47 protein-coding genes (2 of these 47 cut by a window edge) are annotated in these 57,671 nt (G+C 61.8%); 29 read left to right on the forward strand and 18 right to left on the reverse strand.

The window, feature by feature from the left end; translation table 11 throughout:
* The 4 genes in view from ACQR1W_RS15430 to ACQR1W_RS15445 are tightly spaced (at most 51 nt apart) and all read left to right on the forward strand, a layout consistent with a single transcriptional unit that may run on beyond the window.
* Positions 1-448, forward strand: partial view of an FMN-dependent NADH-azoreductase gene (locus ACQR1W_RS15430; RefSeq protein ID WP_434851552.1) — the 3' portion only. 182 nt of this gene lie to the left of the window's left edge; 448 of the gene's 630 nt are visible here — the last part of the coding sequence; its start codon lies off the left edge, out of view; the stop codon is at positions 446-448.
* A gap of 26 nt (positions 449-474) precedes the next feature.
* The gene (locus ACQR1W_RS15435; RefSeq protein WP_434851553.1) at positions 475-1,656 is read left to right on the forward strand and encodes an MFS transporter; all 1,182 of its coding nucleotides are present in this window, start codon (positions 475-477) and stop codon (positions 1,654-1,656) included.
* A 34-nt stretch (positions 1,657-1,690) separates the two neighbouring features.
* On the forward strand, positions 1,691-2,125 hold the full coding sequence (locus ACQR1W_RS15440; protein ID WP_434851554.1) for a nuclear transport factor 2 family protein: 435 nt from the start codon (positions 1,691-1,693) through the stop codon (positions 2,123-2,125).
* 51 nt (positions 2,126-2,176) lie between these two features.
* Entirely contained in the window at positions 2,177-3,118 is a 942-nt protein-coding gene (locus ACQR1W_RS15445; RefSeq protein WP_434851852.1) for an alpha/beta fold hydrolase, read from the forward strand.
* A gap of 99 nt (positions 3,119-3,217) precedes the next feature.
* Here the strand turns inward: ACQR1W_RS15445 and ACQR1W_RS15450 are convergent, their stop codons facing one another.
* Positions 3,218-3,700 (reverse strand): MarR family winged helix-turn-helix transcriptional regulator, encoded by a 483-nt coding sequence (locus tag ACQR1W_RS15450; protein WP_434851555.1) that lies wholly within the window; start codon positions 3,698-3,700, stop codon positions 3,218-3,220.
* Positions 3,701-3,852: 152 nt separating this feature from the next.
* Between ACQR1W_RS15450 and ACQR1W_RS15455 the strand changes: the two genes are divergently transcribed.
* Genes ACQR1W_RS15455 through ACQR1W_RS15490 form a run of 8 tightly spaced genes read left to right on the forward strand, consistent with a single transcriptional unit; the run spans position 3,853 to position 12,913 of the window.
* On the forward strand, positions 3,853-5,214 hold the full coding sequence (locus tag ACQR1W_RS15455; RefSeq protein WP_434851556.1) for a Rieske 2Fe-2S domain-containing protein: 1,362 nt from the start codon (positions 3,853-3,855) through the stop codon (positions 5,212-5,214).
* A 4-nt stretch (positions 5,215-5,218) separates the two neighbouring features.
* On the forward strand, positions 5,219-6,268 hold the full coding sequence (locus ACQR1W_RS15460; protein ID WP_434851557.1) for an ABC transporter substrate-binding protein: 1,050 nt from the start codon (positions 5,219-5,221) through the stop codon (positions 6,266-6,268).
* 53 nt (positions 6,269-6,321) lie between these two features.
* Positions 6,322-7,446 carry an amidohydrolase family protein gene (locus ACQR1W_RS15465; RefSeq protein WP_434851558.1) on the forward strand — a complete coding sequence of 375 codons (1,125 nt, stop codon included), beginning with the start codon at positions 6,322-6,324 and terminating at the stop codon, positions 7,444-7,446.
* Complete coding sequence (locus ACQR1W_RS15470; protein ID WP_434851559.1) at positions 7,443-8,549, forward strand: amidohydrolase family protein; 1,107 nt, start codon at positions 7,443-7,445, stop codon at positions 8,547-8,549. The genes ACQR1W_RS15465 and ACQR1W_RS15470 overlap by 4 nt, the downstream gene beginning before the upstream one ends.
* Positions 8,546-8,959 carry a Rieske (2Fe-2S) protein gene (locus ACQR1W_RS15475; protein WP_008973080.1) on the forward strand — a complete coding sequence of 138 codons (414 nt, stop codon included), beginning with the start codon at positions 8,546-8,548 and terminating at the stop codon, positions 8,957-8,959. Before ACQR1W_RS15470 ends, ACQR1W_RS15475 begins: the two co-directional genes overlap by 4 nt.
* A gap of 44 nt (positions 8,960-9,003) precedes the next feature.
* Positions 9,004-10,014 (forward strand): ABC transporter substrate-binding protein, encoded by a 1,011-nt coding sequence (locus ACQR1W_RS15480; RefSeq protein WP_434851560.1) that lies wholly within the window; start codon positions 9,004-9,006, stop codon positions 10,012-10,014.
* Positions 10,015-10,025: 11 nt separating this feature from the next.
* Complete coding sequence (locus ACQR1W_RS15485) at positions 10,026-11,783, forward strand: ABC transporter permease (RefSeq protein WP_434851561.1); 1,758 nt, start codon at positions 10,026-10,028, stop codon at positions 11,781-11,783.
* Positions 11,784-11,794: 11 nt separating this feature from the next.
* Positions 11,795-12,913: an ABC transporter ATP-binding protein gene (locus tag ACQR1W_RS15490; RefSeq protein WP_434851562.1), complete on the forward strand. Its 1,119-nt coding sequence runs from the start codon at positions 11,795-11,797 to the stop codon at positions 12,911-12,913.
* A gap of 222 nt (positions 12,914-13,135) precedes the next feature.
* Here the strand turns inward: ACQR1W_RS15490 and ACQR1W_RS15495 are convergent, their stop codons facing one another.
* From ACQR1W_RS15495 to ACQR1W_RS15505, 3 genes are read right to left on the reverse strand one after another with little or no spacing between them, the layout of a single operon-like run.
* The gene (locus ACQR1W_RS15495; protein WP_434851563.1) at positions 13,136-14,014 is read right to left on the reverse strand and encodes an ABC transporter permease; all 879 of its coding nucleotides are present in this window, start codon (positions 14,012-14,014) and stop codon (positions 13,136-13,138) included.
* A complete protein-coding gene (locus tag ACQR1W_RS15500) occupies positions 14,011-14,874 on the reverse strand; it encodes an ABC transporter permease (protein WP_434851564.1) in 864 nt (287 codons plus the stop codon). The genes ACQR1W_RS15495 and ACQR1W_RS15500 overlap by 4 nt, the downstream gene beginning before the upstream one ends.
* Positions 14,875-14,877: 3 nt before the next feature.
* Positions 14,878-16,026 (reverse strand): ABC transporter ATP-binding protein, encoded by a 1,149-nt coding sequence (locus ACQR1W_RS15505; protein WP_434851565.1) that lies wholly within the window; start codon positions 16,024-16,026, stop codon positions 14,878-14,880.
* A gap of 157 nt (positions 16,027-16,183) precedes the next feature.
* On the opposite strand from ACQR1W_RS15505, the gene ACQR1W_RS15510 reads away from it, so the two are divergent.
* The 4 genes from ACQR1W_RS15510 to ACQR1W_RS15525 all read left to right on the forward strand — a co-directional run bounded on the left by ACQR1W_RS15510 (position 16,184) and on the right by ACQR1W_RS15525 (position 21,295).
* Positions 16,184-16,870, forward strand: a complete 687-nt coding sequence (locus tag ACQR1W_RS15510; RefSeq protein WP_008973073.1) for a GntR family transcriptional regulator — start codon at positions 16,184-16,186, stop codon at positions 16,868-16,870.
* Between the two features lie 116 nt (positions 16,871-16,986).
* Complete coding sequence (locus ACQR1W_RS15515) at positions 16,987-18,336, forward strand: aspartate aminotransferase family protein (protein WP_434851566.1); 1,350 nt, start codon at positions 16,987-16,989, stop codon at positions 18,334-18,336.
* Entirely contained in the window at positions 18,333-20,063 is a 1,731-nt protein-coding gene (locus tag ACQR1W_RS15520; RefSeq protein ID WP_434851567.1) for an acetolactate synthase catalytic subunit, read from the forward strand. Before ACQR1W_RS15515 ends, ACQR1W_RS15520 begins: the two co-directional genes overlap by 4 nt.
* Before the next feature lie 131 nt (positions 20,064-20,194).
* Positions 20,195-21,295, forward strand: coding sequence for an ABC transporter substrate-binding protein (locus ACQR1W_RS15525; protein ID WP_434851568.1), 1,101 nt, complete (start codon positions 20,195-20,197; stop codon positions 21,293-21,295).
* 154 nt (positions 21,296-21,449) lie between these two features.
* Here ACQR1W_RS15525 and ACQR1W_RS15530 read toward each other — a convergent pair whose 3' ends face one another.
* Together ACQR1W_RS15530 and ACQR1W_RS15535 are read right to left on the reverse strand one after the other, a co-directional pair.
* Positions 21,450-22,340 carry a hypothetical protein gene (locus tag ACQR1W_RS15530; RefSeq protein ID WP_434851569.1) on the reverse strand — a complete coding sequence of 297 codons (891 nt, stop codon included), beginning with the start codon at positions 22,338-22,340 and terminating at the stop codon, positions 21,450-21,452.
* A 439-nt stretch (positions 22,341-22,779) separates the two neighbouring features.
* Positions 22,780-23,781: an ABC transporter substrate-binding protein gene (locus ACQR1W_RS15535; protein ID WP_434851853.1), complete on the reverse strand. Its 1,002-nt coding sequence runs from the start codon at positions 23,779-23,781 to the stop codon at positions 22,780-22,782.
* Positions 23,782-24,278: 497 nt separating this feature from the next.
* On the opposite strand from ACQR1W_RS15535, the gene ACQR1W_RS15540 reads away from it, so the two are divergent.
* The 3 genes from ACQR1W_RS15540 (at position 24,279) to ACQR1W_RS15550 (ending at position 27,532) form a co-directional block, all read left to right on the forward strand.
* Entirely contained in the window at positions 24,279-25,319 is a 1,041-nt protein-coding gene (locus tag ACQR1W_RS15540) for a TAXI family TRAP transporter solute-binding subunit (RefSeq protein WP_434851570.1), read from the forward strand.
* Between the two features lie 10 nt (positions 25,320-25,329).
* Complete coding sequence (locus ACQR1W_RS15545) at positions 25,330-26,151, forward strand: ABC transporter ATP-binding protein (RefSeq protein ID WP_434851571.1); 822 nt, start codon at positions 25,330-25,332, stop codon at positions 26,149-26,151.
* A gap of 223 nt (positions 26,152-26,374) precedes the next feature.
* Complete coding sequence (locus ACQR1W_RS15550; RefSeq protein ID WP_434851572.1) at positions 26,375-27,532, forward strand: hypothetical protein; 1,158 nt, start codon at positions 26,375-26,377, stop codon at positions 27,530-27,532.
* A gap of 57 nt (positions 27,533-27,589) precedes the next feature.
* Here the strand turns inward: ACQR1W_RS15550 and ACQR1W_RS15555 are convergent, their stop codons facing one another.
* Positions 27,590-29,200 (reverse strand): GMC family oxidoreductase, encoded by a 1,611-nt coding sequence (locus ACQR1W_RS15555; protein WP_434851573.1) that lies wholly within the window; start codon positions 29,198-29,200, stop codon positions 27,590-27,592.
* Positions 29,201-29,455: 255 nt separating this feature from the next.
* On the opposite strand from ACQR1W_RS15555, the gene ACQR1W_RS15560 reads away from it, so the two are divergent.
* Positions 29,456-30,238, forward strand: a complete 783-nt coding sequence (locus ACQR1W_RS15560; protein ID WP_434851574.1) for an ABC transporter permease — start codon at positions 29,456-29,458, stop codon at positions 30,236-30,238.
* An 87-nt stretch (positions 30,239-30,325) separates the two neighbouring features.
* Entirely contained in the window at positions 30,326-31,315 is a 990-nt protein-coding gene (locus tag ACQR1W_RS15565; RefSeq protein ID WP_434851575.1) for an ABC transporter substrate-binding protein, read from the forward strand.
* A 304-nt stretch (positions 31,316-31,619) separates the two neighbouring features.
* Here the strand turns inward: ACQR1W_RS15565 and ACQR1W_RS15570 are convergent, their stop codons facing one another.
* Complete coding sequence (locus ACQR1W_RS15570) at positions 31,620-31,964, reverse strand: LysR substrate-binding domain-containing protein (protein ID WP_434851576.1); 345 nt, start codon at positions 31,962-31,964, stop codon at positions 31,620-31,622.
* Positions 31,965-32,822: 858 nt separating this feature from the next.
* Here ACQR1W_RS15570 and ACQR1W_RS15575 point away from each other — a divergent pair.
* From ACQR1W_RS15575 to ACQR1W_RS15585, 3 genes are all read left to right on the forward strand, one after another.
* Positions 32,823-34,226, forward strand: coding sequence for a cytochrome ubiquinol oxidase subunit I (locus ACQR1W_RS15575; RefSeq protein WP_434851577.1), 1,404 nt, complete (start codon positions 32,823-32,825; stop codon positions 34,224-34,226).
* A gap of 2 nt (positions 34,227-34,228) precedes the next feature.
* Complete coding sequence (gene cydB / locus ACQR1W_RS15580; protein ID WP_434851578.1) at positions 34,229-35,260, forward strand: cytochrome d ubiquinol oxidase subunit II; 1,032 nt, start codon at positions 34,229-34,231, stop codon at positions 35,258-35,260.
* Between the two features lie 66 nt (positions 35,261-35,326).
* Positions 35,327-37,039: a thiamine pyrophosphate-dependent enzyme gene (locus tag ACQR1W_RS15585; protein ID WP_434851579.1), complete on the forward strand. Its 1,713-nt coding sequence runs from the start codon at positions 35,327-35,329 to the stop codon at positions 37,037-37,039.
* 12 nt (positions 37,040-37,051) lie between these two features.
* On the opposite strand, the gene ACQR1W_RS15590 is transcribed toward ACQR1W_RS15585, so the two are convergent.
* Both ACQR1W_RS15590 and ACQR1W_RS15595 read right to left on the reverse strand, forming a co-directional pair.
* The gene (locus ACQR1W_RS15590; RefSeq protein ID WP_434851580.1) at positions 37,052-38,071 is read right to left on the reverse strand and encodes a LysR family transcriptional regulator; all 1,020 of its coding nucleotides are present in this window, start codon (positions 38,069-38,071) and stop codon (positions 37,052-37,054) included.
* A 707-nt stretch (positions 38,072-38,778) separates the two neighbouring features.
* The gene (locus tag ACQR1W_RS15595; protein ID WP_434851581.1) at positions 38,779-39,495 is read right to left on the reverse strand and encodes a TetR/AcrR family transcriptional regulator; all 717 of its coding nucleotides are present in this window, start codon (positions 39,493-39,495) and stop codon (positions 38,779-38,781) included.
* A 48-nt stretch (positions 39,496-39,543) separates the two neighbouring features.
* Here ACQR1W_RS15595 and ACQR1W_RS15600 point away from each other — a divergent pair, with 48 nt between their 5' ends.
* From ACQR1W_RS15600 to ACQR1W_RS15610, 3 genes are all read left to right on the forward strand, one after another.
* Complete coding sequence (locus ACQR1W_RS15600; protein ID WP_434851854.1) at positions 39,544-40,695, forward strand: FAD-dependent oxidoreductase; 1,152 nt, start codon at positions 39,544-39,546, stop codon at positions 40,693-40,695.
* A 64-nt stretch (positions 40,696-40,759) separates the two neighbouring features.
* On the forward strand, positions 40,760-42,352 hold the full coding sequence (locus ACQR1W_RS15605; protein WP_434851582.1) for an FAD-dependent oxidoreductase: 1,593 nt from the start codon (positions 40,760-40,762) through the stop codon (positions 42,350-42,352).
* Between the two features lie 144 nt (positions 42,353-42,496).
* A complete protein-coding gene (locus ACQR1W_RS15610) occupies positions 42,497-42,700 on the forward strand; it encodes a hypothetical protein (RefSeq protein WP_434851583.1) in 204 nt (67 codons plus the stop codon).
* Between the two features lie 119 nt (positions 42,701-42,819).
* Here the strand turns inward: ACQR1W_RS15610 and ACQR1W_RS15615 are convergent, their stop codons facing one another.
* Positions 42,820-45,591, reverse strand: coding sequence for a hypothetical protein (locus ACQR1W_RS15615; RefSeq protein WP_434851584.1), 2,772 nt, complete (start codon positions 45,589-45,591; stop codon positions 42,820-42,822).
* A gap of 305 nt (positions 45,592-45,896) precedes the next feature.
* Between ACQR1W_RS15615 and ACQR1W_RS15620 the strand changes: the two genes are divergently transcribed.
* The gene (locus ACQR1W_RS15620; RefSeq protein ID WP_434851585.1) at positions 45,897-46,532 is read left to right on the forward strand and encodes a class I SAM-dependent methyltransferase; all 636 of its coding nucleotides are present in this window, start codon (positions 45,897-45,899) and stop codon (positions 46,530-46,532) included.
* Positions 46,533-46,553: 21 nt separating this feature from the next.
* Here ACQR1W_RS15620 and ACQR1W_RS15625 read toward each other — a convergent pair whose 3' ends face one another.
* Positions 46,554-47,582: a hypothetical protein gene (locus ACQR1W_RS15625; protein ID WP_434851586.1), complete on the reverse strand. Its 1,029-nt coding sequence runs from the start codon at positions 47,580-47,582 to the stop codon at positions 46,554-46,556.
* A 25-nt stretch (positions 47,583-47,607) separates the two neighbouring features.
* Complete coding sequence (locus ACQR1W_RS15630; RefSeq protein ID WP_434851587.1) at positions 47,608-47,814, reverse strand: hypothetical protein; 207 nt, start codon at positions 47,812-47,814, stop codon at positions 47,608-47,610.
* A 205-nt stretch (positions 47,815-48,019) separates the two neighbouring features.
* Here ACQR1W_RS15630 and ACQR1W_RS15635 point away from each other — a divergent pair, with 205 nt between their 5' ends.
* The gene (locus ACQR1W_RS15635; protein ID WP_434851588.1) at positions 48,020-51,322 is read left to right on the forward strand and encodes an AAA family ATPase; all 3,303 of its coding nucleotides are present in this window, start codon (positions 48,020-48,022) and stop codon (positions 51,320-51,322) included.
* 243 nt (positions 51,323-51,565) lie between these two features.
* Here the strand turns inward: ACQR1W_RS15635 and ACQR1W_RS15640 are convergent, their stop codons facing one another.
* The 5 genes from ACQR1W_RS15640 to ACQR1W_RS15660 all read right to left on the reverse strand — a co-directional run.
* Positions 51,566-52,930, reverse strand: a complete 1,365-nt coding sequence (locus tag ACQR1W_RS15640) for an FGGY-family carbohydrate kinase (protein WP_434851589.1) — start codon at positions 52,928-52,930, stop codon at positions 51,566-51,568.
* An 85-nt stretch (positions 52,931-53,015) separates the two neighbouring features.
* The gene (locus tag ACQR1W_RS15645; RefSeq protein WP_434851590.1) at positions 53,016-54,131 is read right to left on the reverse strand and encodes an autoinducer 2 ABC transporter substrate-binding protein; all 1,116 of its coding nucleotides are present in this window, start codon (positions 54,129-54,131) and stop codon (positions 53,016-53,018) included.
* A 46-nt stretch (positions 54,132-54,177) separates the two neighbouring features.
* The gene (locus ACQR1W_RS15650) at positions 54,178-55,170 is read right to left on the reverse strand and encodes an ABC transporter permease (protein ID WP_434851591.1); all 993 of its coding nucleotides are present in this window, start codon (positions 55,168-55,170) and stop codon (positions 54,178-54,180) included.
* Positions 55,167-56,153: an ABC transporter permease gene (locus ACQR1W_RS15655; protein WP_434851592.1), complete on the reverse strand. Its 987-nt coding sequence runs from the start codon at positions 56,151-56,153 to the stop codon at positions 55,167-55,169. Before ACQR1W_RS15655 ends, ACQR1W_RS15650 begins: the two co-directional genes overlap by 4 nt.
* Positions 56,150-57,671, reverse strand: partial view of a sugar ABC transporter ATP-binding protein gene (locus ACQR1W_RS15660; protein ID WP_434851593.1) — the 3' portion only. Its footprint extends 29 nt past the window's final position; only the last 1,522 of its 1,551 coding nucleotides appear in the window; the start codon falls outside the window, past its right edge — the gene reads right to left on this strand; its stop codon occupies positions 56,150-56,152. Before ACQR1W_RS15660 ends, ACQR1W_RS15655 begins: the two co-directional genes overlap by 4 nt.

A 57,671-nucleotide genomic window follows, 5' to 3' on the forward strand; every position in this document is an offset into this window, starting at 1 on the left:
GGTCATCGCTGGTCAGGCCCACGAAGGCCGCCAGAAGACCGCCTGGGACGAGATCACGGCGGTCGCGAAGCGCTTCGTCTCCGCGGACCGCTATCTGATCGCAGTCCCGATGTGGAACGGCGGGATTCCCTACCGCCTGAAACAGTACATCGACGTGATTCATCAGCCAGGCCTGCTATGGGGCCTTGATCCCCAGACAGGTTACGTCGGACTGCTGAAGCACAAGAAAGCGGTGCTGGCGCTGACGAGCGGTGCGTTCGGCCCATCGATGCCGTCTCCGGCCTTCGGCGTCGACCATCACTCGACCTATCTGCGGGACTGGCTGAACCAAGCCGGCGTCACTGACATCGAAGAGATCCGCTTCCAGCCAACCCTTCTCAACCCGGATCCCGAGGGCAGCTTCGAGGCCGCCGCAGCGATAGCTCGGTTCCTCGCGGCTCGCGCCTGACACAGCGAAAATCGAGGAGAATGACCATGGACCGCCGCCTCCTGGTATTGGCGATCGGCATGTTTGCGCTTGGCACGGACAGCTATGTCGTTGCCGGCGTGCTGCCGGAAATCTCGCGCGCTTTCGATGTGAGCATCGGAGCCGCTGGCCAAATGACAACCGTGTATTCGGTCACCTTCGCCTTGCTCTCACCGACCGTTGCCGCGATCGCAGCGGCGATACCGCGCAAGCGCCTCCTTCTTTCAGGGGCCGCCATCTTCGTGCTCGCCAACCTGGCAACTGCAGTGGCTCCGAGTTTCGGGATCGCACTGTTGGCACGAGCTTTCGCTGGCCTCGGCGCGGCGATGTTCTCGCCGACGGCCACGGGATCGGCTGCTATGCTCGTTCCCGCTGAGCGGCGAGGCTTTGCTCTTTCCGTCGTCGTCGCCGGGCTCACCCTGTCCACCGCGCTCGGCTCGCCGACCGGCGCCGTCATCGGCGGCCTGGGCGACTGGCGCTGGACCATGGCCTTCGTGGCCGCTCTCGGCACCGTTGCCGGCCTCGGCGTCTGGGTCTTCCTGACCGACGTGCCGCTGCCCCCGGCGGTCTCTTTGAGCAAGCGCCTCGCGCCGCTCGCCGACGTGCGTGTCGGATTGACGCTCGCGACGACCTTTCTTGGTCTGACCGGAATATTCACCGTGTACACCTACTTCGCCGTCGCTTTCGACCGTGCGATCGGCGGAAACGCCGTGGTGCTGGGGGCGCTGCTTGTGCTGTGGGGTGCGGCCGGCACCTTCGCGAACCTCGCCTCCGGACGGCTGATCGACCGGATCGGCCCGCGCAAGGTGATTCTCGCGATGTTGACTGTGCTGGCGATCGACAGTGCGCTGATGCCGTGGACCAGCAGAGGGCTTTGGACCGCTGTGCCCGCGATCGTGATCTGGGGCGCCGCCGGTTGGGGACTGCTGGTGCCGCAGCAGCATCGGCTGGTTGGTCTTGCCCCGTCGATCGCGCCGGTGCTGTTGGGCCTCAACACGGCAGGTTCCTTCTTCGGCATCTCCGCCGCCGGCATTGTCGGTGCTGCGGGAATCCAAGTCCTCGGCGCGCACAACCTCGGAATCATAGGGGCTGGATTGGCTGTCGTCGCACTCATCGTAGCCGAACTCGCAACAAGCCGCATCGCCGCCGCAGATGTCTCACGATCGATAAGGCTCTCTGCCTCGATCTGAAATTCATGTCGTCAGCCAAAAGGAGCAACAATCCATGAGCAAAGCAGTTCAAACAGTCCGAGCCTTCTACGACGCCGTATCGCGGGCCGATGCAACTGCGGTTGTAGGCTTGTTACATGCCGATCTGCACTGGACCGAGGCCGAGGGCTTTCCCTATTACAGCGGCACCTGGCGCCACCCGCAAGACGTCCTCAATAAGCTGCTGGTCCCACTGGCGCGCGACTGGGACAATTTCTCTGCCGTTGCTGACGATTTCATCGTTGAAGGGGATCGCGTCGTCAGCCTCGGTGCCTATTCCGGGGTCAACAAGGCGACGGGCAGGGCTATGCGCGTACCCTTCGCGCATGTCTGGCACGTTGCCGACGGCAAGCTCGCTCGTTTCGACATGTATACGGATACGCTGTTGATCCATCGGGCCATGCAGCAGCGGCACGCCAGTGGCAGCGACGGCGCGCAGATCAGCTCATAGCTCGCATGCAGCAATCCGATGAAAGTGAGTTGACGAGGAAGGAATACAATGATGAAAATTCTCGCTGTTGTGGCAGCTGCGGTCGCGTCGATCGTTGCCCATGCTGTGGAGGCCGCACCCATGGAGTCCACCTCTGCCACCACGACCTATCACCGCGTGATCGTCGATGGCGTCGGCATCTTCTACCGCGAAGCCGGTCCGAAGGATGCGCCAACGATCGTGTTGCTGCACGGCTTTCCGTCCTCCTCGCGCGAGTTCGATACGCTCATTCCCTTGCTTGCCACCCATTATCATCTGGTGGCACCGGACTTTCCGGGGTTCGGTCAGAGCGAGGCTCCGCCGCCATCATCCTATGCGTACACCTTCGACCATTTGGCGACGACGATGAATGGCCTGCTCGATCAGCTCAAGATCAGCAAATGCGCCTTCTACCTTCATGACTATGGCGGGCCGGTCGGTTTCCGCATGCTCCTGACGCACCCGGGGCGGGTGCAGGCTCTCATCATCCAGAATGCAAACGCCTACAAAGAGGGCCTCGGCGCGAAGTGGACCGCCATCGCGCAGTATTGGGCCGATCCAAAGGCGCATCCTGAAGTGTTCGACACGTTCGTATCACAGGCCGCGACCGAACAGCGTCATACGCTTGGCACCTCGCATCCTGACCGTTACAACCCGGATACCTGGACCGATGAGTACGCCTACCTGTCGCGAGTCGGCCAACGCGAGATCCAGGCAGATTTGCTCTACGACTACCGGACGAATGTCGCCTCATATCCTGCATGGCAAGCGTGGCTGCGGGAGCACAAGCCGCCGACCCTGGTGGTCTGGGGACGGAACGATCCCTCGTTCATCGCCGCTGGGGCAGAGGCGTACAAGCGCGACGTGCCAGACGCTGAAATACATTTGCTCGAAGCCGGCCATTTCGCGCTCGACGAGAGGAACGATGAGATCGCGGGTCTCATTCTCGCATTCCTGGCCAGTCACCCCATTTAACGGAGCGCTACGCCGTGCCGCGCCTCAAATCTCGTCCCCGATCGCCGGAAGGCTTGCAGCTTTGGGAAGACCCGACATATTGGGCTACCTTGCGCACGCTTATTTTTGAAACTTTTCCCAGGAATGTACGCCGATCCTGGTCTCGAACTGCCGATCGAGCTTATCGAGAAGTTGTCGCAACATTGCAGTTTCGGCCTGGTCAAACTCGGCGGTCAGCTCTTGCTCAAGACGCATGGTAAACTTCTCGACGTCCTTGTAGACCGTGCGTCCTTCGGACGTGAGGCTGAGGCTTGCGCGACGTCTATCGTCTTTGTCGACGTCGCGCCGGATAAGCTTGCGGCGTACCAATAGTTCGATGGCGCGGGTGACCTTGAAGGCATCGGTCGATGTCAGTGTCGCGAGCTCCTTCGCCGTCAACGGCTGATACCGGGCGATGACGGCAAGGCAGCGCCACGCCGGCATCGTCAGGTCATGGCGGGCCACATACATCTGAGCAACGTAGTTGCCCACGCGAGCTGCGATACGACTGAACCGATAGCCAATCCAATGTTCGAGCGGAATGATGGGCGTTTTGCTCTTCATGGGTTGGCAGCATTCCTTTGTTTCGTGGACAGCGATCGCGGGGAACTATAACGACGCCCGGTTTGCGTCTCAATGAGCACGCCCCGCGCCCGAGAGCAGCGATGTCATTGACGTGGATCAAAATAATTGCATAATGCAATTAATTTGAAATCGTGCAGCGCACGCAAAAAAATCGGGAGGAAAGCATGTCCAAGGCGACGGATGGCTATGATTTGACGCGCGTCGGGCCGGGCACGGTCATGGGCGAGATGATGCGGCAGTACTGGATTCCCGCCGCGCTTTCCTCGGAGTTGAAAGCCGATGGCGACCCGATGCGGCTGATGCTGCTCGGGGAGGCGCTGATCGCGTTCCGTGACAGCGCAGGCCGGGTCGGCGTGCTTGATCATCAATGTCCGCACCGCTGCGCCTCGTTGTTCCTTGGCCGTAACGAGGAAAACGGAATCCGTTGCGTCTATCATGGCTGGAAGTTTGACGTGGATGGCCACTGCCTGGAGATGCCGAACGTTCCGCCGCCCCAGGATTTCAAGGAGAAGGTGCGCGCCAAGAGCTATCGGGTCAGGGAGCAGGCAGGGCTGATCTGGGTCTATATGGGCTCGCGCGCCGAAGCACCTCCGCTGCCGATGCATGAAGCCCTGTTTGTCCCCGAGCAGGACCTGACCATCACGATGCTGCAGCGCGAGGCCAACTGGCTGCAGGGGCTGGAAGGCGATATCGACACCTCGCATTTTGGTTTTCTCCATGCTGGCCATATCAAGGCGGAGGACTTCGAGGAGGGGCACCCGGCTCGCCATACCGTGGCCAATCGCGCCCCGGAGTACAAGATTGCTGACACTGAATGGGGCACGATGTACGGGGCTTACCGGCCCGACCCCGACGGCAGAATGCACTGGCGCATGGCGCACTTTTCTCTCCCGTTCTGGACGCAGACGCCGAACGCGGACTTCTCCGATCACGTTGTGGCGAAGGCATGGGTGCCTATGGACGACGCCCATACGATGCTGATCTCGATCTATGGCGGCCGAGCCAAGGGAGCGACCTATTCGACGTCGAAGCTGAAGTCGGGCGGCGGTATCGGTGGTGCGGACCCTCTGGAGTATCTTCCCAATAGCACTGATTGGTTCGGGCGCTGGCGGCCGGTGCAGAACGCCGGCAACGACTGGCAGATTGACCGCGAGGCGATGCGCAGCAACCTGATCTATTCCGGCATCCGCAACATCGTGATGCAGGATCAGGCCGTCACCGAGAGCATGGGGCCGATCGTCGATCACACCAAAGAGCATCTTGCGCCAAGCGATATCATGATCTCGCGCACGCGCCGCCGGCTGCTCAATGTGGCACGCGCCTTCGCCGAGAATGGCACTGTGCCGCCCGGGGTCGACGACACCGAAGTGTTCTGGAAGGCGCGCGCGGGTTCGTTCTATGCCGACGCGGAAGTCGATTGGCTGGAGGCGTATCAGGAGCAGTTGAAATCAGCCATTCGCTGGCCGGCGCCCGCTCAGCAAGCCGCGGAGTAAGACGATGTCATTGGGCGATCGGGCGTACCCCTTGATCACCCGGCGCGCGGCTCTGCTCGGCATCGCCGCCGGGTCCGCCATGCTCTCATTGCCGCAATCGGCACGCGCGGAGGATGAGTGGGGCAAGCTGGTTGATGCCGCGAAGAAGGAAGGTCACGTGGTGCTGTACAGCGCCTTTGTTGGCCTTGCTGCGCATCAGCAGCTGAAGAAGGATTTCGAGGCGAACTACGGCATCACTGTAGACATCCTCGAAGCGCGCGCCAGCGAGGTGCGCGAGCGGATTCGTATTGAGCAGGCAGCCGGCCGATTTGTCGCCGACGTATCGGAAAACGGGCGGACGACGACCACGTTGCAGATCGCGCAGGACCACGTGTTCGATCCGTATGGCTCGCTTCCAAGCCTGGGTCATCTGAAGCCGGAGTTCAAGAGCGACGAGATCCGCCTGCCGGTGTTCGCGATTATCTATGGAATCCTTGTCAACACCAGGCTCGTAAAGGCCGACGACGAGCCCAAGAGCTGGCTCGATCTCGCCGATCCGCGCTGGAAAGGCAAAATCCTCAGTGACGATTTCCGCGCCCTCGGCGGCGGCGGGGTGCTGTTCTATGTTCTTCACGAGCATTTCGGTCGTGAATTTCTCGAGAAGCTCGCAAAGCAGGACATCAAGTTCAGTCGCGAAATTCCGGCCAATGAGCGTCGGATCGCCCGCGGCGAACTCCCGATCTATCTGCCGGACAGTCTGACCTCGATGCCGGAGCTCAAGGGATTGCCGGTCAAGCTCCTCGCGCCAAAAGAGGGCATGCCCTATATCGGCTACGATCTGGCGCTGCTCAGGAACGCACCCCATCCAAATGCCGCCCGGCTGCTGATGGAATATTATCTCGGCCAGAAGATGCAGCAGGGCTTCGCCAATCTCGGTCTGCTTCCGGTCACGACGGACACGTTATCCGACGTCAATCCTGCGATGACCGAACTCGAGAAGAGCAAGCTGCTCGGCACCACCGACGCGACAAAGATGGACAAGATGTTAGCGCTTGCACGGGAGATCTTCCCGTAACAGTTGGACCGACCCGCTCGGTGGACGCTGGAAGATCAAAGAGGTGGACAGCCATGACAGGAAATACAGCCAGCGCTGATCGCGTCAGCCGATATGCCGGCGCCATCGATTGCGATCTGCATCCCGCCGTTCCCGGGATGAACGTCCTCTTGCCCTATCTCGACGACTACTGGCGCGAGATGGTTGCTGTCCGCGCGCTCGACCGCCTGAACCTCAGCCTCACCAGCTACCCGCAGAACGCACCTCTGTCCTGTCGTCCCGATTGGACGCTCGGCGAAGGAGACAAGCCGGGCTCGTCGCTCGCGGCGATGCAGGAGCATGTCCTCGATCGTTATCAGGCACGATACGGCATTCTCAACTGCCTGTACGGCGCCCAGGTTTTTCACAGCGAGGACATGGCGGCGGCATTCTGCCGGGCGACCAACGACTGGATCAGGGATGAGTGGCTCAACCGCGACCCGCGGCTTCGCGCCTCGATCGTCATTCCCGCGCATAATACCGAGCTTGCGGTTGCGGAGATCGAGCGTCGGGCTGACGATTTCCGCTTTGTGCAGATCATGATGTTGGTGTCGGGCGAACTCACGCTCGGTCGCCGTCAGCATTGGCCGATCTACCGGTTGGCGGAACGGCTGGGACTTCCGATCGGCGTCCACGCCGGCAGCGCCTATCGTTATGCGCCGACCCCGGTGGGATGGCCGTCACATTTTGTCGAGGACTACATCGCGCAGTCGGCCGCCTTCGAAAACCAGCTGCAAAGCATGATTGCCGAAGGTGTGTTCGCGAAGTTTCCCGATTTGAAAGTGGTCGCCATCGAGTCGGGCCTGACCTGGCTCAGCGGGTTTATCTGGCGCGCTGACAAGACCTGGAAGGGCGTGCGCGCAGAGGTGCCATGGGTAACGCGCGCGCCGTCCGAAATCATTCGCGATCACGTCCGCTTCACGGTGCAGCCGGTCGATGCCGCCGACGAACGCGAGGCGATTGCCCGCCTGGTCGATCACGTGAAATCCGACAGCCTGTTCCTGTTCTCGACCGACTATCCGCATTGGCAGTTTGATGGCGATTCGGCACTGCCGCAGGATCTGCCGGCTGACCTGTTCCGCAAGATCCTGAGCGAAAACGCGCTTGCTGCCTATCCGCGGTTGGCGAAGGCCAATCAGACCATGGAGATTGCGCTATGACCATGATGGACATGGAACGGAGCCAATCAGCTAAATACAGGCTCCAGATCATCGATTGCGACATTCATCCGGCAATGATCTCGTGGAAGGAGATCCATCCTTATCTGGAGAAGCGCTGGATCGACCATCTGGCAGTCTACGGCAGCCATCTTCGCCACGCCTTTTCCGAGGCGCTGTCGCATCCGCGAATGTCGCCGGATGCCGCCCGCGTCGATGCCTATCCGGAGGAGGGCGGGCCGCCGGGATCAAGCCTCGACTTGTTGCGGAAGCAGCATCTCGATCCCAATGGGGTCGAGATCGGGATGCTGATTCCGTTGCGCTGGAATCCCGGTAGTCAGCGCAATCTGGACCTCGGCGTGGCGCTGACGCGCGCGATGAACACGTGGCAGGTCGAACGCTGGATCCGGCAGGAGCCGCGCCTGCGTGCATCGGTCTTGGTTGCGCAGGAAGACACCGAAGGTGCCGTTGCCGAAATCGATGCGCGCGGCGGCGACCCGAATTTCACGCAGATCCTGCTGCTGCCGCGCACGGACGAGCCGCTCGGGCGCCGTCGATACTGGCCAATCTTTGAAGCCGCCGTTCGCAACAACCTGCCGATCACGATCCACGTCGGAGGAACGGGCGGCCATCCCTCTACCGCCGGCGGCTGGTCGTCCTATTACATGGAAGAGCATCATATGGTCGCACAGGCCATGCAGGCGGTGCTGGCGAGCCTGGTGTTCGAAGGTGTGTTCGAGCGTTTTCCGACGCTGCGTATCGTCATCATGGAGGGAGGCCTGGGCTGGATCCCGTCATTCACCGCGCGGATGGACAAGCACTGGAACAGGCTGCGCAGCGAAGTTCCCCAGGTGAAGCGGCCGCCGTCCGAATATGTCCGCGAGCAGGTGTGGTTCACCACGCAGCCGATGGAGGAGCCGGGAAGCTCTGCCGCCCTGATCGACCTGTTTGACCGGATCGGTTGGGATCGTCTGCTCTTTGCGACCGACTATCCGCATTGGGATTTCGACGATCCGCGCACCGCGTTCAAGGCAAACCTGACCGAAGCGCAGCGACACCAGTTGCTCTATGGCAATGCTCGGACCTTCTATGGATTCGACCAATGACGCGGCATGTCGTTGCAACCGTCGACCAGATTCCGCCGGGGCAGCGGCTCTTAGTGACCCTGGCGGGTCGGGAGATCGGCATCTTCAATATCGCAGGCGAGTATTTCGCAGTTGGAAATCGCTGTCCTCACAATGGCGCGTCTTTGTGCAAGGGACGCGTCGTCGGTCTCGTGGAGGCCAGTGAGCCCGGCTCTTATCAGTTTAGCCGGCGTGGCGAATTCGTGCGCTGCCCCTGGCACGGCTGGGAGTTCGATCTGCGGACCGGCAAGTCGCGCTGCGAGCCTGACCGGACCAAGGTGCGAAGCTACGATCTGAAGGTCGAGCCGGGCGGAGCACTCACCGACGACACGCTGCGAGCCGAGACCTTTTCGGTATCGGTCGAGCAGCAATATGTCGTGGTCGAGATTTAGCGATCAGCGTCGCAAAAAAAGGATAGGGGAGGGGAGGAGAGGTGATGATGAACATGCTCCGGGTCGCGATTGTCGCCTGTTTCGCGAGCCTTGCTGTGCCGGCGTGTGCGCAAGACGACTGGCAGGGCGTCGTCGACGCCGCGAAGAAAGAGGGCAAGCTCGTCATCTACGACATGGCGCTTGGCGCGCCTTATTTCACCGCCGTTCTGAAATCCTTCGAGGCCAAATTTGGAATTCCGGTCGAGAGCCTCGATCTGCGGGCCAGCGAGCTGGCGGAGCGGATCCGGACGGAGCAGTCCGCTGGCCGCTATCTCGGCGACCTGGAGATTATCACCACGACCATGATCGAGGAGCAGCGTCAGAACGGCGATTTCATCGAGAAGCTGCCGCAGATTCCGAATGCCGCCAATCTGCGTCCGCCATTTCGCGCGGACGAATACAGCGTCCCTGCCTACGTTCAGCCGATGGGTATCCTGATCAACACGCGACTGGTGAAGGATCAGGACATCCCGACAAGCTGGGACGATCTGACCGATCCAAAGTGGAAAGGAAAGATCCTGTCCGATGACATGCGGCCGCTCGGCAGCGGCAACACCATGTTCGCCATCCTGCAGCATCGGATGGACGCCGGCTTCAACGAGAAGCTGGCGGATCAGAAGCCGGTGTTCAGCCGGGACATGCGCAATGACGCCCGCCGTGTCGCGCGAGGTGAATACCCGATCTACGTCCCACAGATATTTGCCTTTACCTCGGACCTCAAGGGCCTCCCCGTCAAGGTCGTCATACCCAAGGAGGGCGCTCCCTATGCGGAAATGGATCTGGCGGTTCTCAAGAACACGCCGCATCCGAACGCCGCGCGCCTGTTCATCCAGCATTTTCTGTCGCTGGAGTCGCAGCTCATCTATGCGAACGCCTGGATGCCTCCTGTTGTCGCGGGGGTGGCCGAGCGCGCCAATCCTGACGCTCAACCCTTCGCCAATGCCAAATTGATCGGTCCGGCGAAGCTGTCGGAGCGGCCGTCGATGATGGCCTTGGCCAAGAAGCTCTATCCATAGAGTTCCGGCATATGGCGATCTCGACGGATGACCGGGTGAGGGAGGTAAGTGGGGCACCAGGTGGGAGCCTGCTCTCCCAGCCCCGTTGGCTGCAGTCGAATTCGGCGAGCCGGACGGCGGCCCTGGTCGGGCTCGGATTGGTGCTCGCCTTTCTGTCCGTCTACCCACTGTCGATGCTGCTCTACGGGAGTCTTCATTCGACGCCGCCTGGCATGGCCGGGACATTCAATCTGGACGGCTATCAGGACGTCCTGACCCCGCAGAGCCTGATCACGCTCGCAAACACCATCGGCATCTCGCTCGCGAAGACGGTGCCGTCGGTCGTGCTTGCGGTGCTCCTGGCCTGGATCCTGGCGAGGACCGACACACCGTTCCGCGGCACACTTGAAGTTCTGGTCACGCTGCCGTTCTTCATCCCGCCGATCCTGACGGCGATGGCTTGGGGCATGCTGGGCAATCCTCAGGTCGGGCTTCTCAATCAGCTCTATCAATGGATCACGGGATCGAGCGACTCACCGATCAACGTCTATTCGTATGGAGGCGTGGTCTGGCACATGATGCAATATTCAGTGCCATTTTTGTTTCTTCTGATTGTCGACGCGTTCCGGGCCATGGATCCGAGCCTCGAGGAGGCGGCACGGATGTGCGGAGCATCGCGGTGGCGCACATTCCGTACGGTAACGCTCCAACTGATGCTACCGGCCCTCACCAGCGGGGCGATCTTGAGCTTCATCCGCGGCATTGAGAATTTCGAGTCGCCGCTGTTTTTCGGAACGCCGGCCGGCATCCATGTCATCACGACCGAGATCTACGATTCGATCAACCAGCGCTCGCCGCCGCAATATCAATACGCAACCGCGGCCAGCTTCGTCATCATGGCGCTGATGTTTCTGATCGTGCTGCTGCAATGGCGCCTGCTGCGCGGACGCAGCTTTGTGACCGTCAGCGGGAAGGGTTATTCTCCAGGCGTGATCAAGCTGGGGAAGTGGCGCTGGGTCACGTTCGGCTTCTGCGTGCTGTTCTTCGTTGTGACGGTTGTGCTGCCCGTCGGTCAGCTCCTGATCGGATCCTTCTTCAAGTTCTTCGGGTTCTATGAATGGGAGATGCTGACCCTCGATCATTACCGGGAAGTGTTTGGCAGCAGCGAGTTCTGGCGCGGATTTGGCAACACGATGCTGCTTGGCCTGATCGGTGCCACGCTGACGATGGTGCTCGGCGGCGCGGTGGCCTACGTATCCGTTCGCACCAAATGGCGCGGCCGCGCGCTGATCGACGCCATGGCCTGGCTGCCGTGGATGATGCCGGGAATCGTCCTTGGCGTCGGATTCCTCTGGGGCTTTGCCCTGCTGCCGCACGCAATTCCGATCTACGGGACGATCTGGGCGCTGCTGCTGGCCTATCTCTCGTTAGGGACGCCTCTCTCCGTACGCGTGATGTCGAGCGCCTACGCGCAGCTTTCCTACGATCTGGAAGAGTGCTCGCGCGTGCACGGCGCGAGCTGGCTGCAGACCATGTGGCGCATCATGCTCGCGTTGGCCTGGCCGTCCTTTGCGATCGGCTGGGTCCTGGTCTTCTTTGGAATCATGCGTGAGCTCAGCGCCTCCGTTCTGCTTTATTCGGTCGGATCGGAGGTCCTGTCGGTCGTGCTTTTAAAGCTCTGGGCCAATGGCAATGCGGAGCAGGTCAGTGTCATCGGCCTTCTGATGATGGCGCTGGTCATCTTGTTTCGGTGGCTGCAGCTCAAGATGCTGAAGCGCGTTGTGAGGTAGGAAGTTCCACCATGTCCAACGTCGTTCTTGAAAAGGTCAGTCGGAATTTCGGGGATTTCGCCGCCGTCAGCAACGTGGATCTCCGGGTGAACGAGGGAGAGTTCGTGACCTTGCTGGGTCCGTCCGGCTGCGGCAAGACGACGACGCTCCGCATGGTCGCGGGCCTCGAACAGAACAGCGGCGGTCGCATCAGCATCGGCAATGACATCGTCAGCGATGCCGCACGCGGCATCTTCGTGCCGTCGGAACGGCGACGTCTCGGCATGGTCTTTCAGTCCTACGCGATCTGGCCGCACATGACCGTTTTCGAGAATGTCGCCTATCCCCTGCGTGTTCGGCGGCGGCCCAATGCCGAAATACAGCAGGCTGTCGCAAAGACCTTGCGCCTTGTCGAGATGGAAGGATTTGCGCAAAGGCCGGCGCCGGCATTGTCGGGCGGACAACAGCAGCGGGTCGCAATCGCGCGAGCGCTCGTCTTTGAGCCGAAAGTTCTCTTGCTCGATGAGCCCTTGAGCAATCTCGACGCGAAGCTTCGTCTGCAGATGGGTGACGAGTTTCGAGCGATCCAAAAGCGGCTCGGCATGACGACGCTCTACGTGACGCACGATCAGTCAGAAGCCATGTCCCTGTCGGACAGGGTCGTTGTGATGGATCGCGGTCGTATCCAACAGATCGGTGCACCGGAGGAGATCTATCGGTTTCCCGCAAACCGCACCGTCGCGGCGTTCTTCGGGACACCAAACCTGCTGGACGCCCAGGTCACTGGCTGCTCGCGGATCAATGGCCATCGCGTCCGGCTCGAGGTCGTGGGACGGGGCTGGCGTGGTCCATGTGAAGCCGCAAACGAGGTGCAGCCTGGACAATCCGTCACGGTCATGGTCCGTCCGGAAGACGCGCGCATTGCGTCAGCCAATGTGACCAACGCAGAGCAGGGGTTGAGATGGTTCGGCCGGGTGACGCATACGACGTTTCGCGGAGCGACCCGCTCGATCGTCGTGCAGACCGAAACGGGAGAGTTCAATGTCGATGCATCGGCCATCAACAATTACGCTATCGGTGACGATGTCACCGTTGTGGTTCCGCGGCAGGTAGCGTGGGCCGTCCCCAATCCGAACGAGCTGAAAAGTTGAGCGACAAGGGACATCATAAGCGCCTCTCCTTGCGGCATGCGCGGATGGGGAGCGCTCCCGAGGTACCAAATTCGGCGTTTACCGCAAGCTAATCCATGCCGGCGCCTCTTGTCGCCGGAGCCCTCGAAGTTCGACGACACCACCACTAGTTTGACCGAAGACGACCCGACGGGCGAATATCTCGACACTGAGCCGGGTACTTCAACGGCTTTCCGACGCAGACTACTTCGGCGAATTCACCGGGCGATCGGCGCTGCGCGAACGCAGCCACTCGACCCCGGCCATCAAGGCGAGCGAAACGACGACCATGACTGTCGAGGCGGCAGCGATCACCGGCGTCAGGTTGTAGTCGATATCCTCGAACAGCTTTCGGGTGATGGTCTTGCCCTCGACACCGGAAATGAAGAAGGCGACGGTGGCCTCGTCGAATGACGCCAGGAAGGCGAAGACGGCGCCGGCCGCAACGCCGGGAGCGATGTTCGGCAGCACCACGTGCCAAAAGGCCTGCGTACGACTGGCTCCGCAGCTCAAGGCGGCAAGTTCGAGCGCCGGATCGAAGCGCTGCAGGGCCGCGGATATCGTCAGCACCACAAAAGGCACAGACAGCATCGTATTCGCGATCGCAAATCCCGCGAAATTGCCGGTCAGGCCGATCGGAGCGAAGACGAGATAGAGCGCCACCGCCAGGACGATGTGTGGAACGATGAGCGGAGCAAGCGTCAGCGCCTGCAGCGCGCGCGCGCCTGGAAGATTGCCGCGCACCAGAGCGAAGGAGGCCAGTGTTCCAATCACCGTCGCCCCGACTGCGGTCGCGAACGCGGTCTTCAGGCTGAACCAGGTCGCGCCCATCCAGTCCGGGTCCGAGAAATAAGCGTGGTACCATTTCAGGGTGAGGCCCTTCGGGGGAAACTGGATGTAGGAGGCTTCCCCCAGCGACATGGGCACAACGATAAGCGTCGGCAATAATAGGAAGACCAGCACAAGACCGACGAAGCCGTTCAGCAACCACCGGCCGGGGTCCGGTGAAAGATGTCCACGACTGGGGGCCGGGACGGAGCGCAGCGCGCCAGCAGTGCCGGTTTCGGATATGGTCGACATCATCCGGCCTTTCCAAAGCTCAGCACGCGCCTGAACACGGCGACGAGGCCAAGCGTCACCGCGAGGAGCAGGCCCGCCAGTGCCCCAGCGAACGGCCAGTTCAACAGCTCGGTCGTCTGCTGGCCGATCAGCGTCGCGATCGTCAGGTTCTGCGGCCCGCCGACGAGCGCCGGCGTGACGTAGAAGCCCAGCGACAGGATGAACACCATGATCGCGCCTGCATAGACGCCGGGCAGGCTGAGCGGCAACGTGACCGTCCTGAAGCTGGTCCACGGGCCGGCGCCGAGATTGCGCGCCGCCCGATCGAGCTCCGGCGGAATTGAGCGCAACGAGGAGAAGATCGGCAGGATCATGTAGGGCAGCAGCACATGCGTCATCGCAACGATGACCGCCCCTTCGGTGTAGATGAGCCGCAACGGCTGATCGATCAATCCCCAGCTCAGCAGTGCGCTGTTGACGATGCCCGTTCGCTGGAGCAGCACGATCCACGCGTAGGAGCGCACCAGCACGCTTGTCCATAGTGGAATAAGGACGCAGGCTGCGATCAGCATCGCGCCGCGGCCTTGCTGTCTCGACATCACCAGCGCCACCGGATAGCCGAGGAGGAATGCCAGGACGGTAACGATGGCTGCGGTCTGCACTGTGCGCAGCAGGATGCGCAGGAAGATCGGTTCCTGAACGATGCGCGACCAATGTTCCGCCGTTAGGTTCGGAGCGAACACGCTGCCGGCCAGCAGCTTCGCAACCGGCACCACGAAGGCGAAGCCGAGCAGCAGAACCAGGGGCAGCGCGAGAGCAAGCGAAGCGGGCCGGGAGAGCTGGCCTGCAAGGGATCGGTCCGTCGCGACAGTGGCATCGGCCATCGTTCAGCCCTCGGCCCCGAACACGCGAAGCGCGCCGGGCTCGAGCCGGAGGAACGCCATGCCGCGCGGCTCGTCTGCCGCGGCCTGCCTCGCGAACGGAAGCTGGACCTGAAGCTGCGTTCCGTCCGTCGTCCGCGCGACCAGAGTGCGGTGAGAGCCGAGAAATATCGAGGTCTCGACCTCGACAGGGATCGCGTCATCGCTCGCCTGCACCAAGGCGATGCTCTCTGGCCTTGCGGCGACGCGGACAGCCTGCCCACGGCCGAGTTCGCGACGCCCGCCGAGCTGGGAACGCGCGACGGAGACCCGCTGGCCGGAGACATCGATCTCGATCCGGCCATCGTTCAGGCCGGCGACGGTGCCCGACAGGAAGTTCATCTTGCCGATGAAATCAGCCACGAAGCTGCTTTCCGGCTCGTGATAGAGCGCGACGGGACTGCCAAGCTGCTGGATGCGCCCCTTGTCCATGACCGCGATCCGGTCCGACATCGTCAGTGCCTCTTCCTGATCGTGCGTCACGTAGACGATCGTGACACCGAGGCTGGCGTGGAGGGTCTTGATCTCGATCTGCAGCTCTTCGCGGAGCTTCTTGTCGAGAGCGCCGAGCGGTTCGTCCATCAATAGGACCGGCGGCTGGAAGACCAGGGCGCGGGCGACCGCGACGCGCTGCTGCTGGCCGCCCGAGAGCTGGCCGGGCATGCGGCCGCCATAACCCTCCAGCCGCACGCGGGCGAGCGACTGCTCGACCAGCGGCGCGGACTCGGCCCTGCTCATGCCGCGCATCTTCAGAGGAAACGCCACGTTCTGCGCGACACTCATATGCGGGAAGAGGGCGTAGCGTTGGAATACCATGCCGATCCCGCGCTTGTCGGGTGGGACACGGGTGAGATCGCGCGCACCCAGCGAGATGGTGCCCGAGCTTGGCGTCTCGAAGCCCGCGAGCATCATCAGCAGGGTCGTCTTGCCGGAGCCCGAGGGGCCAAGCAAGGAAAGGAATTCACCCGCTTCGACCCGAAGGTCAACGTGATCGACACCGACGACCGAGCCGAACCGTTTGGACAGGCCGCTGATGGTGATCGCCTCGCCCTTCAGGGCCGCAGCGGACGGAGGCGGGTCCCAGGCTGCGCGACCGGTGGTTGATGTCTCGCTCATGTTTCTCCTTCGAACGCCTCATCCCGCTCCCGCGGGCCGCACCAGCCGTCATGGTCCTCGAATTTGATGTTTGGTGCATCATTTGTCAACTCCCTCGATGGCTGGTGCTCCGGCCGACTCAACGCTAATTGGTGCATCACGCAACAAGGAAAACCCCATGTCGGAGCACCTGCTCGCCAATGTTGTCACGCCGATCGCCCGGCAGTCGAACCTCGGTGAAATCACCTATGAGCGGCTCAAGGAGATCATCGTTGCGGGCTCCTTTCCGCCGAACGAGAAGCTCACGGTGAGGTCGGTCGCTGCCGCGCTGGGTGTCAGCACGACGCCGGCTCGCGACGCGATCAATCGGCTCCTGTCGGAAGGAGCTCTCGTCAACGAGGGTCCCAAGACGGTCGTGGTGCCCTCGTTGACGCTCGATGCTCTCGACGAGATTACCGCGACCCGGCTGGCGCTTGAAGGACTCGCTGCGGAACGCTCGGTCCTCGCCGTTTCGGCTGCCGACATTGCCACTCTCCAGCGACTGCAGTCCGCGATCAATGCCGGCCTCGACGCCGCAGATTACCGCGAGGTTCTCCGAGCCAATCGCGAATTCCACTTCCTGATCTATCGGCTTTCGGGATGGCCCCGGCTCGTCGCGATGATCGAATCATTGTGGCTGCGCGTCGGCCCCTCGCTGAACGAACTCTACCCGGACTTTGCACAGAACCGGCGGGGCGTCTCCAACCACATGGCGGCGATAAAAGGATTGCGAGCAAGGGATGGTGGGAAGGTTCGCTCCGCGATGGAGCAGGACATCCGCGACGGCTATTCCCGGCTCAAAGCCATGATCGAAGCCCGACGCTAGGTAGCCCTTGCACGGGCCAGGCCTGGGCTTTCCCCAAAATTTTGTTGCATCAAACACCATAATGGGCTTTATGGCTGCGGAGGTTTGGCGATTTTTGTGAACTGAGATGGGTGCGGATGACGGGGACAGAAGGTCACAACTCCATTGGGCGGGCGTCCCGCGAAGCGTTCGAGCGTTCCCGGCGAGTCTTTGTCGACGGCACAACTCGGGTCACGATCGAGCGCGATCCAATTCCCCGCTACGCTGCGCGCGGTGCAGGCGCCTATCTCTTCGACCTCGATGGTCGCCGCTTCCTGGATCTCAATGGCAACTTCACCACCCTGATCCACGGCCACGGCTTCGCGCCCGTCATTAGTGCCGTGACGAGCCAGCTCCGTTCGGGAACCTGCTTCGCCAACCCCACTCTTGCTGAAATCGACCTCGCCGAGCTGATCTGCGGGCGCGTTCCGGGTGTCGAGACGATCCGCTTCGTGAACACCGGCTCCGAAGCGGTCATGTTCGCGATCAAGGCAGCGCGCGCCTTCACCGGCCGCGCGTCGATCGCCAAGATCGAAGGCGCCTATCACGGCGCCTACGACTGGGTGGAGGTTAGCCAGTCGAGCACTCCGGACGACTGGGGACCGGAGAGCGATCCGGCCAGCGTGCCCTACTATCGGGGCATGCCGGCTTCCGTGCTGGACCAGGTCGTGCCGCTGCGCTTCAACGACGCCGCGCGGGTTGAACAGCGGATCGCCGAGCACGCCCACCGACTGGCGGCGATCGTGGTCGATCCGATGCCGAGCCGCGCCGGCCTGATCGCGCCGACGCCGGAGTTCGTCGCCGCGATCCAACGAGCGGCGGCGCGCCACGGAATCGTGCTCATCGCCGACGAGGTGCTGAGCTTTCGACAGGGGTTCGAGGGTGCGTCGGCCCGCCACGGCCTGAAACCCGACCTCTTCACCTTCGGCAAGATCATCGGCGGTGGGCTGCCGATCGGCGCGATCGCCGGCCATCGCGAGGTGATGAAGGTGTTCGACGCTTCCGGCGGCAGGCCTCTGCTTCCGCAGGGTGGCACCTTCTCGGCCAACCCGCTCTCCATGGTCGCCGGCCTCGCCTCAATGACGGCACTCGATCAGGCTGCATTCGACCATCTGGAAACGCTCGGCGATCGGCTGCGGACTCAACTCGGAAGCGTGATCGCTCGGCATCGGGCTCCATTCTCCGTTTCCGGAGTGGCATCGCTCTTCCGGATTCATCCCAAGGCGACCCTCCCGCGTGACTTCCGCGAGGCGACCCCGAGCGCGGCCGAGGCCCACGTCATGAAGGAGCTCACCCGTTCATTTGCCGAGGCCGGCATCGTCCTTCCTGTTGGGGCAGCGGCATGTCTCTCGACTCCCATGACGACTGGCGACATCGACCTCGTCGCGTCCGCGTTCAACGATTTCCTCGCCACCCGAACAGACCTGATCGAAAGCCTCGCAGCATGAAGCCCAGCCAAACCGTCGCGCAGGCGATCGCCCGCGCTTTGCAACGCCACGGGGTGGAGGTGATCTTCGGCCAGAGCCTGCCGTCTGCCGTCATCCTTGCCGCCGAGGCCATCGGCATCCGCCAGATCGCCTATCGCCAGGAGAACATGGGCGGTGCCATGGCCGACGGTTATGCTCGCGTCTCCGGCCGCGTTTCGGTTGTCGCGGCCCAGAACGGGCCGGCCGCGACGCTGCTCGTGCCGCCCCTCGCCGAGGCGCTGAAGGCGAGCATCCCGATCGTCGCGGTTGTTCAGGAGGTCGAACGCCACCAGGTCGACAAGAACGCTTTCCAGGAACTCGATCACAATGCCCTGTTCGCCTCCTGCGCGAAATGGACTCGCAGGCTACCCGGCGCCGACCGCGTGGACGACTACGTGGATGCAGCCTTCGTCGCCGCCGCGAGCGGCCGGCCCGGCCCCGCAGTGCTGCTGCTGCCCGCCGACCTCCTGCGCGAGCCGGCGACCGCGCCGGCGGTCGCGCGCAAAGCTAGCTACGGCGTCTTCCCACTCGATCGGACCCGTCCCGCACAGGCTGATATCGAGGTTGTCGCCGGGATGATCGCCGGAGCTTCCAATCCCGTGGTCATGGCAGGCGGAGGCGCGCTGTCGCGGGATGCTCCGGCAGCGCTGGCACGTCTCCAGGATGTCGCCGCACTGCCTGTCTTCACCACCAACATGGGCAAGGGGGCCGTCGACGAGCATCATCCGCTGTCCTGCGGTGTTCTCGGCGCGCTGGTCGGCCCAACTTCGCTCGGCCGCCATAGTCGCACTCTGCTCGCCCAATCAGACCTGATCCTGCAGGTCGGCACACGCAACAATCAGAACGGCACGGATAGCTGGCGGCTCATTCCCCCGAGCGCGCGTGTGGTCCAGATCGACCTCGATCCGCAGGAGATCGGGCGCAACTACGAGGCCATGCGTCTCGTGGGGGAAGCCGCTGAGACGCTGGATGCGCTGGTTGACGCGCTGGGGAAACAAGATCTGACCAAGCGCATCATGGCGCGAAGCGGCCTTGAAGCACGAATCGCCGATGCTTGGCGGCGCTTTGACGCCGCGCGCACTCCGCTGGTTCAGCACGATACGAGCCCGATCCGGCCCGAACGTGTCATGGCAGAACTGCAAACCCTGCTGACGCCCGACACGATCGTCGTTGCCGACGCAAGTTATTCCTCGATGTGGATCGTCGGCCAGTTGCGCGGGCTCGCCCCAGGCATGCGTTTCCTGACGCCGCGAGGCTTGGCGGGGCTTGGCTGGGGACTGCCGCTCGCAATCGGCGCCAAGGTGGCGCAACCTACGGCCCCGGTCGTTGCGCTCGTCGGTGATGGCGGTTTCGCCCACGCCTGGGCTGAGCTTGAGACCATGGTCCGCATGGGCATCCCGATCACCGTCATCGTTCTGAACAACGGCGTCCTGGGCTACCAGAGGGACGCCGAAACCGTGAAGTTCGGCGCCTTCACCACTGCCTGCCATTTCGCCGTCGTCGACCATGCTGCGATTGCCCGCGCCTGCGGCTGCGGCGGAATCCGTGTGGAGACGCCTGCCGAGATCCTGCCGAGCCTGCGCGAGGCGCTGCGGGGCGATCGTCCGACCCTGATCGAGGTGGTGACTGATCCCGGTGCCCATCCGGCGATCTCCCTTTACGACGGCACACTCGACAAGCCAGCGCCAGCCGAGGCGGAGCTCGTCTGATGGTCTTGCGGCCCGTTGCGGTCCATTTCGGGAGACAGCTCCGGCCGAGCTCTTCGCCATCGGCGGCATGTCGACATCGCGGGCGGTTGCCAATTGCTCCTTCAACCAACGCAGAAGAGGGAAAGTTCAGGATGACTGGGATCCAGAAGCGCCGTTGCGCGCGACATTTCGTCGGCCTGGGCATCGTCGCAAGCATCGCCCGACAGATCGGGCTCGCGCTTGTGCTCACGTCGGCTGCCGCCGCGCAATCGGGTGAGGTGGTGGTCGCCACAACCGGCGGCGCCTACGATCGCGCCTTGAAGGAGATCTGGTTCGCGCCCTTCACCGAAGCAACCGGGATCAAGGTCAGCACAGTGACGGCGACGGATGCCGAGCAACGCACGCGCGCCCAGGCCATGGCGAATGCCGGACGGGTAACCTGGGACATCATCAACAACGTCGACATCATCGCGGAGTCCGCGCAAAATCGCGCCTTCACACGCGACCTCACCGCCTTCTGCAGGCAGTTCGAAGCCCGCAAGGATCTGGTCGAGAAAAGCTGCAATCCCGCCGGCGTGCGCATCTCGTTCAATGCCACCCTTCTGGGCTTCAACACTCAGCGCTTCACGAATGGCGGGCCGAAGACCTGGGCCGATTTCTGGGATACTGCTCGTTTTCCCGGGCCCCGCGCACTCCCGAGCTTCAATGACCCGTGGCGCGTCTTCGCCGCGGCGCTGCTGGCCGATGGCGTGCCGGCGGACAAGTTGTTTCCTCTCGACATCGACCGTGCGCTCAAGAAGCTTGACGCCATCAAGCCGCAGATCCAGCTCTGGTGGCGCACCGGTGACCAGAGCCAGCAGGGCTTCCGCAACGCCGAGTACGTGATGGGCATGATCTGGGGCACGCGTGCGTCCGCGCTTCGAGCGGAAGGGCAGCCCGTCGGCACCTCCTATGACGGCGCTTTCTTGCTGGCCGATACCATGCAGATCCTGCGCGACGGCCCTAACTCGGCCGGAGCCGAAGCTCTGTTGAAATTCTATCTGGATCAACCGGAGGTGCAGGCGAAGCTGGCCGAACGGCTCAACGTCACTCCACCCAGCCTGGAAGCCATCGCCAAGATGAGTGAGGCGGCGCGCGCGAATATCCCGAACTCGCCGGAAGCCTTCAAGGGCATCGTCAAGCATGACTCTGCCTGGATCGCTGCGAACCAGGCCAGAATGCTCGAAGCCTGGAACGCCTGGATCCAGCAGTGACGCTGGCGTCGGGTCGGGCCTCCCGACCCGACTTCGGCTTTCGTCAGATAGCCTAGCAGGCATATCGGAGTTCGATCGCCCGAGCCCCTCGCCAACACGCAAGATACGGCTTGCTGTTCCAACAGCCGGACAGCTCCTCGTGAGAGGGCATCGCTCACGGTAGGCCACGCGCGTCGAGCTGGCCGATGAGCTGACGCAGTCGTCCATGGAGGTCGACACTCGTTCCATCCAAATCAAAGACTGACGCCGGATTTCCCGGCTGTCCGATTACGGCAGCGCGCGGGCAATGCCCCGCTTCGCAGAGAAGTGCTCTGAACCTTTCGCTTGTGGATCTGAGATCCGGCGCATCGCTCGATGACCAGGCGAGCACGATCGGGATTTTGATATTGGATAGCCCGCGCTCGATCGAACGGTCGGACTCGCGGAAGGCCGGCGACACCAATATTAGACCCGCAATGTCCGCGCCCTTCAGTTGAAATTCCTTATCGATCACGATGCTCAATAAACGGGACGCGCTGGGCCCGCAACCGATGGGGACGATTTCCGAGACATTGGCCGCGAATAAATCGGCATTCTCGGACACCCAAGATATGGCGGCGGCGATATCCTTTGTGCCCTCGGACCATTCCTTTTCGTTCTCGCGGTAATAAACTTGAACGGCAACTAGGCCGTGCGCAGCGGCGAAGCACATAGCCGAGCGGATGACGTCGGTCGATAGCGACAATTGTTCCTCCGCTGCGGCGCGAAAGAACACAACCACCGGCCGTCTGGCGTCCGGCGGGGCCGGCGCGGTCGCGACGTCGAGGACAGTCGAAGCGTCGTCCTTATATCTTAGCGCCCGCGTGAACGTAATTTCGGTTGGGCAGGAACGATCAATCGGTCCGCCGCCTGTCCCCCGCGGGGCGACGCCATCTGGTGTGGTCTCTGACGACGTTGGGTTGTAAGACAGACCAGCCGAAAGGAAGCTCAGTCCCTCCGGGACAGGAAGATGCGTAACATTGGAAATCAATGTCGTCAGCAGGATAACGGCCGAGCTTTTCATCATGGTCGACCTTTCAGAGTGGTTGAGCCGAGAATCTCGACAGCAGAGAAAAATATAGGAGCATCTGCCGACTAAGACAGAGAGCCGGTAATGCAAGCCGATCGTTCTGAGGGGAACTCCGGCAGAGCCTTATTTAGCGGAGCCGCGTCCGTTATGTTCAGTGGTGACAGTTCCTCGTTAGCAACTGCGGCAATTGATCCGGCGTCGGCTCTAGCGAGCGAAAAGAACATAAAGAGCCGTTAAGCGGTGTGCTTCACTGGCATGAAAAGCCTGAACTGCGAGGCAGGTGGTGCACTGATTGGACGATGTCATCACGGCCCGCGAGGTCAAGCTGCTCATCAAGGCCGCGCGAGCTGATAAGGGGAGAGGCCTTATGGGCGCGCTCAGCGAACGTGGTCCAACGTTGCGCGGCGTTCGGCGGCGCAGAGTGCGGCTACCGACTCTAGTCCTTGGTGACCGATAAGAAGATGCTGGGATCGAAATACTGTGCCGCTGGTACGGGATTGGCGATCTTGGTCACTCGTGCGTAGAAATCGGTGACTTGCTGTAGCCATTCGACAATGGTGCCGTTGCTGTAGAGCCGGCGCCAGACCGCGGTCGGAAATACGCGCATTGCGCCAAACTGCTCCTTGATGTCGCGCAGCGGAACCTGCGGATAGTATTTGTCGTGCAGGATGCCGAGTGCCTCGTTGGTGCGTGCCATCAGCATATCATTGGCTTCGATCCAGGCCCGGACGACGCGCGCGAGCACGGGCTTGTTGGCTGCGTAGTACGTGTTCGAGGCCGCCCAGCCGTCGACCACTGCGGCGCTCGGATAGAACACGCCGGCATCGAGCAGCATTTTGGCTTGCGGCACCTTCTCGCGCACGGCGATGTTGAAAGGTACCCATAGCGCGACGGCGGGCACATTGCCCGTGATGAACGCGTCCACCGCCTGGGGCATCGGCATGCCCGCGAGATCGATGTCGGCCGCCGTCATCTTGTTCTCGCGTAGCGCGTTGTCGAGGAACACATGGGCAGTCGTGCCGGCTGTGGTCGCGACCCGCTTGCCGCGCAAATCTGCGAACTGCCGCACGCCCATGTCTTCGCGCACCCAGAGCTGGGCTGTAGCGTATTCGATTGAGTTGGCCAAAAACATCTTGCCCTGTCCACGTGCAGGAAAATTCGAGACCACCGCACCGGTCGCAAGCATGTCGATGTCGCCAGCCCCCATCGCGTTGAACAACTCGATGCCGGTCTTGTACTCATTGAACTGCGGATCGAGCCCGTTGCGCGCCCAGGCGCCGAGATGGTCGGCGAGCCAGATCTGCTCATCCACGGCGACCGTATGAAGATAGCCGATGCGCAACTTCGTCTTCGCCATTGGAGCTGCGACCGCCGGTGCCGCGATCGCAGCTGTCGCCGCTGCGGCAGATGCAGACACAATGAATTCGCGCCGGTCCATCATCACTTTCCTCCCCAGCGCCCATGATGGGGCGCAGCAATCACAGTGATCTTTTCGGCCCGCAACCAAGATCCTCTCATCCTGCAGAGCGATGCACGCATGCGTGCATTTTACCTGGAGCGGCCGCGCCACATCAAAGCAGCGAGAGTTTGGCAAAAAAGCGAGTTTCGACCGCACGCATCAAATGACGAACTACGATTTCTGAAAAACAGCATTTGTGCGATTCTTCATTGTTCGACCAGAGGGCGAGCGAAAAAAAGCCTTAAACCGAACACAGGGTCTGCAGCCAGAGTTCAGCCTGCGCGGGGTGTTCGCCAATTCCCGCCATCGGGAACATAATGATGATGCTCCAATGGGACAGGCATGCTCTTCCGCCTTGCAGGGAGCTCACCATAAAACAACCTGAGATTGTATGGCTGGCGCGAATGCTCGCGCTCGTCCTGGTAGTTGCAGCTGGGCCGCTTGTTCGTGCTCAGAAGGTTGCCGAGCGGACGCCCATGGTGCTGACGCCGGACCGGCCGGCCGCCTTGCCAGGCCGTTTGGAAGATCAGTGGAAGGCAAAGCTGAACGCCAACACCGTGACCATCATCGCAGGCAGCCCCGAAGAGACCTCGCTCGATGTCGCGCATGATCTTGCGGTGGTCCTCAACGGCGACGACCTCAGGGTGTTACCGATCGTAGGTCTGGGCGGCGCTCAGAACATCCGGGACGTGCTCTATCTGCGTGGTGTCGACGTCGGCATTACCTCGACCCAGATGCTGCGATATTTTGCCTCGACCGGCGAACTCACGGCGGACCTCGATCAGCGGTTGAACTACATCACTCGGCTTTATCCCGAAGAAATGCACGTGATTGCCAGTCGCAACATCAAGTCGCTTCAGGACCTCGCCGGCAAGAAGGTCAATTTTTCCGAGGCGGGATCAAGCACTCAGATCACGTCGCGGGACGTCTTCGGGCTGCTGTCGGTCGACGTGCAGGAAGTGAACATGAATCAGTCGGATGCGATCGTCGCCGTGAAGAACGGAGAGATCGCGGCGACGGTCTTCTTCTCCGGCAAGCCGTCAGGGGCGCTGTCGCACGTGGCTGCGAGCGACAACCTGCATCTGCTGGAGATCCCCTATACCCGGACGCTGGAGAACGTCTATCTGCCGGCTCAGCTTGAACACGCGCTGTATCCGAACCTGGTCGATGACGGGCAGTCGATTCAGACGATTGCGATCGATTCGGTGCTGATCACCAATAACTGGCAGCCGTCGAGCGAGCGCTATCGTCGGGTAGCCAAATTCGTCGAAAACCTGTTCGCGCATTTCGCCGACCTCCAGAAGCAACCCCGACATCCGAAGTGGAAGGAGGTCGACTTCTCCAGAGAACTGCCGGGCTGGCAGCGTTTCCCGGCTGCACGGGAGTTGCTGCAGCAGGCCAAATTCGATCAGTTCCTCGCAATGCGGCAGGGAGGGCCTCAGGCCACGCCGGCGGACAAGCAGCGCCTGTTCAAGGAGTTTCTCGAATGGTCTCAGACCGAGGCCAAGAAACATTAGGCGCTGTGCTGTGACCTCCGTGAAAACCGCTCTCGCCAGCTTCGATCGGGTCTCGCTCGATTTCGATACGCCCAACGGTCCTATGACCGTCGTGGAAGATGTCAGCTATGACATCCACGGTGGGGACTTTGTCGCGGTGATCGGCCCATCCGGCTGCGGGAAGACGACGATGATGAGCATGCTGGCTGGATTCCAGAAGCCTACCAGCGGTGCCGTCACCTTTGAGGGCCGGCCGATCACAGGGCCAGGCTCCGAACGCGGCGTCATCTTCCAGGAATATGGGGTCTATCCGTGGCTGACGGTCCGAGACAATATTGCTTTCGGGTTGGGGCTGAAGGCCAACCGCGTCCCGGCCAGAGAGTGCGACGAGATCTGTGAACATTATCTCTCGCTGATGGGCCTTTCAGATTTCGCCAATTCGTACCCCAAGCATCTCTCTGGTGGCATGCGCCAGCGGCTCGCAATCGCGAGAGCCTATGCGGTCAAACCGAAATTCCTTCTGATGGACGAGCCGTTCGGGGCGCTTGACGCGCAGACCCGTGCGAACATGCAGAACATGTTGCTGGGTGTTCTCGCCGCGGAAGAGAAGACGGTGATGCTCATCACGCACTCCGTCGAGGAGGCGATCTACCTGGCTTCGCGGATCGTCGTCGTGACGGCGCGGCCGGCAAGGATCAGGGAGATCATCGACGTCAAGATCCCCTATCCGCGTAGCGAGGCGATCCAGGAATACCCGGAATTCGGCGAATTGCGCAAATATGTGCGCGGTTTGGTGATGAGAGAATATCGGGCGCAGCAGGTCCAGAACCGGCCGGCGTCGTTCTCCGAATAGACAGAAAGTGCGTCGCCAAGATGAGTCATCGTCAAGAGCATAAATCCGGTCATGATGCTCCGATTGCATCGGTACGGATGAATGGACATGGGGTTGCGCCTCGGCGAGGAAACGCGACCGGAGGGCCGTCGACGGCATGAGCAAGTTCGCCGGGAAGAGGTGCCCGGCGTAACCAATGATGGCCGACGTCGCTACAGAATCGAGAGCGAGTAGGGGGTTCAGCGTGAATGACATCAAGCAGAATCACGATCCCAACAGCCTTGCCTACTATGCGCCACCGGGATCGGACGCCAGAGGCGCATCGATAGCGCCTCGTCAAGACGATGGCGTGTCACCGCTGCGCCGGGCGGATGAGCCGGCGCCGCACCTGCGCGTCGTGGAGACCAAGGAAACGCGCGCTGGCGACACGTCCGATGCCTTTAGCGCCGCCGTTGCCGCGGCGATGCGGCAGCAGATGGAAGCCGAAGAGCTGAACGCATCCATGCTGCAGCGGGGTAAATCGGGCCCCAGCCTGGCGACATTTGCGATCGCGATCATCGGTGCAGCCGCGACCGCGCTGACTTATGTCGTTCTGTTTCCGCAGGCGCAGTCGACGTTCGAAGAGCACGGTTGGGCCCCAGCGCGGCTTTTCACGGCTGCGCCGCGCCGCCCGGCGCCGACATTGGTCGTTCGCAATCAAAGCGGAGCGATCAACGAGCCGCTCGAGCTCGGGGTCGCCATCGACAAGGCCGAGCCGGGGTCGACCGTCACCGTCAAAGGTCTGCCGATCGGCACGCGGCTTACATCCGGCACACAGACGAGCCTGGGCGAGTGGCGCGTCCCGGCGGAGGCCGCCACAGATGTCGTCGTGACGCCGCCGACCGACTTTGCAGGCGAGGTCAAGCTCCTGGCCGAGTTGCGGGGCGCAGACGGGACCGTCTTGGTCTCGGCCGTGGTCCAATTGGGTTGGAAAGCGCCTCCTCCCCCTGCGCCGATCGTCGCCGCCTCGGCGCCTCAGCCCACTACGCCTCAGCCCACTGTGCCTTCGGCCGCTGCGCCGGCTCCGGAGCCCGCCGCAGCGGCGCCAGCGCCCGCGGAAGTCGCGAGAGATCTCACCGCCAATGAGGTTGGCAGCCTGATCCGGCGCGCACAGGAAATGCTTGCGACCGGCGACGTAAAGGGCGCGCGTGTTCTCCTGCTTCGGGCCGCCGATGCGCATGATCCACGCGCTGCTTATGTCCTGGCGAAGACCTACGACCCGATCCTATCGCGGCAATCCGGCGCCGCCGACGCCGGCCCCGATTTGGCGCAGTCCCGGACGTGGTATCAGCGGGCACGGGAGTGGGGGGCGCCGGAAGCGCAGCGCCAGCTCGATGCGCTTGCGACCACCTATGGACGCTGAGACGAGTGATCTTCGAGGCGTCCGCTCTCAAGCTCGAATCGTAAGCTTTCGGGTAGATCAGGCTGGCGCCCCGCGGTCCTGAATCAATGCAGCGCCCCGCTCGCCGATCATCAGACTGGCTGCGTTGGTGTTGGCCGATGTGATCAGTGGCATCACCGAAGCATCCACCACACGGAGGCGGTCGGCACCGCGGACGCGCAATTGCGGGTCGAGGACGGCGCGCTCGTCGCTGCCCATGCGGCAGGTGCCGCAGCAGTGGAACACGGTGCCGCCGGTGGTTCGCGCGAACTCCCACAGCGCTTCCGGATTGGTCGCGGCATCACCCGGCGCGATTTCGACATCCCAGAGCTGACGAAACGAGGTCTGCCGGAAGATGTCGCGCAGCATCCGCATGCCGCTGCCGATGGTCTTGCGGTCGAGTTCGGCGGCGAAATAGTTCGGCTCGATGCGCGGTTGGTCGAGAGGATCGGTCGACCTGATCGCAAGCTGGCCGCGTGACTGGGCGTGGCATTGCCAGACCGAGGCCGTGAAGCCTGAGAAGCGGTGCAGCGGATCGCCGGGCTTGTCGACCGACAGCGGCATCACGTTGAACTGCACGTCGGGCCGGCCGCCCACCGCATGTTCGGTGCAAGCGGCGCCGCCGACCTGTCCTGCTCCGACGGTCAGCGGGCCGCTGCCGCTGATCGCCCATTGCAGGCCCATCCGTGCAAGGTGGAACGGGTTGCGGACCTGGTCGTTGAGCGAGATCGGCCGCCTCAGCCGCACGATAATGCGCGCTTGATAGTGATCCTGCAGGTTCGCACCCACCTCGGGGGAATCCACGATCACGGGAATTCCCATGCTGCGCAATAACTCGGCTGGCCCAACGCCTGACAGCTGCAATAGCTGCGGCGATTGCAGCGCTCCGCCCGACAGCACCACCTCGCGATCCGCCGTTGCGCTCAGGCGTTGACCTCCCTCGATCCATTCGACGCCGACCGCGACCTGGCCAGCAAACAGCACGCGGGTAACATGGGCTCCCTTGATGATGGTGAGGTTCTTGCGATCGGCGATCGGACGCAGGAAGGCCGATGCTGCACTGGTGCGCCAACGGGAGCCGATCCCGAGTTGATAGGTACCGACTCCGAAGGTTGTCTCGCCATTGAAGTCCGCATTGTGCGGCAGGCCGAACTCCACTCCGGCCTTCACCCAGGCCGAGGAGGCCGGATTGTCGTTGCGCAGATCGGAGACGTCGAAATCGCCCAGCCCACCATGATACTGGCTTTCGCCGCCGCGGTAGCGCTCGTAACGACGGAAGTACGGCAGCAGTTCACGATAGTTCCAACCTTTCGCACCCAGGCGCTCCCAATCGTCGAAGCCATCCTTCTGGCCACGAATGAAGATCAGGCCGTTGATTGACGAGGAGCCGCCGATCACGCGGCCTCGCGGCCACACGATCGCGCGGTTGCCAGTGGTCTCGTCCGGCTCGGTCACGAACAGGCGGGAGAATCTCTGATTGTAGATGGTGCGATAGTAGCCGACGGGAAGCCTGAGCCAGAAATTGCGATCCGATCCTCCGGCCTCGAGCAGCAGCACCCGGCACGCCGGATCGACCGACAGGCGATTCGCAACAAGACAGCCAGCCGAGCCCGCGCCAACGATGACGTAGTCATAGCCCTGAGCCATCATGGACCTTCCGTCGTGCATAAGATCTATCGGACATCATGGCCGGCCTCACGCATCTCACATCGATCGAGCTGCAACGAGGCTCATGGATGCACGGTTTGGCCAGCATCGAACAGCTTTTTCTGCCAAGCGACGGCGATTTTGAATACGAGGGTTGCAGGGTCGTTTCGCTCTGGCACGCCAATGCGCGATCGTTGAATGATCGAACCATCTCGACTATCACGTCGAGCAGAGCAACCGTGCGGCGGGAAAGATGGCATGGCAAAGCGCGGACAGGTTCTGAGGCAATGGTCGCTTCGGGCGGCCCCCTGGATCGGCGCGGTTGTACTGTGGTACGGGATACACGCGAGCGGTCTCGTAAGTGCCTCGCTGGTCCCGGCTCCGCATCAGGTCGGCGCAAAATTTGTCGAACTGTTGCACAAAGAGGGGCTGTTGTTCGACATCTACGTATCAACGCGGCGCGTTTTTGTTGGCGTTGCGCTCGGTATTCTCGCGGCTGTTCCCGCCGGATTTCTGCTCGGCTGGTATAAGTCGGCTCACGCGCTCGCAAACCCCATGATCAACTTCTTTCGTGCGCTGCCGCCAATCGCCTTGATCCCGCTGGTGATCGTCTATTTCGGCGTCGATGAAGTGGCCAAGCTGGTGATCCTATTCTACGCCGCCTTCTTCTCAGGCGTGATCGTGATGTACGAAGGCGTGTCCCAGATCACGCCACTCTACATTCGGGTCGCACAAACCCTGGGTGCGAGCGAATGGGAGATCTTCCGCAAGGTCATCATCCCGTTGACCTTGCCGCATATCCTGACCGCGCTCCGGGTTGCCCTCGGGGTTGCGTGGGCCACCCTGGTCGCCGCGGAGCTGATCGCGGCGCAACGCGGCCTCGGCGCCCTGATCCAAAATGCCGCAGCCTATTTCCTTCTCGACGTGATCTACGTCGGCATCATCTGCATCGGAGTGGTAGCGTTGATCATGGATACGATCTTGCGGCGGATCACTGCGCGGCTTCTGGCTTGGCAGGAGCGCGCGAGTCCATTGCGATAGCCGATGGGCGGTCCACCGGACCGCACCTGACGGGAAGTTCAGTTCACTGACGATCAACGGACCGATCGGAAAACGGGAGAGCAGACCATGCATCGGCGAAAATTCCTGAAGACGACACTGACGGCGGCGGTCGCAGGCCTCGCCGCTCCAGCGCTCGCGCAGAGCAAGACGAAACTCCGCGTCGGCTACCTGCATACGGTCGCGGTCGACGGCCAGATCTGGACGGGCGTCGACCGGGGCTTTTTCGACAAGCAGGGCCTCGATCTCGATTTGCGTCAGTTCAACACCGGCCTCGAAGTCTTCCAGGCCATGGTCGGCGGCAGTCTCGATGTCCTTGCAACGGGTGCGGTGCTCTCGAACTTTCCTGCGCGCGGACAAGGCAAGGTGTTCCTGATCAACGACATCGAGGTTGCGACCGCGCAACTCTGGGTGCACTCGGACGCAGGCATCAAATCGTATGCCGATCTCAAGGGCAAGCGCATCGCGACGTCGACCGGTACCACGGCCCACGTCTTCCTCGACCGTGCCCTGCGCGCCAACGGCGTCGATCCCAAGGATGTCGAACTCGTCAACCAGCCGATGCCGGCGGCGGTAACGGCATTCATATCCGGCGCGGTGCCGGCGGTCGCGCTATGGGTGCCGTTCAACGTCGCGGTGCGGGACAAGGTGCCGGATGCCGTGAAACTCACGGACGCATCGGCCTATTATCCGCAAGCTGCCATCATCGATGGCTGGGCCGCGGCCAACGGCTTCTATGACGCGAACAAGGAAACGCTCGCCAAGCTGATCAGGGGCTGGAGCGAAGCCAACGACTATATGATCGCTCAAAGCGACGCGGCTCTCGAAGCACTGCAGAAAGGTCATTATAGCCAGACCCCGATCGCGGATATCAAGGAGCAGTTCAAAGCTCAGAAGATGTTTACGTCGCAGGAGTGGAAGAAATACTATACCGACGGTACGGTCACCAAATGGCTGCAACAGACAACCGATTTCTTCATGGCCAATGCGGGAGTCAAGGACTTCACTCCGGCCAGCACCTATTTCGATCCGAGCCTCTACCTCAAGACGTTGGCTTGAAGCGCGGAGCGCGGCGGTACGCCCCCCGGGGGGGGCCGCCGTGGCCTTCGTCGCGCGGGCCTTGCAGGCTGCGTGCGCTCGGGCGCGGTCTTCAACGGGGCGTGAAGATGTATGAGAGTGGGAGTAGACCTTCTACTCACGCCGGCGCCCGGCGGCAGCGACCTAGGCCGTCTTGATTTCGACTTCGGCCGCGCGCCGTCGTCACCTCGAATTCCGAGCAGGCGCGCTGACCGAGGCGCGTATCATTTGTCGCGATCAAGCAAACGCGACAGCAAAGATTCGAACCGCTTGAAAAATTGTAGTCTCACAACGTCTTTGTTCCAGCGGAGATGCAGATTGAGCATCGGGCTGTTCTTATGCGGACGACCGATATCGGCAGCTCCCAAGCGTCGACGACCGAGAACTCGTCGAGCAGAGCTATTCCGACGCCGTTCGCAACGAGACCGACCGCTGTCTCGACATGCCTGATGAGAAAATCCACGCGCGCAGGGAGGCGTTCCTTCTCGAACAATTGCGAGACCATGGCTCCGTGCGGCGTTTCGGGTTCGAAACAGATCAGAGGCTCGCGAGCCAAATCACGCAGCGGGATTTCTACTTTCTTTGCCAGCCCATGCCGAACCCCATGCTGAGTGCGCAACGTCAATTCCATTTCAGTCCCCTGTGCCTGGTGGCTCTGGCGCAGCGCGGTCGTTCCAAATGATTCCCGAAGCTTTCAACGCATCCGGGTAACGCTCGAAGTATACGGCTTGGCGGGTTGCACATGGGCTCGGTGATCACGATCGCAATACTCTCGCATGGGCGGCGATCCGCTGCCGGGCGCGCCTGCGCTCGAACCGGGCATGACAGTTCGCCTCCTGCGAAGCACCAAGCCGTGAGTGATTTGATCGGCGCGTTGTAGAAAAGTCTGTGTACCGGTCGGCGGCTGGCGGCATCGAGATTGGCACAGCGGGCGCATTCACGTTGCTAATTAGCCTGATGCTCGCGAGTGTTGAAGAGTGTAACGCCAGTTTGCCGTCCGTCCCCTGATCGCGGACCGTGAGCGCCGCGTTGGACCCAGTCGACGTGGGGGTGACTCAATTCGCAGCCGTCCGGCACTGCTGCGTCACCAGTCTGGTTGTCGCTTCCTCTCGCGCCCGGAGCGGCGCGGCAGGTCCATCTGGTCATGTTCGAGCTCAACCGAAACCCGTCCGCACGACGGGCGGCGATCTCACAAAACCGAAATTGGCTTGGTCGCCGTCATTTTCGAAGGCGCCAAGCGTTGCAACGATCTCTTGATCACACGGCACGGTGATCAGGATTCAACAAAGAGCTGAAGAACTTTCAGCGTTGACAGTCGTGTCGCTTCTGCACGAAACGTCGGCCAACGACATTCTCCTTGCGTCGGACAGATGGAAGCGTCGGTCGGAGCTTGGGCGAAAGGGCGTTCACGACATCGCGCTCCGTTCGGTCACTTCCAATCGGCTTCTTCTGACGATCGCCTTCGCGCGGAAACGACGAGAGACATTCGATGTACCTGACGGCGTTACTGCTATCCCGTTTGCAGTTTGCATTTACGGTGTCGTTTCACATCATCTTCCCGTCGTTCACCATCGGGCTCGGTGCTTGGCTGGTCGTGCTGGAGGCAGCGCATCTGATGAGCGGCCGGGCGGTCTATCGCAGGCTGTTCGACTTCTGGCTCAAGATATTCGGCATCACCTTCGGACTTGGTGTCGTTTCCGGCGTCGTGATGGCATTCGAGTTCGGCACCAACTGGAGCCGGTTGTCGGAGGCCACCGGACCGATCCAGGGGCCGCTCCTGGTCTACGAAAGCTTCACGGCCTTTGCCCTGGAGGCGTCGTTCTTCGGCGTTCTGATCTTCGGCAGATGCCGCGTGCCTCCGCTCGTTTATCTGTTCTCCACCTTGATGGTCGCGCTCGGGACCACGTTCAGTGCATTCTGGATCATGGTCAACAACAGCTGGATGCAGGCGCCGGTCGGCTACGTCTTGCGCGACGGTCTCTACGTTCCCACCGACTGGAGCGCCATTATTTTCAGTCCAGTCGTCTGGGTTCGTTTCCCGCACATGCTGATCGGCGCTTATCTCACCGGTGCCTTTTGCGTCGCTGCCACGGGAGCCTGGTACGCGCTTCGGGCTACCTTCGTTGATGAAGCACGGATCATGCTGCGGATGGGTCTTGTGCTTGCTTCGCTTCTGATGCCGATCCAGTTGCTCTATGGGCACCTCAATGGTGAATACGTCCACGAGCTGCAACCGGCGAAATTCGCCGCCATCGAGGCGCGATGGCATGATGAGCAACCTGCGGGCGAAGTCGTACTTGCCGTTCCCGACGATGCCGCGGAGACGAACCGCTACGAAATGAAGATTCCCTGGCTCGGCAGCTTGGTCGCGGTCGGCAATTTCAGTTCGAAGGAGGTCGGCCTTGCGGATTTTCCGGTCGTTGAGCGGCCACCCGTCCTGATCCCGTTCTTCGCGTTCCGCATCATGGTGGGCTGCGGCCTGATCATGCTGGCGCTCGCCTGGGCAGGCTCCTTTCGGCTGATCAAGGGAACGCTCGAGCAGCGGCGCCTGCTGCTATGGGGCATCTTTCTGAGTTTTCCGCTGCCGTTCGCAGCCATTCTCACCGGCTGGTTCACCGCCGAGGTTGGCCGGCAACCCTGGGCCGTCTACGGCCTTCTGAAAACCGCGGATGCCGTTTCGCCGGAGCTGACCGTTGGCGCGACGGTCGCGTCGCTCATCTTCTTCGTCTCGATCTATCTCCTCATCTTCAGCTTCGGAACGCTCTACATCTATCGTCTGCTCAAGACAGGGCCCGCGCCGCGATCTGGCGAGCTCGTGACCAATCCGAAGCGCCCATTGGCAATTGCCGAGGGCACGCCAGCGTCCGCGGCGAGCTCGGGGGTGGGGCTGTGAGCATGCTGTTCTGGGTTGCGGCCCTGGCCGTGAGCACCTTGCTCTATGTCGTGCTCGACGGATTCGATCTCGGCGTGGGCATCCTGTTCGCCATTGCCGGCGATGAGACCGATCGCCGCCGTATGCTGTCGGCGATTTCCCCGGTCTGGGACGGCAACGAGACCTGGCTCGTGGTGTCCGGCACCGTGTTGTTTGGTGCGTTCCCCAGGGTCTATGCGACGCTGCTATCGGCGTTCTATCTTCCGATCGTCCTGATGCTCGGTGCGCTGATTCTGCGCGGGGTTGCATTCGAATTCCGCCACAACACGATCAAATTTCGCTGGATATGGAATTGCAGCTTTGTTGCCGGCTCTCTCGTGGCGACCTTCGTGCAAGGCATGATGATCGGTGCGCTGGTTCGAGGCCTGCCGATGACGGCCGGCCGCTATTCCGGCGGAATGTTTGGCTGGCTCGGCGGGTTTTCATGTCTGTGCGGCATCGGTCTTTGCTTTGGCTACGCGCTGCTCGGAGCCGCATGGCTCGTCGGCAAATCGCAGGGCATGCTGCGCAAGCGCATTTATGATCTTCTACCGCCGCTGACGTTCGGTGTCGGGTGTTTTCTCGTCGTCGCATTCGTCTACGCGCTAACACTCGATCTTCGCATTATGGGGCGTTGGCTGGAGCGGCCGTACCTGCTGCTGTTTCCCCTGATCGGCGCTGTCGCGGCATACTACCTGATCAAGGGGATCGCGGATCGCAGCGATTTCCAGCCGTTCCGCATGGTTGCGTTCATCTTCGTGGCCGCATTTGCGACCCAAGCCATCTCGTTCTGGCCCTACATGATCCCGTTTTCGATCACGGTCGAGCAGGCGCTGGCGCCGGAAAGCAGCCTGCACTTCATGTTCTGGGGTGCTGGACTCCTCGTGCTGCCGCTGACGCTCGGCTACACCGCGGTCGTCTATTGGATGTTCCGCGGCAAGATTGCGGAGGAGACCGAGCCGGCCCCGGCGCACGTCACCTTCGATTACAGCTCCACCTATCCCGAGAACGACTAGCGAGTGGCGGTCGCATCGGCATCCCTTTGAACCAGCAATCCGAAGCCTCCGAGAAGGAAAACGCCTATGGCTAAGAAAGTCGCAGACGCAATCATCGAGACACTGCAATCCGCCGGCGTTGAGCGCTGTTACGGCATCGTCGGCGATACGCTCAATGATATCGCGCATAGCATCGACAAGAGCGACATCCAGTGGGTTCACGTTCGCCACGAGGAGGCGGGTGCATTCGCGGCTGGTGCCGAAGCGCAGTTGACCGGCAAGCTGACGGCCGTGGCCGGAAGCTGCGGTCCCGGCAGTCTTCATTTCGTCAACGGCATCTACGAGTGCAATCGAAATCGGGCCCCCATCATCCTGATCGCGAGCCAGGTGCTGCGCAGCGAGCTTGGTTTCGATTTCATCCAGGAGGTCGATTTCAAGGAAGTCTATCGCGGTTGCAGCGTCTATTGCGATATGATCTACACGCCCGAACAGGCTCGGCGGAAGACCGTGATTGCGTGCCAGGCTGCGATCGCCAAGCGCGGCGTGGCGGTGCTGATCGTTCCGGTCGACGTCTCCAAGGCGGATATCCCCGACGATGTTCCCTATGGCGTGCACGTCAGCAAGCCCGTCATTGTACCGTGCGACGAAGAACTTGATCGCATGGCCGATATCCTCAACGCCGGAAAGAAGATAACTATCTACGCCGGATCAGGCTGTCAGGGCGCGCACGCGGAGGTCATGGAGACCGCCAGACGACTGATGGCCCCGGTGGCGCACACCACGCGCGCGAAGGATTTCCTCGAATACGACAATCCGCACAATGTCGGCATGACGGGCCTCATCGGCGGCGAGTCCGGCTACCACGCGGTGCGCGACTGCGACACGCTGCTCTTGCTCGGTGCCGACTTCGCCTGGCGTCAGTTCTATCCGGACCAAGCCAAGATCGTTCAGGTGGATATCGAGCCGACCCATCTCGGCCGGCGCCATCCGGTGACGATGGCTTCGATCGGCGGCATCAAGCCGACACTGGCGGCGTTGCTGCCGCGTCTCGCCCAACGCCACGATTCCTCTCATCACGACAAATACGTCGAGCGCTACAAGCACGTGATGCAGGAAAGATATGCCAAGGCCACGCCGGTCCACGGTGACGTCATCACCGGGACCTATCTCACGACCCTAATCGATCGCTACGCCGCCGAAGACGCCTTGTTTTCCGGCGATGACGGAACGCCGGTGGTCTGGTTGCACCAATATTTGAAAGTCAATGGCAAGCGGCGCACGTTCGGCAGCCTGCTTCACGGAACCATGGCCACGGCGCTGCCGTCGGCGCTCGGTCTGCAGGCGTGTCAGCCAGGCCGTCAGGTCATTTCGCTGTGCGGCGATGGAGGACTCTCCATGCTGTTCGGGGAACTGATGACGGTGATCCAGGAGAATCTCCCGGTGAAGATCGCCGTATACGACAATGGAAAACTCGGTTTCGTGGAGATCGAGCAGAAGACCGAAGGTTTGCTGCCGACGTTCACCAGCCTGAAGAACCCGAATTTTGGCAAGGTCGCCGAAGCGATGGGTCTCTGGGGCCGCACCGTCACGAAGGGCGCCGAGCTCGAGCACGCCGTTCAGGAGTGGCTCGCTCAGCCCGGGCCGGCGCTTCTTCATGTCAAGGTCGCACCGATGCAGCTCGTGATGCCTCCGACCATTGAATTCGAGCCGGCCGTCGGCATGGCGCTCTATGCGGCGCGGGCCGTGCTCCACGGCCGGGGAGGGGAGATCTGGGAGATGGCAAAGGAAAACTTTATCTGACTTGGTCTGAAATCACGTGCGAGGGACCGGTTCGGCCGGTCCCTCGGCGTGGTCGGCGGTCGCCATTTTCAGATCCGCCGCGGTCGCCGGCAGGATTTCGCCGAAGAACCATTGCAATCCAGGATCCTGGTTGCCGCGCTCATGCCAGACGGTTTCGACCATCACCTGCAGCGGATCATAGGGCAGTTTGAGAATCACAAGCGATTCGCGGGCCGCTTCTCGGATTGCGATACTGCGGGGCAGGGTTGCTACCATGTCGCTGCGGCCCACCAGATTCGCGACCGCGGAGTAATGCGGCAACGAAATGGCGACCCGTCCGACCAATCCGTTCTTGTCGTTCTCCTGTTCCAGCAGCAGACGCTCGATCCACACGCGCCGTTCGACGCCTTGTTCTTCGATAAAGCCGTCTGCGGGGCGTGCCTCGCTGCCGGTCAACTCAACCACGACATGTGGAAAGGCGAACAGCCGCTCCATCGTAATCTCCGATGCCGTCAATGGATGGCCAACGCGGACCACCAAGGCCTCGGATTCGGCAAGCACGGGCATGCGGCGCATCCGTCTTGGGAGATTTCCGAACCAGCCGACAGCCATCTCCACCTGACCGCTGTCAAGGTTGGCGACCAGATCGAGGCGGCTCAGCGGAAAGATCCGCAGGTTGATGTTCGGCCCCATTTTTCCGACCTTGTCCGCGATTAATGGCAGCAACGTCATGCCGGCGTAGTCCGACATTGCGATGCGGAAGGTTCGCGCGGACCGGAGCGGATCGAAGCTCCTTGACGTGACTGCCTCTGCGAAACGTCGCAAGCCCTCATTGATATCAGGCGCAAGTTCGAGCGCCCGAGCGGTCGGCGTCATGCCGGTCTCAGCCAGGATAAACAGTTGATCGTCAAGCAACTGGCGGAGACGGGCCAGGGCGTGGCTGACCGCCGAAGGGGTAATGTTCAGCTCGCGGGCTGCCCCGGCAACGCTGCGGTGGCGCATGATGGCTTCGAATACACGAAAGAGGTTGAGGTCCACCCGACGGATCGCCAATCCAAATTCTCCACCTGTACTGTCTCACCCCATACCATGAAAGCATCGAGCGGGCATCGCCGTTTGAAGACGGTTCATCTCACTTCTGAATGATCTTCATCGAAGTGACAATGACAGGACGGCATGCGCCGAGAACTGGCTCGGATCACCGGCGCGGCGCCCCAACCTCCCCGGCAGTGTTGATCCGCCGCCTGTCGGCCCTGCGCCTTCACTCCGTAGCAGGTAGGTGTAGTTGGATTGGCACGATAAAGAAAACAGGGCTTCCGAAATAGTCGGTTTCGCGATGTCGCGGACTCCCGCTACTGTCTTCCGCACACTCCGTTGACGCAGGTTTGGATAAGTGTCCTCTCCCAGCAGTGATGAAACTACCGAAGCCCTTCGGGCGGCAAATGTCAGAATGTTGTCGAATGCTCCAAGGCTCGGCGCTACGAGATGCTCAGATAGGAGAGGGGAGCAATGGAGCGCACCGCCACGATCCCTACTGCTGACACCAACAGATGCGTCAGCTCATCCATTTCGACGAACTATCCGTCCAGGCGGTCTCGCCAAGGATCACGGCTCGCTACCCGGCTCAATGCAGACTTGCACCAAGGCAGGACAATTGACCAGCATCTCCTGACCAGCGTCGAGCGATGGCGATCGTGGGAACCCGCATCAAGCCCACGTCCTGCCACGCGAGGCTTTGTCGGCGGGGCCGGGAAGCACGCCTATTGGACGCTTTCCATGCCGGCGAGGATAAGATCGATGCCAGCAACAAATTGCTCGCGATCATCGTGCTCGGGCAGCACTGTTGCCAGCTGCCGCACGAAGGGATGCTCCGTCGGATCGAGCTGCGCCCATTTCGCGGCAACGGTCTCAAGGAACGCCTTGCGGAACACTGACCGATCCGTGTGACGCGGGAAGACGCGGGCGCCTGCAGCGTACTGGCCGGCAAGGCCAAGGATGAAGCTCATGAGCGCGGTGGTGGCGTTGAATTGCGCGCGTTCGGGAACGCCGAGCGCCTGGACCTGACTGCCAATGCGTTCCAACATTCTCAGGACTGCATCCTGCCAGGGGTTACGGGAGAGTTGTCCTCCCACCCAAGGGTGAGCGTGGATGGCGTCGAAGACGCCCAGCGCGAGCGTGCGGATCACTTCCTGCGGCCTTAATCCCCTCACCGCATCAGCCGTGACGCCGGCGATGACGTGGTCCGTGGCCGCGGCAAGCAGATCGTTCTTGTCGGCGACGTGCCAGTAGATCGCTCCGCTCCCGGTCGAAAGCCGGGCAGCGAGCGCGCGGAAGGTCAGGGCGTCCTCGCCTTCGCTGTCGAGGATTTCAATGGCGGCCTCGACGATCCTCGCCTTCGAGAGAGCGTCCGTGCGCCGTTCAGTCCGAATCTTGGTTGCCATAACACTTAACTTGACATGGTTGGAACGATGTTCCAATAGATCAGTTGCGATGGAACGACATTCCAGGCCACTCTGAATGGAACGATTATGACCCCTGTGACGATTGTCGGGGCAGGCCTCGGCGGCCTGGTCCTCGCGCGCGTCTTATTTCTTCGCGGCATCCCCGCGACGATCTACGAGGCAGAACCTTCGGCGGAAGCCCGGGCGCAAGGTGGCCAGCTCGACATTCACGAGCACGGCGGGCAGGCCGCGCTTGCTGCGGCCGGTCTCATGGACGAATTCCGCGCCATCATTCACGAGGGCGGCCAGGCTTCGCGGGTGCTCGACCGCTATGGCAGAGTGTTGTTCGAACAGCGCGACGACGGTACGGGCGGGCGGCCCGAGGCCCTTCGAGGGGACCTGAGGCGTATCCTCATCGACTCCTTGCCGCCGGGGACGATCTGTTGGGGAAAGAAGGTCAGCAGTATCGCGGCGCTCGGCGGTACCCGGCACGAACTAACGTTCGCCGACGGGGCGGCCACCACCAGTGACCTCCTCGTGGGAGCCGACGGTGCCTGGTCGAACGTCAGGGGGCTGCTCTCCAAGAGCAAGCCTGAATACGTCGGAACGTCGTTTGTCGAGACCTACCTGTATGATGCCGACACGCGGCACCCTGCGGCGGCTGAAGCGGTCGGCGGCGGCGCATTGTTCGCGCTGGCCCCCGGACAGGGAATTTTCGCGCACCGCGAGGCTGGCAACGTTATTCATGCGTACATCGCGCTGAACCGCCCCGCCGCGTGGTTCGCCGGCCTTGATTTCAGCGCCGCGACCGCGGCAGCAAAAATTGCGGCCGAGTTCGATGGATGGGCGCCGGCGCTCACCGCGCTCATCACGGACAGCGCGACCACGCCGGTCCTGCGCATGCTCCACGCACTGCCAACCGGACATCGATGGAAGCGCGTGCCCGGGGTGACGCTTGTCGGGGACGCCGCGCACCTCGCGCCGCCGGCCGGGGAGGGCGCGAACCTCGCGATGCTCGATGGCGCCGAGCTCGCCTCCGCGATCGCGACGCATCCTGACGCGACAGAGACGGCGCTCGCCGCCTACGAAGCGGCGATGTTTCCGCGCAGCGAGTCGGCTGCCGCGGACGCGCACCAGACCCTGGCGCTCTGCCTCGACGACGGCACCCCCTTCCGCCTCATCCAGTTCTTCACGAACGCGCTCGCGAGGGACAGCGACGGCGCCGCGCAACCCTGATGCACCCGCCGACCTCTCCTACGCGCGCCACGCTTGGCGTCCCGACTGCTTGAGGATTTTGTCGATGATCTATGATGTCGTAATTGCCGGAGCCGGGCCGGTCGGCCTGTTTCTCGCGTGCGAACTTCGCCTTGCTGGCCGGTCGGTCCTGGTGCTGGAGCAAGCTGAACACCCCGAGACCCATTTGAAGGGAGCACCATTCGGCCTGCGGGGTCTTTCGGCGCCCAGCCTCGAAGCCTTCTATCGTCGCGGGTTGCTGGACGACATTCAGAAGATAGCGGCTACCAGCCCGGTCATCGAAGCCTTTCGTCGCGAACAGCGGGACGGGAGTAGTGGGGCGCGTCGCACCGACGATCGTACTGCGGCCGCCGCCCCGCATTGGATGCAACAGCCGCGCCGAGCAGCCGGCCATTTCGCCGGCATCCAGTTCTTCCACGAAGATATCGACACATCGAAATGGACGTATCGCCTGCCGAGCCCGGCGGGCACCCGTATGGCCGTCTACATGGACGCTCTCGAATCCGTCCTCGCCGCCCGGGCCGACGCAATGGGAGTCGAGATCAGGCGCGGCCACGGCGTTGACGACTTTGATCAATCAGACCAAGGCGTGACCATTCGGGCTGGCGACGAGACCTTCCGCGGAGGCTGGCTCGTCGGCTGCGATGGCGGGCGCAGTACCGTTCGCAAGCTCGGCGGCTTCGATTTCGCCGGCACCGATCCCGAATTCACTGGCTATTCGGTGGACGTCGAACTGGCCGATCCGGACAAGCTCCAAACCGGCCAGCACTATACGCCCGCGGGCATGTACACCTTTGCCCGGCCGGGGACGATCGCCATGGCTCACTTCGACGGCGGCGCCTTCCACCGAACCCAGCCGATCACGCGCGAGCACGTGCAGGCAGTCCTGCGCCAAGTTTCTGGCGCCGATGTCACCGTGAGGGCGCTCAAGCTTGCGACCACCTGGACGGATCGCGCCAATCAGGCGACCGCTTACCGGAACGGACGAGTGCTGCTTGCCGGCGACGCTGCGCATATCCATTCTCCCCTTGGGGGCCAAGGCCTCAACCTCGGGCTCGGCGATGCGATGAATCTCGGCTGGAAGCTGGCTGCCGTCATCCGTGGCGACGCGCCGAACGGTCTGCTCGACAGCTATTTCAGCGAACGCCACCCGGTGGGCGCGGCCGTCCTCGACTGGTCGCGTGCCCAGGTCGCGGTGATGCGGCCAGGCCGGAGCTCGCGCGCGCTTGAAGCCATCATCCGCGATCTGATTGGTACGCGCGATGGCGCGACCTATTTCGCCGAGCGCGTCTGGGCTGTCTCCCTCCGCTATGATCTCGGTGGCGGCCATCCGCTCATAGGCCGCAGCGTTCCTAACTTCGAATTGGCTGACGGGCGGAAAATCGGCGGGGTCTTCAGGACGGGCAAAGGGCTGTTCCTGGACTTCGAAGCGCACGCGCCGCTTGAAGCGCTCGCGGGGCGTTGGGGTGACCGGATCACCTATGTCGGCAGTGACGCCAAGGAGCGGCTGGGCTTGAGCGCTCTGCTCCTGCGTCCCGACGGAATCGTGGCCTGGGTTGGCGAGGGCACTCCCAACCTCCAGGAGGCGGCTCAGGCCGCATTGCGATGGTTCGGCGAACCAGACACGGCGCGGGGCTGACTGAAATGCTGTGGCGCTCGTGGCCTATGTCTGACGAGATCGGCTGAGCATCGGTCAGAAAGTTGCATGCCCGCAAAGCGGTGCGGATGTGTATCGTCGGGAATTCCGTCCTGTGAATTGATCCTTTGTCGGCCTCGTAAAGTGGTGAGCGAAGCCCGCGAGCACGGCTGCGGAGATGATGACGGCCTGCTCTGCGTACCGTTTGATGCTGTGGACGGGGTTCTAAAAGCCGCCACAGCTAAGCACGAGGCCGAGCAGAAGCAGATCGCGAACATAATGGCGGGGACGCACGATTCGTCTTGGGTGGACAAGACGCTGCGCGAGCTGAACTGCGAAGGTCTCAATTGAAAGCCGGGATGATCGGCGGTGATCTCCCGTCAGCCATCTCGAGCAACAAGTTAGCTACATCGGCCAGCGCGGCTGCTCTGCGTGTACATTTCGGTAAGCACAGGCCCTATTCGACCAGTCTAGCGCTTCGACTTGCTGGATTTTTGCGACTTGGGCGCGCCGCGGAGCTGAGGTTTCGTTTTCACCGCCTTCTTGGCTTTAGTCACGAGTGGATAGGACATTCCGCCCACCAATATCCCATCGGCGCGTGCTTCGATCCGAATCACGGGCTCCTCTTCCTTGTGGAAGTCGTCAGGATCGAAATCCTTGCCAGGCAGAATCCGCATCTTGATCTCTCGAGCATTGCCTGGTTCGAGGGTAAACGCATCCGAGCCAGCATTAGCGAATGCGATCCGCCAGTCACGCTTCACAAGAGTCAAAGGCAGCGAGGCCGTAAGGGTCATACGAGCTCGTTTGCGGAGCGGGTTCTTCACATGGAAGCTCATTCGATCAAATCCCGCCACCAGCAACTTGCGAGTGGCGCTGACCGGCGCGACATTGCGCTGGCCGATATTGTTGTCGTTCGGGACTAACCGCCACTCGGCTATCGAGTCAGTCGCGGTAAAGTTGTCAATATTGCTCGGGTCGTTCAACGCCGATACAACCATGAACATGCACTCGTGGCCAATCTGGGAAGGGACCCATTCGAATGGCCCAACCAGAATTTCCGCGGACGAATTGGGCGGCACATTTGCGCACGGGAGCTGTGCCGTCGTCATCGGCTGCCAATCGTCGGGATAGGTGAGCCCAGCGGATGGTTGGCAATGAAAGGCCCGCACGGTCACGTTGACGGCGATCTGTGTTCCTCGGTTCTTGACCTTCACATAAGCGTAGTTTGTGACCCCAACGACGGGCTCTTCATGAGCGGCGCCGCCGTCATTCAGGCGGCGATTCCAAATCGCCTGGCAGCTCCAGTGGTTGGGTTGAAACTGATATTCGCCGCCTCGGCCATCTTCGATATAGACATCGACGTCCGGCGGCGTACCCACATTGTTGTTGGGTTTCGGGACGCCGTTAGGCTGGTACATGCCCTGTTTTTCGAATCCCCAGCGGATTACCTTTCCATAGGCCCCGCCTGACAATCCCTCGGACAACCAGTCGGCCGCGTCTGCCTTTCTCAGCGCGTCCGCAAAATATTCAGCTGCTGGTGGATTGGTTGCAGAGTCCATGCCGCCGATCGCCGTAAGCATCAGGTAGCATACGACGCGCGCAGCGAATTGCTTCATGGCGATATCGGTGGAATCGCCTCCGATCGACTGGTAAATGCGAAACATCGTCGTCGAAAGGATTTGTTCGTTACCATAGCCCTTGTAGTCCAGCGTCGGATCGAACGGGTGCAGTGCGATGTTGCCGCTCCAGCCGAAGCCGGCAACAACGGCACGGTCGTGTCGACGGCCGGCAGCCGTGATCCACGGAAATGACAGATAACGATCCTGCGCCTGGCTTCCCGGATCGTTCAGAACGGTGGCAAAGCTGTCGCCTGCGCTGTGCGAGAAGCGGAAATTCGCCTTGCCTACGTGATTGAAAAGGACGCCATGGCCAAACAGCTCGTGCATTGCCACGCGCAAATCGCAGGCGAGGCCAATCGGAGCGTTAAGATCTCCGAGATCGGCCAAGGCGAAGCTCGTATAGCCAATTCCCACTCCCCCCGCATTGCCGACACAATGCGCGTTGATCTCAATGCCTTGTGGGTCATTGGGATCGGCGTGGCCGCGGTGGTCTACCGGACTCGGGAAGGTGGTTCCCGGCAGATAGCTGGGAGGATCAAAACCCAGATCCTCCAGCAAGCGGTAGAACCGATCGCAATTGTGGTAGGCGTTGACGGCAGCAAAATCGTTGCTGCGGGCGTCGAAGTCGAAGCTCATTCCATTCGAGATCTGAGGGTCCGCTATCGTCGGCGCCTCGATTTCGGTCAGGATGACGTTACTCCCACTCAGGGACTGGGTGCCGTTTACCGGGGGCGAGAGCCCCGCGAGCGTTACAGAGCTGCGTACCGGGTTGAGTACCAAGCTGGCCGCATTTGGCAACGGGCCCCCCGCCAGGGTAACCGGATCGGTCATGAATACCATGCCGGTCACACTGTCAGCAAAGGGCAGCAGCAGGAGCACGGAGCCCGTCTCGACTTCGACCAGCGCGACCCAATGCAGCGGTTCCATGCCGGACGTATCAAACCGGAAATAGACTGCCGTAACGACATAATGCTCTCCCTCCCGAATCGAGCCATGAACAGGTGGAAGCGGAAGACCAGGACCGGCCGCTTGTAGTGCGGGCAGGCGTTTGGCTGCGGGGACCGAGAGGTGGGTACGCTCGGCTCCGTCATACCGGTAAATCATCAACCGTTGATGGTCGATGCTAAATGATGCTTCTCGCGCCGATCCGGCATCAAGTCCCAGACTTCTCGCCAGGCCTGTAAGGTCGATGGCCTTCGAGCGGGAGAGGGCTTCCGGTGATGGCCGCTTGACCTTTGGATCGGGGTGTTGCGTTGTTTGCGCTCCGACGATCCGCAACGGGTTCTCTTTCATCGTGACTGCGAGGCCTGCTTCCCAGACCGGCAGTCCGAAACAGGTCTGGCTAAAGACCATGGTGACGAGATCGAACTGATGCTTTTCACTGCGCAGCCGGAACTCGATTTGATCCGACGTTGGGTCTTGCGCGAGGGGCGCAAACAACTGTTTCAGTTCGCTCGCTTGCAGTCCAAGAAGCTTGCCGTATCGATTGAGATAGTCGCCTGCAGCAAGCTGCGCTGTCGGCGCGTCGGTTCGGACATAACGGTCGTGAGAAAGCGCACGGGCAACTCCTGAATCATCCCGCAGGATCCTGGTTTGGGAGTGCGCATCGAATTCCTCGAACATGGCTGCCTCCTGACGGCTCGCTCTACTCTCTCATCGGACCTTGGTGCTTTCGGTTGCCGCAGCGCAAAATGGCCGCGAATAGTCAGCGTTGATCAAAATGGTACGCCTGCTAAGCTATGATCAATTTTGCGGACCCCCTTGTGGGGTGGTTCACACTTCAAACTGTTCAATTCGGGTTATTCCTCGCCTATTCAGCTATGGAAGATCTCGAAATGGCGGGTGAGCACCTACGGGTCCGACTGCCTCGTTAGGGAAAGTTCTCAGGCTCACCGGTGTCAGACGATCGAACAAACAACAGCAGGAGCATGGAAGCGTATTATCGCGAACGTGCCGCGGTATATGACGAATTCTACCAGGTCAGCCGACGCCAGGATGACCTTGTCGCTCTGAGATCCTGGGTTGTCGAACGGGTGCAGAATAGCACAATTCTCGAAGTCGCGGCGGGCACCGGCTATTGGACGGAGGTTGCGGCGCCGGCCGCGAAGACAATCACGGCGACCGATTGCAATCCCGAAACGCTGGCCATAGCAGCGCAGCGAAGCCTTGGTTCGCACGTAAGCCTGATTGTAGCCGATGCCTACCAGCTACCGGAATTTCCAGATACCTTCAGCGCGGGGATGGCAATGCTCTGGTGGTCGCACGTCCACAGGCAGCGGCGCCAGGAATTCTTGAGCCACTTCGCGAGCCGGCTGGCACCAGGCGCGTTGATCCTCATGTTCGACCAATTCTACATCGAGGGCCTCAGCAGCCCCATTTCACGGCGGGACGAATGGAATAACCTCTACACCGAGCGCGTTCTACCCAATGGCAAGACCTTTGAAATCGTCAAAAATTACCCAACCGACGACGAGATCATCGAGACGTTCTCGGACCTTTGCGAGCACGTAGAGATCGCGCGGCTTCGTGAATTCTGGACTGTCAGCGCGCGCCTGCGTCGCTAATTGATGGGTACTCGAAAGTGATTACGGCGGAAGGCCTTTGCTCCCCTCGCGCGCCATGTTGATGGCGGGTATGCCGCACAGCTTCTCGGTTCTCTGTCGAAGTGTAGGTGTGTCCGTGCACAGGCCGGTGATGAGGTCGACTGAGAAGCCCATGTCGTGCAGCGTCAGCTTGCCGCCCAAGGCTCCTAGCGCATCTGATGCCGCCAGGATGATCTTGCCGTCGGAGCGACTGCTCCGGAGACGTTCAAGAAAGACCGGTACGTTGGCACCCAGAAAGTCGCCACCGCATTCAATCAGAACTGCGTCGGCCGTCATTGAGAAGCAATAGTCGAGCGCCCGGTCAAACACGCTCTCCATGCCGGCGCGACCGGACGGATACGTCGTCGGCAGCCCAAAATCGACGCAATCCAGTACGTGCGTTGCTCCAAAGTCTCGATAGGCGAGCAATTCACTGATGGATGAAGTGCCCGTGGCTTTCAGAACGACCAAGTTTCTCATGCCACTCTGAAGCAGAGAACGAATCGTTGCGATGCCCGCCGTGGTTTTTCCGACCTCCGCTGAGGTGCCGAGCACAACGTAAAGCAGCGCCCGGTCCGGTTTGCCGGGATCCGAGTTGAGCGCGAAATCTCGAATGTTAAGGTTTTTGTCGCCGCCCATGCGCAGGGCACCGACGTATCTGACTTCGCCCAGATGGCCCTTGCTTACGGGGGAGTCGCCTACCAGGTTTCCGACGATACCTGCTTGCGCCAACACCCAATACAGGTTGCCGGGGAGCAGGCCTTCAGTTGGAATGTCACCAACAACCCAGCGCGTCGACTCCCGGTACCCTGGTGTTGCAAGAAAAAGGTCACCAGGAGCCAACATCAATGACCGGCCCGAAACGTCCTCAACGATGATGGGCGTGGTGTCCTGTGGCAGCTCAAAGGCGCACACGTCGCCTTCAAATGCAGCCACAGCGACACAGGATGCAGATTCCAGTCGTGGCACTCGCCGCAGGACTGATGTTCGCTTGATGTCCGGGCGAAGCTCCACGTTGTCCAATACACTCATGGGCATCGCGCTCTGCTGCGATTTGCTATTTTTTCTTGGTTGGCTTCCTGCCGCCCTGGTCGTTTACGATCAGGATCTTGCCGGATCCAAACTTTTCAAACTGTTTCGGTGGAATGTTGAGCGCCTGCGCAAGCGCGGCGATCTGCTTTCGGTTTGACGGTATGGTCACGATGAATTTCTTCAACACGTGCCTATAAGTATCTGGCTTGCCGGGAACTGGAACAAAACACATCAACGCCTCCCTGGAAAAAGGTAGGCACCCACTGGCGCCATTGAGAATCTCAAAAGTTTACTCAAAGCCCGCGAGGCGTCCATCCGAATTTGCAATAATTGCGACGTCGGCGTGCTACGGTCCGGCTGGCTTCGGCCGTCGACCTTGATTTGTTGAAGCCGAGTCAGCAGGATACGGCTTTTCGGCGGCTATTTCGGAAACTCGCATGATTTGCATGCACTGCAGGGCTTCCGTTGAGGAAAACAAGAAATTCTGTGGCGATTGCGGGGCGCCATTGCCATGGCGGTGCCACGTCTGCAGCTCGGAAAACGCGCCGGACAAGCGGTTCTGCGGGGAATGTGGCACCAGCTCGCTGCGCGTACCGTCTGACCTGCCGGTTGCTGCGTTGCCAGAAACCGGTTTGGAGCGGCGTCATCTGACCGTCATGTTTGTCGATTTGGTCGGGTCCACGGTCCTTGGTAGGCAATTGGACCCCGAAGATCTGAGACATGTCATTGCCGGTTTCAACGGCGCCGTCATAACAGCAATCAAGCAGTATGAGGGGTTTGTCGCTCGCTATTTGGGCGACGGCATTCTTGCCTATTTCGGCTATCCCCAGGCGCACGAAGCCGACGCAGAGCGTGCAATCAGCGCAGGGCTGGCAGCCGTCAGTGCGGTTGGCGGTCTTGCCAGCAAGGCAGGGCCTCCCGGTACTCTGAGTGCGCGCGTCGGCATCGCCACTGGCTTGGTCGTCGTTGGCGATCTATTGGGCGCATCGCAGGAGGCCGCGGCAATCGGCGATACGCCCAATCTCGCTGCTCGCTTGCAGTCCGCTGCCAGGCCCGGCACAGTTTGTATTTCCGAGGCAACCAAACGCCTCGCCGGGGGCCTCTTTGAGTACCAGCAGTTCGATACGGGAATAATGAAAGGACGGCCGCCCGGAGAACCAGCGTGGCTCGTCCTTGGCCAAAGCTCGGTTGACAGCCGATTCGAGGCACTACACCCGCGACAGCTAAGGTTGGTCAACCGCATCGAAGAAGTCGAACTGCTTCAGAGGCGATGGCAGCAGGTCAACAGTGGCGAAGGGCGGGTCGTGCTGCTCTGCGGCGACCCGGGCATCGGAAAATCGCGCCTGGTCGCTACGATCGAGCAAGTGGTCCGCGATGGCAGACACTTTGCTTTCCGGTTTTCTTGCTCGCCGCTACACCGTCACACGCCGCTCTATCCCGTTATCCACCTGGTCCAGCGTATCGCAAGCCTTCACGGCACGGACTCTGCGGATGTGAGGCGCGAGAAGCTGAGGCGGTCACTGCCGGCCGATGCCTCTGCGGAAGACATCGTTCATCTCGCCGACCTGCTCTCGATCCCAAACACCGCCGAGGAACAGGCGAGCAACGTATCCCCGCGCGCGAAGAAGGAGATGACATTTACCGCGATACTTCGCCAATTTGAAAGCTCCGCCTGGCGGTCGCCGATCGCAGTGACTTTTGAAGACATCCATTGGGCTGATGCAACAACGCTCGACTTGTTGGCGCGCTTGATTGATCTGGCGGAACAGATTCCAATACTCGTCATCATCACGTCGCGTCGCGTCGATCCTCACCCCGCATGGTCGTCGCGCCCGCACGTTACCGTTCGCATCTTGAATGCGCTTGATCGGCATTTGGCGGCGGTACTTGTCCAGGAAGTCGCCGGCAATCTGCATTTGTCCAGTCAGTTTGTCGATCGCATCGTCGCTAATTCCGACGGCGTGCCGCTGTTCATCGAAGAGCTGACCAGGTCAATATTGGAAAGAGACCGACAGCAAAACGACGGTTCGAACGATTCGACTGAATGGCAGTTCGCCCCCGGCACAATACCGGCGACGCTGCACGCTTCTCTCATGAGCAGGCTTGACCGCCTTCCTCTTGGAAAAGAAATCGCGCAGACCAGCTCAGTTATCGGGCGTGAATTTTCTTTCGACATCCTGCAAGCCATCTCTGATTTATCCCATATCCAAATCAAACGCTCGCTGAGGGAACTGATAGAAGCCCAGCTCATTATCCCTCATGACGCCGTTTACCTGTTCAAGCATGCCCTTGTGCAAGAAACTGCTTACGCCTCGCTGCCACGTGAGCGGCGCTCCGCCATCCATCGCAAGATCGCTGAGGTGCTTGAGAAGGCTCCGGCCGACGTCGAGGCGACCCTTCCTCAAGTAACAGCCTGGCATTTTGCCGAAGCTGGCATGCCCGACAAGGCGGTGACGTACTATCTGAGGTCGGCGGATCTCGCGACTGGGCGGTTCGCGCTCGCAGAAATGGTGAACCACCTTCGGAATGCTTTGCGCCAGCTCGAGCTCCTGCCGGATTCGCCTGAGAGGAGACGACGTGAGCTCCCAATTCAGGTCGCACTCGGTCGCGCCTTGATCGACCACGAGGGATCCGGCAGCGAGGAGGTCCGCACGACGTTCGAGCGCGCTCTCCGGCTGTGTCTGGAGTTCGACGACACTCATCAAATGATTCGCGTGCACGACGGTTTGATCAATTACTATTTCACTCATTCGGCATATGATAAGATGCTTTCGTCCGCCCACGAGCTTCGTGATGCCGGCCACAAAGCGGGGAATCGGCAGGCCCTGCTGGTCGCTAAGCGCTCGAGCGGTTTCGCGCATCTACTTTCGGGCAGCTTCGCGAAGGCGCACGACGACCTCAGGTCCTTCCTCGATATGTACGAGGCTTCTCGAGATGGACCTGAAGCGGCGCTAACCACACGAGATCCAAAGGTCTCGGCTTGCACTATCCTTGGAATCTGCCTTACTGCTATGGGTAATCCTGACTCGGGTGCTGCCATGAGCACCGAAGGGATCAAGCATGCGGAGACACTGAATCATCAGGTCAGCCTGGTTCTCGGCCTGCGCCGCGCATGCGTGCAACGTATTATGCAGAGGGACGACCAGGGCGTGCGCGACCTTGCCGCCCGAATTTTCAAGATCACCTCGGAATACGAAACATTCAAGGGTGCGCGGGACGGGATGATTTTCCATTGCTGGGGACAATTTCGCGCCACTCGCGACCCGTTCTTTCTCAACGAAATGCAGGTCACGATCCGACATTTCGAAACCACCGAACACTGGGCGTTTCTACCATTTTTCATGGCGTCTGCGGCAGAATTACGGGGCGAAATAGGCGATCGCGCCGGCGCAATGGATTTGCTTGATCGCGCAACGAAGCTGGTTGAATCGATCGGAGAAAAATGGTGTGCCGCGGAAATCATCCGCCTGCGAGGGTTATACGGCGCGCGCAACAACGAAGAAAAGCGAGCCTTGCTACAGGCGAGTCTTGTAATGGCGACTGATCAGGGAGCGAAGCTCTGGCAATTGCGCGCCGCGATCAACCTGGCCGAGCTACTACAAAGCGAAGGAGATGAAGCCGGCGCACATGCTCTGCTGGCGCCGATCAGCGACTCGTTTACGGAGGGCGCCGACACGAGCGATTTGATTTCGGCGCGGACCTTGCTGGCCAGGCTCGGCGAGCGATCGCTCCATCATTGAGGAGAGATCGGCAACGACGATCGTCGGCGCCTCTAGCGTTGCGACTAGCCCATTCCGACGAGGCCACCAGGCGAAAGTGCGTGCAGACGGCACCGTTGATGTGGGCCGGCTCAATAACTACGGTCCCCCGAGCTCATCGGGACCGCGTCCACGCAATGCGACGGCTCCTGAGGATTCCCGTCGTTCAGGCGGCAACCCATTGAGGTGCGGGACCTTAGACCGCAACGGCTCGTGCGAGCTCGCTCAGCGCGCGATCAGGTTGATTGCCGCCTGCCAAGTCTCGCGATAGGCGTCGAGACCTGGGATCAGAGCCGCGGCCACGGCTGTGGGCATCGCGATGGGATAGGCGGGCGGCCAATCCGCCAGCATTGCGGCGCCGCGGGCTGTGCCTGCGGTATCTCGCGCTGCAAAGACAGGCTGCTGCGGCCGCAAGGCGCCAAGCGTCTGGCAGAATGCGAGATTGCCGGCGAAGCTTCCTTCGACGATGAGATCGCCATTGATGGCTCCCATGCGCGTGAGCATCAGGTCTGTGACAAGCGCGCAATACAGCGTCGCCAGTGCGCTCCGATCGCGCGGCTCGACGTCACCACGGATCGCGCCCTTGGTCGCCGCATAAGGTCCGCCCTGACCGGAGAAGCAGGGCAGGGCGATGGTGCCCGAGGCGATGATGCGCGCGATCGCCGCAAGATCCGGATTGCCGCTGCTGCCGGCGATAGCGGCATATTCGCGTCCACCCATGAAGCGGCCACAGGCAGTCGGCCGGCCGAGCGCGTCGACATTGGCGAGCGTGTCGTCACGCGGATCGAGTTGATCGAGCGAAAGCCCGACGCACATCAGGATCACCCAGGTGCCGGTGGAAACGACCGTGAACGGCGCTGGACGCGAGACGAGATAGGGCAGCAGCGACGCGTTAGAATCGTGGATGCCGCAAACAACCGGCGTTTCCGGAGCGAGGCCCGTTACTGCGGCGATGTCGGGTCTGATCGGGCCGAGCCGATCGAAGGCACGGCGCAGCGGCGGAAGCAGGTGACCGACGCCGAGCGCCTCGACCAGGCTCGAAACACGCCCCTGCCGCGGCATCCATAGATCAGTGTGGGCCGCGAGCGAGGTGACTTCCGAGACCGCGACGCCGGTCAGGCGCCAAGCCCAATATTGGGGATAGGGGACGAAATACTTTGCCGTTGCGAACAGATCCGGACAGCGCCATTTCTGGTAGGCGAGCTGTCGCCCGAGATTGAGGCCCCCAGGCACTTTCGGAGACAGGCTCTCCACGAATGGCGGACGGATCGCCGCATAGTCCGGTTCGATTGCATCGACGTCCGGCCATTCGTAGTCCATCACCGGCGCGGCGAGGTCGCTCGTGCCGATCAAGGCGCCGGCCGCACCATGGGCCGTCGGGACCAGCGCATCGATGTCGTGGGCGCGGGCCGCATCGCGGAGTGCGTCCAAAAGAAACGTCCAGGCGCTGTCGACATCTTCATGCGGATAGGGCAGTCCCGGTACGATGCGGTTGGGCGCGGATGTCTCCCAGAGCAGCCGGCCCTGCGCGAACAGCGCCAGCTTCAGGTTGGTCTTGCCGACGTCGAGCACCGCGACCGTTTGGCTCATCGTTCAACACCGTGGTGCACGCACCGACATAACTGGCCGCAGATGTCCCGGCCGCACTACGCAGCCGGGACGCCGGAAGCGGCGATCAGAAATCGAAGTCCTTGATGTTCTGCTTGGTGAAGATGAAGGGGGCCCCGAGCAGAATCTCGCTGCCATTGACGACGTTCAGCTTGCCGAGTTTACCGGCGTCCACCGACGCCGCGCCGGGCTTCAATTTGCTGTCCACGACGGCGCGCGCGACGTAGGTCGCGGCATAGCCGAGATCGACTGGGTTCCACAGCACCACCGACTTGACGCAGTCGGCGTTGACATAGGGCTTCATCGCGTTCGGCGTGGCCAGGCCGACGACCGCGACCTTGCCGCAGAGTTTGGCCTTGGTCACGGCTTCCGCTGAGGCCGGTGTCGCGACGGAGGTCATGCCGAACAGGCCGGAGAGCCTGTCACCGTATTTGTTGATCAGCGTCGTCGCCTGGTTGAAGGAGAGGTTGTTGTCCTCCTGCGCCTCGACCGTCTCGAGCCATTTCAGCTTGGGATGGCACTTCTCGGCGTAGGCCCACATTTCGGCGATCCATCGCGCCTGGTTGGGGGTCGTAAACGTGGAAGTGACGATCGCAAAACCCTTGTCCTCGCCGGCCTCCTTGGCCATCGAGTCGATCATCGCCTTGGCGATGCCGTTGAATTCGGCCTGGTTGACGAACCATTCACGCGCATCCGGCGTGGAGTTGGCATCGTAGCCGATGACATGGATGCCCTTCGACAGCGCTTTCTTCAGCACGGGCGCGATCGCCACTGGATCATTGGCGGCGAACAGGATGCCGTCGACGCCGCTCGTGATGTAGTTGTCGATGAACTTGATCTGCTCGTCGATCTTGGCTTCGGTCGGGCCGTCGGTCTTCACGGTGACGTTGCCGAGTTCCTTGGCGGCGTCCTGCATGCCTTTCGAGGTGGCGTTGAAATAGCCGATGCCGATCAGCTTCGGCACATCGACCAGCGAGATCGGCTTGCCGGCCTTGTCAGGGGCGTTCGTCGGCTGGCCGCCGTCATACGGCTTGGCCGCGGCAGGAGCGGCGGCTTCGCCGGCCGCGCAGGCCAGCGGATTGACGGGCAGGTCGTCCGCCCCATCCCATCGCTTGTCCGCCGCATTGGCCGTCCCGGCCAGCAGCGTCGCGCCGAGCAGCGCTCCAGCTAATCCGAGTCTCATGCTCTTCCTCCCATTCTGACGCCGCTTTCCGCGGCTTGAAGCCCCTTCAGACGCCGTCGCGGCGCCTCTGGAGCGAACTCGCAACGAGGGTCGAAAGGATCAGCACCGTACCGATCACCACGATGGTCGCATCACCCTTGACGCCGGTCAGGGCGAGCCCATCCTTGAGAAGCTGGATCATCGCGAGCCCGACGACCGTGCCCCAGATCGAACCGACCCCGCCGAAGATGCTGGTGCCGCCGAGCACCACCGCCGCGATCACGTCGAGTTCGTAGCCGCTGCCCATGTCGGAGCGCGTGGTCGTGACCCGCGAGACCAGAACCACCGCAGACAGGCCGGCCATCAGACCCGACAGCGTGTAGATGATCAGCTTGGTGCGATCGACCGGCAGGCCGGAAAAGCGCGCCGCGATCTCGTTGTTGCCGATCGCATACAGCGTCCGACCGAAGGTGGTGCGATCGAGCGCGATGCCAGCGATCACGATCGCGATCAGCAGCAGCCAGAGCTGCGCCGGAATGCCGAACAGGTTCTCCTGTCCGATGACATAGAACCATTGCGGATAGCCGCGCACCGAACGCGCCTGGCTGATGCCCTCCGCGAGGCCGCGATAAAGCGCGAGCGTCGCGATGGTCATGATCAACGGCGGCACCTTCACGCGGGTGATGACGAGCCCATTGAGGAAGCCGGCCGCGGCGCCGACCAGCAGCGAGAAACCGATCGCGACCGGTAGCGGAAAGCCAAAACTCTTCCAGGAATAGCCGAGCAGGATCGCGCAGAGACCGACGATCGAGCCGACCGAGAGATCGATCCCGCCGGTGATGATGATGAAGGTCATCGGCAGGGCGATCAGACCAACCTCGGTCGTCAGGCGACCCTGATTGAGCAGGTTGTCGAGCGTCAGGAAGCGATCATTCAGCGAGCCGAGCACGACCAGTGCGACCAGCAGGATCGCCGCGAGCATGGTTTCGTGGCGCAGCAGCCACCAGGGTGCGGCGCGCCTTGCGATGGGTGGCAGCGGGATTTCGCTCATCGCGCTCATGCTCCGGCCATGCGCCGGCGGCGCAGGATATCGGCGATCACGGTTGCGAGGATAAGCATGCCCTGCACGGCGCGGATCCAGTACGGCGACAGGTCGATGAAAACCAGGGCGCTGGCGATCTCGGCGATCAGGACCGCTGCGAGCGTCGAGCCGATCACGGTGCCGACGCCGCCGAGGATGCTGACGCCGCCGACCACCGAGGCGGTGATGATGGTCAGTTCGAGGTTCGGCGGCACCGTCGACTGAATGACCCGGAGCTGCGTCGCATACAACAGCGCTGCAACGCCGGCGAACAGTCCGTGCAGCGCAAAGACCATCACCACCGTGCGCGGCTGCGAGATGCCGCACAGCCGCGCCGCCTCCGCATTGCCGCCGACCGCGTAGATGGCCCGGCCCGGCGCCGAATCATGCATCCACCATGCGGCGAGGATGGTCGCTGCGACCATCAGGAACACCGGCATCGGCACGCTGCCGAGCAGCTCGAGATCGGCGAGATGGAAGCTGTCCGGCAGGTCGGTGATCCATTTGCCGCCGGTCACGCTGATCAGCCCGCCCTTGAGGATCGAGAGCATGCCGAGCGTGACCACGATCGCGGGAATGCGCAGATAGGCAATGACGGCGCCCTGCAGGCCCATGATGAGGATTCCCGCCGCGAGCGGGGCGAGCCACGTCACGATGATCGGCACGCCCTTCACCGCCAGGGTGCCGCTCAAGGTGGCCAAGACGCCGATCAGTGCGCCGACCGAAATGTCGATATTGCCGGAGATGATCACCATCGACATGCCGATCGCGGCGACCGCGATGTAGGCGTTGCCGAGCAGCACGTCGGAGAGGTTGCGGGCGGCGAGAAAGCGCGGGTTATAAAGACCGACCGCGATCGCAAGCCCGATCACCGCGATCGCGAGTAATGCCTCTTGCGAGGCGAGCGCTTTCAGGATCCGCCGCGGATCGGCCCTGGAAGAAGACACGGTCATGACACTCATGCCGCTTGCTCCACGCTCTTGCGGCTGCCCATCATGGCGGTCCCAACCGTCTCCTGGGTCGCCTCCGCCCGCGAGAACTCCGCGACAATGCGGCCCTCGCGCATGACGAGGACGCGATCGCTCATGCCGAGGACTTCCGGCAGCTCGCTCGATATCATCAGCACGGCCAGCCCCTGCGCCGCCAGTTCGCCCATCAGGCGATGAATCTCGGCCTTGGCGCCGACATCGATGCCGCGCGTCGGCTCGTCCAGGATAAGCAGCTTCGGCTGATTGGCCAGCCACTTGCCGAGCACGATCTTCTGCTGGTTGCCGCCCGACAGCTTGCCGGCGACCTGTTCGAGCGAATGGGTCTTGACCGCGAAGCGTGCGACGCCGTCGGCGGCGAGCCTGCGCTCCGAGGTGCGATCGATGAAGCCGGCGAAGGCGACCTTGGCCAAGGCGGCGAGGCTGAAATTCTCGCGTACCGTCATCGGTCGCACCAGCCCTTGCGTGCCGCGGTCCTCGGGGACGTAGGCGATGCCGAGCGACCGTGCCTGGGCCGGCGAGCGGATGTCGACCTTCCGACCTGCGATCCGGATCTCGCCGCCTTCGGCCGGCGTGACGCCGAAGATGATCTGCGCCAGTTCGCTGCGGCCCGAGCCGACCAGTCCGGCCAAGCCGACGATCTCACCGGCTCGCACATTCAGCGAGACTGTCCTCGTCAGCGGCCGGCGTTCGAGATCGATCACCTCCAGCACCGGCTCGCCGATCGGAACGGCGATCTTCGGGAACAGGCTCTCGATCCTGCGGCCGACCATCAATTGCACCAGCGCAGCTGAATCGGTCTCGGCAACCGGCTTGGTCGCCACATGGGCGCCGTCGCGCAGCACCGTCACGCGATCGGCGATGGCGAAAATCTCATCGAGCTTGTGGCTGATGTAGATGACGGCAACACCGCGCGCCTTGAGCTTGCGAACGATCTCGAACAGCCGCGTCACGTCATATTCGGTGAGCGCCGCCGTCGGCTCGTCCATGATCAGGATGCGGGCATCCTGCGACAAAGCACGCAGGATCTCGACGCGCTGTCGGTTGCCGACGCTGAGCGAGCCGACGATCTGGTCTGCCTGCAGATCGTAGATCTCGAGCGAGGCGAGCAACTCGTTGGTCTTTTCACGCATCGTTCGCCAATCCACGCGGCCGAATCTGGTGCGCGGCGCGTGACCCATGAAGACGTTCTCAGCGACGGTGAGTTCCGGGAACAGCAAGAGCTCCTGGTAGATGGTGGCGATGCCGGCACGCCGGGCGTCGTCCGGCCGCGCGAGATTGACCGGCTCGCCGTCGACCATCACCTCGCCACGATCGGGCGGAAACACGCCGGAGACGATCTTGATCAAGGTCGATTTGCCAGCGCCGTTCTCCCCTAACAGCGCGTGGACCTCGCCGCTCGCGACATCAAAGGACACGCCGGACAGCGCCCGGACGCCCGGAAACGACTTTTCGATGGCGCGCACCGACAACAGCGGCGCTGCGCGAGTGTCG

The organism is Bradyrhizobium sp. HKCCYLS1011 (genome assembly GCF_051167795.1).
Classification (GTDB): domain Bacteria; phylum Pseudomonadota; class Alphaproteobacteria; order Rhizobiales; family Xanthobacteraceae; genus Bradyrhizobium.

What these genes read in the sequence shown, in the direction of transcription:
- ACQR1W_RS15440 (WP_434851554.1), top strand. Translation starts at nt 1,691, where the DNA reads ATGAGCAAAGCAGTTCAAACAGTCCGAGCCTTCTACGACGCCGTATCG.
- ACQR1W_RS15540 (WP_434851570.1), top strand. Translation starts at nt 24,279, where the DNA reads ATGGTGCTGACGCCGGACCGGCCGGCCGCCTTGCCAGGCCGTTTGGAA.
- ACQR1W_RS15445 (WP_434851852.1), top strand. Translation starts at nt 2,177, where the DNA reads ATGAAAATTCTCGCTGTTGTGGCAGCTGCGGTCGCGTCGATCGTTGCC.
- cydB (WP_434851578.1), top strand. Translation starts at nt 34,229, where the DNA reads ATGCTGTTCTGGGTTGCGGCCCTGGCCGTGAGCACCTTGCTCTATGTC.
- ACQR1W_RS15555 (WP_434851573.1), bottom strand. Translation starts at nt 29,200, where the DNA reads ATGATGGCTCAGGGCTATGACTACGTCATCGTTGGCGCGGGCTCGGCT.
- ACQR1W_RS15450 (WP_434851555.1), bottom strand. Translation starts at nt 3,700, where the DNA reads ATGAAGAGCAAAACGCCCATCATTCCGCTCGAACATTGGATTGGCTAT.
- ACQR1W_RS15490 (WP_434851562.1), top strand. Translation starts at nt 11,795, where the DNA reads ATGTCCAACGTCGTTCTTGAAAAGGTCAGTCGGAATTTCGGGGATTTC.
- ACQR1W_RS15650 (WP_434851591.1), bottom strand. Translation starts at nt 55,170, where the DNA reads ATGAGCGCGATGAGCGAAATCCCGCTGCCACCCATCGCAAGGCGCGCC.
- ACQR1W_RS15535 (WP_434851853.1), bottom strand. Translation starts at nt 23,781, where the DNA reads ATGGACCGGCGCGAATTCATTGTGTCTGCATCTGCCGCAGCGGCGACA.
- ACQR1W_RS15615 (WP_434851584.1), bottom strand. Translation starts at nt 45,591, where the DNA reads ATGTTCGAGGAATTCGATGCGCACTCCCAAACCAGGATCCTGCGGGAT.
- ACQR1W_RS15475 (WP_008973080.1), top strand. Translation starts at nt 8,546, where the DNA reads ATGACGCGGCATGTCGTTGCAACCGTCGACCAGATTCCGCCGGGGCAG.
- ACQR1W_RS15570 (WP_434851576.1), bottom strand. Translation starts at nt 31,964, where the DNA reads ATGGAATTGACGTTGCGCACTCAGCATGGGGTTCGGCATGGGCTGGCA.
- ACQR1W_RS15515 (WP_434851566.1), top strand. Translation starts at nt 16,987, where the DNA reads ATGACGGGGACAGAAGGTCACAACTCCATTGGGCGGGCGTCCCGCGAA.
- ACQR1W_RS15585 (WP_434851579.1), top strand. Translation starts at nt 35,327, where the DNA reads ATGGCTAAGAAAGTCGCAGACGCAATCATCGAGACACTGCAATCCGCC.
- ACQR1W_RS15510 (WP_008973073.1), top strand. Translation starts at nt 16,184, where the DNA reads ATGTCGGAGCACCTGCTCGCCAATGTTGTCACGCCGATCGCCCGGCAG.
- ACQR1W_RS15465 (WP_434851558.1), top strand. Translation starts at nt 6,322, where the DNA reads ATGACAGGAAATACAGCCAGCGCTGATCGCGTCAGCCGATATGCCGGC.
- ACQR1W_RS15495 (WP_434851563.1), bottom strand. Translation starts at nt 14,014, where the DNA reads ATGATGTCGACCATATCCGAAACCGGCACTGCTGGCGCGCTGCGCTCC.
- ACQR1W_RS15520 (WP_434851567.1), top strand. Translation starts at nt 18,333, where the DNA reads ATGAAGCCCAGCCAAACCGTCGCGCAGGCGATCGCCCGCGCTTTGCAA.
- ACQR1W_RS15620 (WP_434851585.1), top strand. Translation starts at nt 45,897, where the DNA reads ATGGAAGCGTATTATCGCGAACGTGCCGCGGTATATGACGAATTCTAC.
- ACQR1W_RS15575 (WP_434851577.1), top strand. Translation starts at nt 32,823, where the DNA reads ATGTACCTGACGGCGTTACTGCTATCCCGTTTGCAGTTTGCATTTACG.
- ACQR1W_RS15485 (WP_434851561.1), top strand. Translation starts at nt 10,026, where the DNA reads ATGGCGATCTCGACGGATGACCGGGTGAGGGAGGTAAGTGGGGCACCA.
- ACQR1W_RS15560 (WP_434851574.1), top strand. Translation starts at nt 29,456, where the DNA reads ATGGCAAAGCGCGGACAGGTTCTGAGGCAATGGTCGCTTCGGGCGGCC.
- ACQR1W_RS15435 (WP_434851553.1), top strand. Translation starts at nt 475, where the DNA reads ATGGACCGCCGCCTCCTGGTATTGGCGATCGGCATGTTTGCGCTTGGC.
- ACQR1W_RS15605 (WP_434851582.1), top strand. Translation starts at nt 40,760, where the DNA reads ATGATCTATGATGTCGTAATTGCCGGAGCCGGGCCGGTCGGCCTGTTT.
- ACQR1W_RS15625 (WP_434851586.1), bottom strand. Translation starts at nt 47,582, where the DNA reads ATGAGTGTATTGGACAACGTGGAGCTTCGCCCGGACATCAAGCGAACA.
- ACQR1W_RS15530 (WP_434851569.1), bottom strand. Translation starts at nt 22,340, where the DNA reads ATGATGAAAAGCTCGGCCGTTATCCTGCTGACGACATTGATTTCCAAT.
- ACQR1W_RS15460 (WP_434851557.1), top strand. Translation starts at nt 5,219, where the DNA reads ATGTCATTGGGCGATCGGGCGTACCCCTTGATCACCCGGCGCGCGGCT.
- ACQR1W_RS15655 (WP_434851592.1), bottom strand. Translation starts at nt 56,153, where the DNA reads ATGAGTGTCATGACCGTGTCTTCTTCCAGGGCCGATCCGCGGCGGATC.
- ACQR1W_RS15565 (WP_434851575.1), top strand. Translation starts at nt 30,326, where the DNA reads ATGCATCGGCGAAAATTCCTGAAGACGACACTGACGGCGGCGGTCGCA.
- ACQR1W_RS15470 (WP_434851559.1), top strand. Translation starts at nt 7,443, where the DNA reads ATGACCATGATGGACATGGAACGGAGCCAATCAGCTAAATACAGGCTC.
- ACQR1W_RS15635 (WP_434851588.1), top strand. Translation starts at nt 48,020, where the DNA reads ATGATTTGCATGCACTGCAGGGCTTCCGTTGAGGAAAACAAGAAATTC.
- ACQR1W_RS15630 (WP_434851587.1), bottom strand. Translation starts at nt 47,814, where the DNA reads ATGTGTTTTGTTCCAGTTCCCGGCAAGCCAGATACTTATAGGCACGTG.
- ACQR1W_RS15500 (WP_434851564.1), bottom strand. Translation starts at nt 14,874, where the DNA reads ATGGCCGATGCCACTGTCGCGACGGACCGATCCCTTGCAGGCCAGCTC.
- ACQR1W_RS15640 (WP_434851589.1), bottom strand. Translation starts at nt 52,930, where the DNA reads ATGAGCCAAACGGTCGCGGTGCTCGACGTCGGCAAGACCAACCTGAAG.
- ACQR1W_RS15645 (WP_434851590.1), bottom strand. Translation starts at nt 54,131, where the DNA reads ATGAGACTCGGATTAGCTGGAGCGCTGCTCGGCGCGACGCTGCTGGCC.
- ACQR1W_RS15505 (WP_434851565.1), bottom strand. Translation starts at nt 16,026, where the DNA reads ATGAGCGAGACATCAACCACCGGTCGCGCAGCCTGGGACCCGCCTCCG.
- ACQR1W_RS15525 (WP_434851568.1), top strand. Translation starts at nt 20,195, where the DNA reads ATGACTGGGATCCAGAAGCGCCGTTGCGCGCGACATTTCGTCGGCCTG.
- ACQR1W_RS15480 (WP_434851560.1), top strand. Translation starts at nt 9,004, where the DNA reads ATGATGAACATGCTCCGGGTCGCGATTGTCGCCTGTTTCGCGAGCCTT.